A 57,671-nucleotide genomic window follows, 5' to 3' on the forward strand; every position below is an offset into this window, starting at 1 on the left:
CCATTGCTGTTGTTGAAATCTCAAATTTATTTTCTGCGGATTTGTCCTGCATACTCATGCCTGATGATTCAAATGACACATTAAAGATTATAGCAATAGAGCCGCAGACTCAACTATGCCGTGATTTTATAAACCTTAAAGAGTAATGCGCATTAAGCAGGGCAGTAAAGACAGGCAGTCTTGTTATCTCTAATGAAGCAAATAATTGTCTTGCCAGAATTGCCGACACATCACTGTCAAACCTTTGTGTATGCCTGCCGCTGTATGCAAATAACAAGATTGCTGCCATACTGCTTATTCAGCATCGTGATAAAAATGATGTGTCAAACGATGAAATAAACCTTCTAATTGCTGTCGGCAACCTCATCTCATCAAATATCCATCGCGCAGAATTATATAATAATCTCATCTATGAGAAGCAGCAGATTGAATCTGCAAACGCAAGAATCAAACACCTGAATTTTGAACTTGAACAAAGATATGTAGAATTACAAAACACACAGGAGCAGTTGGTCCAATCACAGAAGCTGGAGGCAATGGGGAGATTGGCAGGCGGTGTTGCCCATGACTTTAACAATATACTTGTAGTCATTCTTGGGTATGCAGAACTCTTGCTCTCAAAATTTAAGGAAAAAGGTGCTACAAAGAGCCCTCCAGAAAGCAGGTTATTGATTTGCAGGTAGTAAGCCCAAATGATATTGTAATCAATAACATAAACATCGTAAAGACCATGCTGCCAGAGGATGTGGAAACCATGGTTATCCCTTATCCTGAAATTATCAACATTGAAGCAGATACCCATAAGATTGAACAGGTGCTTATGAACCTTGTAATCAATGCTAAAGATGCAATGCCTGCCGGCGGAAGGATTACAATAAAGATAAATGTAATAGAACTGGATGGGATACAGGCAAAAAATCTTCATTTAAAAAAGGGCAGGTATGCTGTTGTATCTGTGTGCGATACAGGCGCAGGCATAATGGATGATGTTATGCCTCACATATTTGAGCCGTTTTTTACAACCAAGGATAAGGGTAAAGGCACAGGCTTGGGACTGTCTGTCGCATATGGGATTGTCCGGCAGCATAATGGGACAATAGATGTGGAGAGTATGGCGGGCAGGGGTTCAATATTCAATGTTTACCTCCCTGTTACAGAAAAGATATTGAAAGAGGAGGATTCAAAACCAAGGCAGACTCAGAATGATTTGCCTTTAGGAAAAGAGAATATACTTGTTGCAGAGGATAATGAGGCTGTCCTTATCCTTATAAGTGATACACTAAAATCATTAGGCTACAATGTTACAACAGCAGAAAATGGTTATGAGGCTATAAGGCTGGCAGAGGGAGCGGAAGGGCCTTTTGACATGCTTGTTACTGATGTGATTATGCCCCGTATGAACGGCAAAGAATTGTTTGAAAGATTAAGCGCAAGGTTTCCATCTATGAAGGTGCTTTATATATCAGGTTATACTGATGATATAATACATAAATCAGGCATTAAGGATAAGGATGTTGTTTTACTGGAAAAGCCATTTGACAAACAGAAACTTGCCCAAACAATAAGACATATCCTTGGCAGCAGCCCTTCAGAGAAATTTTAATCAATAAACCATAGGAGAAACCCACATGAGACAAAGTATACTTTTATCTATTATTGTTACTGTCTTGGTTTTTTGCCTTCACTCCCCTGCTTTAAGCATGCAGGGGCAGGCTTCAGTCTCTCTTGCCAAGCCTTTTAAAACTACCCTTGATAACGGTATGACGGTTATCATTGAGGAAAATCATTCTGCGCCTGTTGTTGCATTTCAGATGTGGGTTAAAGTCGGCAGTGCAGACGAGGATGAAAACATAGCAGGTATCGCCCATGTATTTGAGCACATGCTCTTTAAAGGGACAAAAAAGAGAAGGGTTGGCGAGATTGCAAAAGAGGTGGATGAGGCAGGTGGAAATATCAATGCATTCACATCCTATGACCACACTGTATATCATCTTGTGCTTGCCGGCAGGTTTTTTGATAAAGGTCTGGACCTTATTGCAGATGCAATACAAAATTCATCCTTTGACCCTGATGAACTTGCGAAGGAGACAGAGGTGGTCCTTGAAGAACTCAAGATGGGTGAGGATGACCCAAGTAGAAAACTATATCAGAAATTACTAGACTCATCCTATACAACACATCCGTACAAAAGACCTGTAATAGGCTTCCCTGATACGAAATCTGCATTTAAAGATTTTAAACCATCCCTTGACCCTCATAAGAAGAGGACTCGTGAACCAGAGCAAAAAAAGACAAATGGTTTTATCCTGAATGAAGAGATTAAAGAGGCAAGGCTTGGGCTTACATTCCATATCCCTGATTTAACCCATCCTGATATATATGCAATTGATGCCCTTGCACTTATACTTGGACAAGGGGAAAGTTCAAGACTCTACCAAAGGCTAAAGGGAAAAGAATCCATTGTAAGTTCTATATCCTCCTATGCAATGACACCAAAAGAGCCGGGTTTGTTCTTTATAACATCCAGCCTTGAGACAGGAAATGTGAAAAAGACAGTTGCCGCTGTTTTAGAAGAGATAGCAAGGATTAAATATGAAGGTGTATTAGGTGCTGAACTTGAAAAGGCAAAACTTAATCTTGAAAGCGAGTTTATATATTCAAGGGAGACAAGGGAGGGAAGGGCAAGACAGTTAGGCTATTATGAGACATCAGCGGGCGGGCTTGATTATGAAAAAAGGTATCTGGAAGGTATATCAAAGATTACCTCTTCTGACATCCGAAAATCTATTGAAAGATACTTAACCCCTGAGAATATGACTATCGGGCTTATGCTCCCAAAGGGCGAAAAGGCTCTTTTAACTCTGGATGAGATTTTAAAAACTGCAGGTGCATCAGTTGTTGAAACAGAAAAGTCATATAAAGAGGGTCAAGGGATGAAAGGCACAGAAGCGCCTTTCATGGTCAAGGGTCAGGAAACAATAAAAATCAAACTTGATAACGGCATGACCCTTATTGTCAAAGAAGACCATACAAACCCTGTGGTGGCAATGTATGCAGCGGTAGAGGGGGGTATAAGGTTTGAGGGAGAAAAGACAAATGGACTCTCAAACTTTATTGAGGGAAATTTTTAAGCAGGTTTTTTGACAGAGGACTGGAGATACTTGCAGACAGTCTTCAAAACCCTGTATTTCCTGAAGATGAGATAGAAAAGACAAGAAAAGAGATTTTATCTGCCATAAAGAATCAAGAGGATTATCTGCCGGGGTATACATTTAATAAATTCAGTGAAACACTGTATGAAAAACACCCATACAGGATGAATCTGTTAGGCACTAAGGAACTTATAGAGGGATACACAAGGGAAAACCTTTTAAGATTTTACGAATCTATCGTCTATCCTGATGCAGTGGTAATATCTATTGTTGGTGATGTGAATACAGATGATGTTATCAAAAGGGCAAATGAACTTTTTGTGCCTGCAAGCAGCAAGCAGTTGACAAACAAAAAGGGTGAAGGCATAAAGCCCATGCCTCTGGAAAAAAAGAGGGCATTTATTAAAAAAAATGAGATTTTTAAAGAAAAACAGCAGTCACATATTGCCATAGGCTTTTTGGGCGCCACTATTACAGGCAGGGACAGGTATCCCCTTCAGGTTATATCAAGTATCATGTCAGGACAGGGGGGCAGGCTTTTTATAGAACTCAGGGATAAAAAGGCGCTTGCCTATTCTGTTTCTGCAATTCAGAGGGACGGCATAGAGCCGGGGTTTTTTGCGGTTTATATGGGGACATCCCCTGACAAGATAAGTGAAGCGGTAAATGGAATACTGGATGAGTTTAGAAAGATAGTTGAACAAGGGGTAACTGATGAGGAACTGAAAAGGGCTAAGGCAGAGATTATAGGAAACTATGAAATCGGACTTCAGGAGGCATCAGACAGGGCATCTGATATGGCTTTCAATGAACTCTATGGGTTGGGTTATGATGAACACAAGAGGTTTGCAGGAAAGATTGAATCTGTTACAAAAGAGGAGGTCATAAATACCGCAAGAAGATACTTTGATATGAATGCATACACTATTGTGATTGTGGGACAAACACACCTGCCAGCAAGTTGGCACAAAGGAGAATGAAAATATTATCATAGTTACATCGGCTTACCCTATAGTTGCCAGTTCAAACCTTTCCTGCCATCTATTTTTCAATATCACCTTTAAGATTCTATTTTCCTGCCTGATTAAGTCAGGGTCTTCCTTAACCAGATTAAATGCCTCATCCCTTGCATTTTTTAGCAAGGCTGCATCATGCAGTAAATCAGATACCCTGAAGTCAGGGATACCTGACTGCCTTGTCCCAAGAAAATCACCTGGTCCCCGTATCTTTAAATCTTCTTCTGCAATCCTAAAGCCGTCGTTTGTTCCCTCCATAATCTTTAATCTTTTGTATGTATCAACAGAGCCGATCTTGTATGCAAGGAGCAGACAAAATGACTTATGTCCCCCTCTTCCAACCCTGCCGCGCAATTGATGCAGTTGTGATAATCCAAACCTTTCTGCATGTTCAATCAGCATAACAGTTGCATTGGGAATATCAATGCCAACCTCTATAACAGTTGTGGATACAAGGATATCTATATCTTTATCCTTGAATGACTTCATTATATCCTCCTTCTCTCTGACATGCAGTTTTCCGTGGAGAAGTCCTATCCTGAAATCAGGAAATACATCCTTCTTTAAATGCCCTGCCATACTCGTTGCATCTCTAAGCCCCAATTCCTCTTTTTCTTCTATGAGCGGATATACAATATAAACCTGCCTGCCTTTATTAAGTTCATCCCTTAAAACCCTGTAAATCCGTTCCCTGTCTTTTTCCCTAAAAACCATTGTATCCACAGGCTTCCTCCCTGAAGGAAGTTCATCAATGATAGAGACATCAAGGTCTCCGAAAACAGTCATGGTAAGGGTTCTTGGTATAGGCGTGGCAGTCATTACTACCATATCAGGTGATAACCCCCCTGCGCCTTTTCTTTTCAGCATTGCCCTTTGAATAACCCCGAACTTATGCTGTTCATCTATTACAGCAATGCCGAGTTTTTTAAATTCAACATCATCCTGTATCAGTGCATGGGTGCCGATGACCAGATTTATCTTCCCATCTTTTATTTGAGAAATAAGTTCCTTTCTTTCAGATTTTGAGACACTGCTTGTCAAAAGGCATGTATTTATGTCAACCTCACTGGCAAATTTATGGATATTCAGATAATGCTGTTCTGCAAGGATTTCTGTTGGCGACATAAATGCTGCCTGATACCCATTATCTATTGCTATTAAAACCGAGATGAATGCAACTATGGTCTTGCCTGAGCCAACATCCCCCTGTATCAGGCGATTCATAGGATAGATAGATGACATATCATTTTTGATTTCAGATATAACCCTTTCCTGTGCAGTGGTTAATTTGTATGGAATGAGTCTTTTAAGTTTCTGACTACGGGCAGAGTCTGTGTTAAATGAAATACCACCCTCTCTTATAATATCCCTTTTTTTTATGGCAAGCCCGAGTTCAAGGAAAAACAGTTCGTCAAAGACAAGGCTCTTTCTTGCCAGAAAATCCTTTGAGTCCATGCACTCTAAACCTGCAGGCATATGGCACTGCCTTATTGCACTGCTGAGTTCCATAAGGGCATACCTTTTTTTGATACTGTCGGGAAGTCCTCCAATCATAAGTCCGGCATATTCATTAACTGCATTCCTCATAATCTTTCTGACAGTCTTCTGATGGAGATTGCCCACACTTGAATATACAGGCACAATGGAATTAAAATTAATTGAATCAAACCCTTCTCCTTCATCCGCTATCTCTATATCAGGATGGACAATCTCTTTCTGGTTATTAAATGCCCCTACACTGCCAAAGGCTATAATCCTCTGCCCTGCCTTATACCGCCTTTTCATTGCATTCAAACTGTAATTAAACCATTTGAGTTTCAAGATAGCGGAGCCATCGCTGATAACAATCTCAAATATCCTTTTCCTTCCGTAAAAGACCTCCCCCAGCACCATTATTTCACCTGCTGCCACATCTTTTGAACCCGGCAGAAGTTGAGAAATCTTTTTTATATTGCGTCTATCTTCATAGCGAAACGGGAGAAAGTAAAGCAAATCAAAAATTGTATCAACCCTTTTTTTTCTAAACCATTCTCCAACCTTAGGTCCAACACCTTTTACATATTCAATCTGCGTAGATAGTTTTTTTAAGTTATTTTCAATCTCTCTTATATTTGGAAGATGATATAAAATATCTTTGGCAGTTTCATGTTTTTGTCTGTCATGAACCTCTGCCCCTTCGTTCAATATCCTTTTTACAATCTCGTGAGCCTTTGCAATTCTGTCTTTTTTATCTTCAACGCCTAACCTGTCAAACCCTTCAAATATATTTTTAAGTTCTGTTGCCTTATTGAGATTATCCTTGTGTGCTTGAGATGACAATGCCGTGTCGCATACCTTTTTTACAAAGGATTCCATATCTTTAATTGAAGAAATAATCCAAAAAAAGCAGTTGCATTTTTTGGGTTACGCATTATTTGAGATAACATCATAATCCATATGGGCATGCTCTAGGTTTGCAAATGCTGTAAATTTGTTCTGGAATGCAAGTTTAACCTTGCCTGTTGGTCCGTTTCTTTGTTTTGCAATTATTATATCTGCTGTGCCTCGTCTGCCGCAGGTGCAGGACAGGTCATGAGGACACTCACACGGCTTATAATACTCCTCCCTGTAGAGGAAAACCACTACATCCGCATCCTGCTCTATAGCGCCTGATTCTCTTAAATCAGCCAACTGCGGCTCTCTATTCTCACCCCGGAGTTCAGGTCTTCTTGATAACTGTGAGAGCGCCACTACCGGGAGATTTAGTTCTTTTGCCATTGCCTTTAGTGACCTGGAGATATCAGATATCTCCTGTTCGCGGTTGCTTGCACCGCCTCTTCCCCTCATCAGCTGCAGATAATCAACTATAACAAGACCCAGCCCATCCTTTTCCATCTTAAGTCGTCGTGTCTTTGCCCTCATTTCAAGAACTGTCATGGCAGGCGTGTCGTCAATATAAATGGGGGACTCAGAGAGTGTTCCTGCTGCCCTGGTTAACTTCCCCCAGTGCTTATCCTCCAGAAACCCTCTGCGAATCCTGCTGGAGTCAACCCGTGCCTCTGATGAAAGCATCCTCTGGACAAGCTGCTCCTTGCTCATTTCAAGAGAAAATATAGCCACAGGAACCTTAGACTCTATTGCTGCATACTGGGCAATATTAAGGCAAAAGGATGTCTTACCCATGCTTGGTCTTCCTGCAACTATAATAAGGTCAGAAGGCTGAAACCCAGCAGTCATCTTGTCAAACTCAACAAAACCAGATGCAACACCTGTGATATGCTCCTTCTTGTCATACAATCTTTCTATAGTGCGGAATGTATCTTTTATAAGGTCTTCAATCTTAAAGAACGACTGCCTTATCTTGTCCTGTGATACCTGAAAGATTATCCTCTCTGCGTCATCTAAAAAATCATCAATCCCCTCACTGCCATCAAAAGAACGTGTTACTATCTCTGTCGCAGCAGTAATGAGCCTCCTTAAGATAGATTTTTCCCTTACTATTTTGGCATAGTAAGCAATATTAGCAGCAGTCGGAACAGCGTCTGCAAGGACTGCAACATACGATGCGCCGCCCACCGCCTCTATACTGCCTGCATTTCTTAAGGCATCTGAAAGTGTAACAATATCTATAGGTATGCCCTTGTCTGAAAGGGATACCATAGTCTGGAAGACCTTTTTATGGGCATCCAGATAAAAATCGCTGCCATCCCCGCCTAGTATCTCAACAACCTTGTTTATTGCTGTATCGTCAAGCAAGATACCGCCCAGAATAGACTGCTCTGCCTCTATGTTCTGCGGCTGGACTTTATGCAGTGATGTATCATGAGACCTGCTGTTAGGCTGGATTGCCATGAGTGGAAAACCCTCAAAAAAGGTTAAAGGCTAATGGCAAAAGGCAAAATGTTTTTGGTTTTTTCTTTAACCTTTAGCCGTGAAAAGCATGCTTTTCACCCCTTTGCCTGTTTTTACTCTTTTTCAATAATAACCTTAATATGTGCAGTAATATCCTGATGAAGTTTGACAGCAACCATATGTTCACCAATTGCCTTGATAGGGTCAGATAGTACAATCTTTCTACGGTCAATAGAAAGACCCTGTTCATTCAGGCTGGCGTCGATGTCCATTGAGGTGACAGAACCAAAAAGTTTGTCATCATCACCAGCCTTTCTAACGAATTTCAAGATAATGCCCTCAAGTTTTTCACATAACCTTCCTGCCTCATCTTTTAGTTTTAGTAACTTCCTTTCAACCCCCTGCTTCTCATTTTCCCATATCTTTATATTTTGCTGTGTTGCCTCTACAACAAGCCCTTGCGGAAGGAGATAGTTTCTGGCATAGCCATCTGCCACTTTTATTATCTCCCCCAGTTTACCCAGCGATGAAATATCCTCTTTTAATATGATTTCCATTCTATGCCTCCGTTTGATTTAAGGTCTATAGGAAAACGATGTAATGATGTAACGCGGGAAAAGTTTTTCTTTCTAGCTTTTCTCGCCTTTCCCGCCTTTTTTGTGTTAAATAGTTGCACTTGCAAATGGTAGAATTGCTATAACCCGTGCCCTTTTTATTGCCTCGGTAACTGTCCTTTGATGTTTTGCGCAATTGCCTGTTATGCGGCTCGGCATGATTTTGCCGCGTTCTGAAATGAACGACTTAAGCATCCTTGCATCCTTGTAATCTATCGGGATAGAGGCATCCGCACAAAAACGGCATATCTTTTTCTTTTGATAAATCTTTTTCCCTCCCTGTTTATCGTCACGGGTTGTTTTCTTATGACTTTTTTTATTATACATTTTTTACCTCCACAGTCGTCTCCGCCTCCTTGGGAACAGGGGGCTTTTGCGCCTTCTGCTGCCTTATAGTCTGAAACCGCAGGCAATTTTCATTTAGTCTGAGCATTCTTTCAATCCCTTTTGGCACAGACGCATCACCCGAAAAATTAATAAGCACATAGTATCCTTCCTGATGACGTTGGATAGGATAGGCAAGTCTCCTTTTCCCCCATTCATCCACACTAATGATACTGCCTTTCAGATCTTCTGCCGTAGTCCCTGCCTTCTGAATAATACCTTTTATGGTCTCGTCTACTGCATCAGGCTTAATAATAAACACAATCTCATACAAACTGCTCATATTAAAACCTCCTTATGGATTTTGTCTTAACACTTAAGACAATTAAGCCACCTGCCTCTTTAGGCAAAGGGCAAGGATAATTTATATATCTACTATAAATAAACATCATAAGGCAAGAGTTTTTTTAAGGTCTTAAGGGGGTCAAATCTTTTCAGCCTGTTGAAAAACTCTTCTAAAAGCATTTCACAATAACATTTCAAAGGAGGAAAAGGGGAAGGATACCCCTTTCTTATCTCTGACACAAACTATGATACATTACCGTACATTATTTGTATTTGTGCCATTTTCAAATTGGGTTAAAATAATAATGCAAACTGTATTTTGTTATGCTATATAATTTCCAATAAATAATGCTATTTAAAAATAGGGGTAAATAAATGACAACACTTATTTCATTCTTAATAGTTCTCGGTATACTTATATTTGTCCATGAACTGGGGCATTTTTTGGTTGCTAAGAAAAGCGGGGTTGGGGTTTTAAAGTTTTCTCTCGGGTTCGGGCGAAAACTCATAGGCTTTAAAAAGGGTGAAACAGAATACCTTATATCTCTACTGCCTCTGGGCGGATATGTAAAAATGATTGGTGAGGAAACAGGTGAAGATGTGAAAACAGAAGACAGGGAAAAGTCCTTTGCAAATAAACCTGTGTCCACAAGGGCAGGCATCGTATTTGCAGGTCCTGTAATGAACCTTGTCCTTGCGCTGCTCCTATTCCCTGTTATCTACATGCTCGGCATCCATGTGCCTGAATATATGGATAAACAGCCTGTAGTCGGGTATGTCTTGAAGGACAGTGCCGCATCAAAGGCAGAACTAAAGGCAGGTGATGTCATCCTATCTATTGATGGTAAAAAGATAGAGACATGGGAAACATTTGAATCCCTCATTATCTCAAACCCTGATAAAAACCTTCGTCTGACAATTAAGAGAGATAGTAATATATTAGAAAAAGACCTTACCCTTACATCTTCACAACATAACGGCAGTGGTGTAAGCGGAATTTTACCTCCTATGAACCCTGTTGTTGGAGGTTTGGCAAAAAACTATCCGGCAGAAAATGCAGGGCTAAAGGTCGGGGATACAATAATTGCGATAAATAGCAGGGGGATAAATCACTGGTCAGAAATACAGCGGATGATTCAGGAAAGCAGCGACAATGAAATGGAAATGGCTGTAAAAAGAAACGGCGATGCATTAAGTCTTAAAATAAAGCCTATATGGAATGAGGATGCAAAGATATATGTAATAGGCATCTCCCCAAGTCAGGATATGATTATGAAAAGATATGGGCCTGTTGACGCTGTTATAATAGGGACAAAAAAGATGGTGGATATGACTATATTTACATTTATCATTATTAAAAAACTTTTTGTTGGTGAGGTATCCATTAAGACACTTGGAGGACCGCTCATGATTGCACAGGTTGCAGGACAGGCTGCGGAATCAGGACTCACAGCGTTTTTATCCCTTATGGCTGCCTTAAGCCTTCAGTTGGGCATACTTAACCTACTGCCAATACCTGTTCTGGATGGCGGCCATCTCCTGTTCTTTGCTATAGAAAAACTGCGGAGAAAACCTTTAAGCGAGAAGATTATGAATGTCGCCCAGCAGGCAGGGATTGCCCTTCTGGTACTCCTTATGGTGTTTGTTACATACAATGACATATTGAGATTTGTCGGTAAGTAGGAATGAAAATCCTTGCTATAGACACAGGAATGCCATCAGGCAGTATAGCGATCCTTGAAGATGATAGTTTAATAGCAGAATGTATGCCCTGTGCAGAAAAGACCCATGCTGAAAAACTCCTGCCGTCTATAGACAGCATCCTTAAATCCAGCGGTATAAGATTAAATGATATAGACTGCTTTGCAGTAACCATAGGACCAGGCTCATTCACAGGACTGCGCATAGGTATTTCCACTGTAAAGGGCTTTGCATGGTGCCTGAAAAAACCTGTTGTCGGTGTGTCAACCCTAAAAACACTTGCAATGAATATTCTGCACTCTGATAAACTTATCTGCCCTATCCTTGATGCACGGAAAGAAGAGATATATGCAGGCATATACAAAAGGGAAGAGGAAACCCTGACTGCTGAAAAGGATGACTGTGTAATAAAACCTTGTGAACTGGTTAAGCATTTGAACAGACAAACCATATTTCTTGGTGGCGGCATTAAAATTTATGGGGATGTAATTAAAAGTGAACTTGGAGATAATGCTGTTTTTGCCCCTCATGACCTCTGGCACATACGGGCATCAAATATAGCAAAACTTGCATTAAGAGAGGTAGAGAAAGGTAATATCCAGTCCCCTGAAACTATAGTGCCGTATTACATAAGAAGGTCTGAGGCAGAGACAAAACTTAAGCAATTTATCTTGACATAAATTTGTAATAAGATGTAAAAATATGATTATCATTTGGCATGGTTTGCATGAAGAATGAACATATCCTTTCACTCCTTGAAGAGACAGCAGAAAGATTTGGGGTTAAACTGCGGTATGAAGACCTTAAAAAGGGAGAGGTTGACACGCAGGGCGGCTCTTTTGTTTTAAAGGGGGAGAGGTATATATTCATCCACAAAAATCTGCCCTTGCTGGAAAAGGTCAGGGTTTTAGAAGAAGAACTTGCAAAACTGGATTTTTCAGATGTATATATCATCCCTGAGGTCAGGGACAGGTTGGAAAAGATAAAGACTACAATCTAATATCCCGGAGTTTAAATTGAAAGGTATTAAAAAGATACTTGTGCCTGTTGATTTCTCAGAATGTTCAAAGAACGCATTTTATTACAGCCTTGATATTGCAAGGGAGACAAAGGCATCCGTATTCCTGTTGAATGTAATAGATTCTGAACTTGTAAATGAGATGGTAAGGCTTGACATTTCTACAAAGGGACAGATTAAGAAAAAACTTGAAAAGAATGCAAAGTCAGAACTTGACAGGATAATGGCAGAATCCCTGAAAAAGAGAAAGGGTGTCAAAATAAGAGAGAGGCTTGAAGAAGGCATACCCTTTATCAAGATACTTAAAGAGTCAAAGGATTTAGGCGCTGACATTATAGTAATGGGCAGTTTTGGCACATCCTCACCCATGCTGAGGTTCTTTTTTGGTTCTACAGTAGAGCAGGTTTTAAGGGGGAGCAAGATCCCTGTTGTATGTGTGCCTCTGTCTGAGGTAATAGAAGGGTAAATAAAAATTCAAAACTCAAAACGCAAAAGTCAAAACTACAATTCAAAATTCAAAACTTTTCATGAAAATAGTTTTAAGGTTTTGAGTTTCAGTTTTGAGATTTGACATTTGAGTTTTGAGTTATCTTTAAAAAACAGGAGGCAAGTTTGATGACGGTTAAAAAAAATCCAAAGGCTTTAATCTTTACTGCAATACTGTGCAGCATGTTCTTGTTTGCGGTCAATAATGCAGTTGCAGCCCCGCAAGAAAAGACAAAGGCAGACCCTAGCAAAACTGGCACATGGAGCGGCAAAGGCGGGAAGGAATCAGGCAGGGAGAATTTTCTGGCATGGTGCATAAACTGCCATGGTGAAAAGGGCAAGGGAGACGGTCCATTGTCAACCACTTTGGGACAGGGTATAAAACCAAGAAATCTAACAGATTCTAAACTCCTGTCCACACGCAAGGATGATTTTTTGTTTAAGGTGATACGGGAAGGCGGGGCATCAGTGGGGTTTTCCGAAGCCATGATGCCGCATAAGGACATGTTGAGCGATGAAGAGATAAAAAATGTAATCCTTTATATAAGAAGCGATATATGTAAATGCAAATACCAGGGCAGCGGGAAATAGTCCATTACCGCTGATATATTTCAAAAGAGGAGGGGGATTATGCATTTAATGGGTTGGCTTGATGAAAGGACAGGGATAAAAGAATACTGGAAAAAAAAGAAGGCGCTCCTTATCCCAGACCATGTAACATTCTTTTACTGTTTCGGCGGAATATCCCTGACAATACTTTTCCTGCAATTAGTCAGCGGGCTTTTTATGACGCTCTTTTATGTGCCAAAGCCGGAAGAGGCATTCAAAAGCATCCTACGCATGAGCAGTGAAATTCCACTGGGCGGGCTTACACGAAATATGCACCGCTGGGGCGCGACAATCCTTATTGCAACAGTCATAACCCACATGTTCAATGTCTTTTATCACAAGGCATTTCAGAGGCCCAGAGAACTGAACTGGCTTTCAGGTTTTACCATGTTTATTGTGGTATTCCTGTTCAGCATTACAGGTATGATACTTCCATGGAACTGGACATCTTACTGGGTTCTTGTTATGTGGACTGATTATGTGGGCACATTCCCTGTAATCGGACAATTTCTTACAGGACCGCTTATTGAATATTTCAGCGTAGTCCGCAGTTTTGTTATACATGTACTTATTCTGCCGCTCATCTCGGCTGTATTTTTAATACTCCATTTCAAGATGGTAAAGAGGCACGGCATATCAGGACCGCTATAATATCATCTCATGGGATATTATTGTGGGGACAGATTTCAAATCCCCAGTTGCCATTCATAGGAGGAGGGAAAAAATGGACGAAAACAAAGACAAAGACCCAAGGTATGCCCCGCCGTATCCGCAGAACTTTCATCCGTTCTGGCCCAGACACGCATTAAAGGCAAGTCTGGTTGTATCGGTTGTTGTCTTATTGATTGTGGGACTTGCGTATTTTTATGGTCTTCCGTCAGATTACACTATGACAATCCCTGACGAAGGCATGTATATACCCGGTCCTGAGTGGTATTATCTCTTTTTCTTTCAGCCCTTCTGGTATTTAAAGGGCGGACTTGCAAAGTGGCAGTTTATTGCTACCTTTATAATACCGCTTCTTGTATTGACATTTACTGTCTTGATTCCATTTATCTTTAAGAAACTAAAACCAGTCAGTGGTTTTGGTTTAAAGGTTATCAGGATACTGCCGCCTGCCATTGTTTTTGCTGCGATCATGCTGGGCATTGTTTTTAGCGGCTACCATGCTAAATTGAACGGCTGTATAGCATGCCATAATATTCAGGCAGGCGTGAGGCATGACCTGCCGCCAATGAATGTTCTTGAATATTACAAAGGACATAAGCAGGTTCAGATAAAGGTGGGCAAGTACCGTGCAAGCAAATCAGGCACAGAAGGCGAATCTGTTATAGGTCAGGAGATAGAGACATATAAGGACGCTAACTGGCATATGCGGCATCTATATGAACCGACATTTACATGGTAATGAAAATGACTCGTCTCATTTTTCTCTGCATACTATTCACTATTCACTGTTCACTGTTCACTGTAGTAGCACACGCCCAGACAATCAAAGAATTCCCCATCCCTACAGCATACAGCCGTCCTGTTGACATAGCGGCTGCCTCCAGCGGTGATATATGGCTTGTGGAGGAAAGTGCAAATAAACTTGCAAGGTTTGATGTCCAAAAAGAGAGTTTTAAAGAGATTGACATACCATATAAAAATGCCGGACCATCCAGCATATCTATAAATGACGATGTTGTCTGGCTCACCCTTTCCCTTGATAACAGTATTGTAAGTTTCACTATTTCTTCAAAGACATTTAAAAGATTTCAGATACCAACCAATGATTCGGTACCTTATGGGGTTGCAGTTGATTCAAGTAGTATTGTCTGGTTCACTGAAAGAAATGCAAACAAGATTGGAAGGCTTGAACCGTCCACAGGCAAATTCAAGGAATATCCTGTTCCAACACAGAACAGCCAGCCTGCAGGCATTACAATAGGTCGTGACAGCATGATATGGTTCGCAGAGGCAAATGGAAATAAGATTGGCATGTTAGACCCTGCAGCAGGAAGCATAACGGAATATGAAATACTTACAAAATTTGCAAACGCATCACGAATAACAACAGATAATGAAGGCAATATCTGGTTTACAGAGCAGAGTTCAAATAAACTTGGTATGTTTAATGTATCAGCAAAAAAAATCAATAATGCCATTATACCAACACCTGCATCTGTGCCAACAGGCATAGCAGTAGATAAAAACAATATAGTTTGGTTCACTGAAAACAGAGGCAATAAGATAGGCAGATTTGACCCTCAAATACCGCTTTTTACAGAATACGAGATACCAACCCAGCGGAGCCTTCCGACAGGTATAACCATTGATAAAAATAGCACTGTATGGTTTACGGAGGTTGACAGGGATGCTAATAAACTGGGGATGATAAAAGACAGTCAGGGGTCAGGGGTTAAAAGTCAGGGGCCAGGGGATTTTTCTCCTATCAGGGAGAAAAATGGTCAGGAGTCAAGGAAAGAGACATTTAGCATAATCAGCGGTATAATCCTTATATCTGCTGCAATTATTATTCTGTATCTGTCAAGGAGACACAAGGGGAAATGAAAAAGGCATTAAGAACTGCTTACTGTTCACTGCTTACTGCTTACTTCTTACTTCTTACTGTTAACTGTCTTGCCGCTGATTCTGTTATCACATTTTATTCAATCCCCACGCCTGTTAGTTTTTCTGTCAGTATTACAACGGATACAAATGGCACAGTATGGTTTGCCCAGTTAAACACCAACAAAATAGCATCGCTGAATACGGAAACCTCTGTTTTTAAAGAATACAGCATACCTACAGCAAAGAGTTATCCTACAGATATTGTAAGCGATGCAAAAGGTATTATCTGGTTTGCACAGCAGGACGCAAACCAGATAGCGCGGTTTGACCCTAAGACATCAAATTTTCAGGAATATGAATCGCCGACCCCGCAGAGTCAGCCTTCACGGCTTGCAATAGATAAAACAGGCGGCATCTGGTTCACGGAATTTTTTGGGAATAAAATCGGAAGGCTCTTGCCGTCAACAGGCAAGTTCAAGGAGTATTCTATACCAACCCCAATGAGCCAGCCAATCGGGATAACTGTTGATAATAAAAGGATTGTCTGGTTTGTTGAAAGTCAGGGGAATAAACTCGGAAGGCTAAATCCGTCAAACGGCGAAATCAAGGAATTTCCTATTCCGTTTCCATTCTGCGTGCCGAATGAAATCGCATTGGATAAAAAAGGCAATATCTGGATTAGTGCAAGAAAAGACAGGAAACTCTTGATGTTCAATCCTGCCTCATCAAAATTCAAAGATTTTACCCTTCCAGGAAAAGGCGTGCCAGAAGGTATATCAGTTGATGAAAACAACAATATCTGGTATGCAGATAAACGGGGCAGCAAGGTTGGCAGATTAAACCCTGACACAGGCGAGTTTCTTGAATTTAATATAGGCATTGCCAATGGACAGCCGTTTGACATAACGATAGGACAAAAAAATAGTGTCCTGTTCACCGAACTAGTAGATAACAAAATCGGTAAGATTAATGCCTCCCTCCTCTCCAAAAGACAGCAGGATACAAGTACCCTCTCTATAAGCCTTGACGGACAGCAGAAAGACCTTTTGAAACAGGGACATTAGAGGAATTGTCAGAGGTCATTCTTCAACCTTTTTCTTACCAAAGAGTCTTGCCAGTATAATACCTACTTCATAAAGCACAAGCATAGGCGCTGCCATAAGTAATTGGCTGAAGGCATCAGGTGTGGGGGTAAGGATTGCAGCGACAACAAAGATTAGCAGGACAGCATACTTCCTGTATTGTGTGAGCATCTTTACATCAACTATCCCTATTTTTGCCAGAAAAAATATAAGAAGCGGCATCTCAAATACTATGCCGAATGCAAGCAGGAACTTTGCAACAAAGGAGAAATACTCATTCATTGAAAGCATTGGTTTTAAAGAATCCGTTGCATAACTCAAGAAATATTTAAAACCTACAGGGAAAACAATATAGTATCCAAAGGTGGCGCCGCCTATAAAAAGGATTGTGGCAGACATGACAATCGGGAGTGCCCAGCTCCTTTCTTTTTCGTACAGGCCAGGTGATATGAACAGCCATATCTGGTAGAAGATAACAGGGCTTGCCAGAAATATCCCGCATATAAGTGCTATCTTCAGGTATGTAAAGAACGGCTCAATAACACCTGTAAAGACCATGAAGGCATTGCCTTGCGGCATTGCATCTATAAGTGGTCTTGACATGAAATCAAATGCCTCTTTTGAATAAAAGTATGCGATGCCAAAACCAATGCCTACGGCAATTACACAATTTATGAGTCTTTTTCTTAATTCAACGAGGTGAAGGGTAAAGGGAAGTCTCTCGTCAGGCTTTGCCAACTGGATTCCCTCCTGCGGTTTTATTCACATCCGATTTAACAGTATCTTTTGCAGTTGCAGTGCCGGACTGCTCCTGTTTTGCAGGAGGTGCATCAGGTTTTTCCAAGTCAACACTCACATCCTTTTCTATCTTTGACACACTGCTCTTTAAATCTTCTGTTGCCTTCTTGAACTCTCCAAATGCCCTGCCAAGTGCTGTTGCAATATCAGGGAGTTTATGGGGTCCGATAACTATTAGTCCAATTATAAGTATAACAATCAATTCTGGAAGTCCGATACCAAACATCTGTTTCTCCTTTTTTAGTCATAAACTAAAAGTGTTCATATTTTATATATATGAGTTAAATGATTTTGGCAAGGAATATTATGCAAAGAATACTATAATAAATGACAACTTTTTTTAAGACAACTTTTCCCCTTGACATTCTACAGAATGTAGAATATATTTAGAGACATGAAAAAAATATTATCAGTATTCGGGGCAGACAAAAGGGATTTTGAGGGTGTGCTCGGCAGTTTGGAAAGGGATGTTATGGATGCCCTTTGGGAAAAAGAGGAGGCTTCAGGCAGGGAGGTATATGAGCATCTTAAGTTCTCAAGGGATATTGCCATAACCACGGTTTTGACTGTTATAGAGAGGCTTGTAAAAAAAGGTCTTGTTAAAAAGACAAGGGGCGAGTCAACATATATTTATACACCTGCAAGTTCCAGAGAAGATTTCACACAGAATGTATCAAGGGATGTATTTAAAATGGTGATGCGGATGTCTTCATCCGATGCGGTTGCATCATTTGTTGATATTGTTGCTGATATAAGTCCAGAAGAACTTGACAGGCTGAGAAGACTTATTGATGAAAAGAAAAAGAAGATGGAACTGACAAAAGAGGTGTAGGATGCCTGATATAATTTTACAGTGCATGAGTATATTGTCAATGGCAAGTGTATATACTGTACGCGGTGCTGTTCTACTCTTTGTAACCGGCGTTATATACAGTCTTATAAAAAATAGTATTGTTGTCTTAAGTGCAGCAAGAAATATCAAGAGACTGCCTGTCAAGGACTATGGACTTGGGACACTTCTTATAGATAATGCCTCTGTTACCGCATTTACATCAGGTTTTTTGAGGCCAAAGATATACATCTCAAAGGGGTTATTGGAATCCCTGACTTATGATGAGATAAAGGCTGTATTCATACACGAAGTGCATCATAAGAAAAACCATGACCCATTAAAGTTTTTGTTAAGTTCTGTAGTAAGAGACACCTTCTTTTATGTGCCGATAGTGAAATATTGTGTAAAGGTCTTTCACACAATAAAGGAAAATGCCGCTGACAAGAGAGTTGTGTCCATGACAGGAAAACCCATTGAACTCGCCAGCGCAATACTAAAGGTGTCAACTGCTAACAGCAGTAAATTTTATGCATTCGCATCAATAAGGGGTGTAGAATCTATAGATGCCAGAATCAAGAGGCTTATAGGTGAAAGGGATAACAGTGTTGAGCTGCCATCTGCAAGAAATATTCTGGCGAGTTCCATTGTATTACTTTTTTTACTGTTAGTCCCGGTTACGGTCAGCTATGGTTTTGACAAGAGATGCAATGATGAGATGTGCAGGATAACACACCATCATCAATCAGCGAAGGAATGTAATACAATGGCAGCAGGAGATATGGACTGCACGGTTCACTGTAATGTAAAATAAATTTTTTTCTAAACAAATTCTACAGACTGTAGAATAAAATTAAAAGGATGGAACGAAAATGAGACAAGGTATCAGGTTTTTGATTGCAATCTTTAAGAAGGGAGGGGCTATTAAATTACCCGTTTTGGCATTGCTTGTAGGTATTGTAGGTATAATTTATATCAATCAAGCACAGGCATCGTATCACAGCAAAGGTATGGATATGGGTCACCAAGGTATGGACATGAGGAACAATGTTGCCCAGTTGCAAAAAAAGACGGCAAAGAAACCTCTTGAGATTATATGGCCAAAAAAAGGTGAAGTAGTTAATCAGAAGGAGATAGAGGCAAAGATACGGATTGCAGATGAGTATAAGGATATGGTTGGACATATCCATGTTTATGTGAATGGCAAGAGGATGGACCATGCAAGCATAAAAGAGGACATCCTTCTTGTGTGGGACCTTAAAGAAGGTGAAAATACACTTGAACTGGCATTATCACTAGGCGACAAACATGAGGAAGGTTCAGGCGCTAAATCAGTTGGAGACAGCGTAACATTTAAAGTAAAGACTAAATAGAAGTTTATAGAAATCCCAATTAAATAATTGGGCAACCTTTATAAAAAGTGCTATAATTTAGCACAAGGCTTAAAAAAGGGAGGTGATACTAATGGGTGTTTTAAGATTTATTGCTGCGGCAGTTCTTGTGATTTCACTGGCAGTATTGCCTGCGGGTGCTGAAGAGAAAAAGGGGCAGATGGGTGGGGGAATGATGATGGGTGAGGGCATGATGAACTGTCCTATGATGAAGGGAGAAATGGGTGACATGCTGGGCATGATGAAGGAGATGATGGGCATAATGAAGGATATATCTCACAATCCTACTGATGCCCAGAAAAAAAGACTTGAAGAGATGATGAAGAAGATGGACGGAATGATGAAGATGCATGATGAGATGATGAAGCAGAAACAGGGGACGATGAAGCAAAAGAAGGAAGGGATGTAGGGCAGTAAGGTCTTAGAGACAGGGGCGACTCATGTGTCGTCCCTGTTTTTTATTATAATCAGGAGGGATTAAAGAGATGAAAAAGATATTGATAACATTAAGTTTGGTTGCTTTAATTATAGTTCCATTATCTGCTTATGCCTGCAGTATGGGGCAAGGGCAGATGATGGATATAGGTGCAAGCCCATGGTTCCAACAAGGTATTACACTAACATTAAAAAATGCTGAAAATCTGGAACTGGACGAGAGGCAAAAAAATAAATTGGAGGGTATCAGGGATAAATACACAAAGGATATTATAAAGATTGATGCTGAATTAAAGACAAATGACATAGACCTGAACAATTTACTTAAAATGGACAACATTGACCTCTTGAAGGTTAAAAATACAGTCAAAAAGATAGAGGCAATAGAGTCGCAGATAAGATACCTTCGCATAGAGGCATTCACAGAGGCAAGAAAGGTGCTGAACCCTGAACAGAAAGGGAAACTTAAAAAACTAATGGAAATGCCGTATGGTCAGATTAAAGGCGGTATGGGGCAAGGAATGGATTCTTCTATGATGAAGGATGAGATGACAGACTGCCCAATGATGAAGGGCATGATGGGCGGCAGTGGCATGATGGGACAGGGAATGATGGGAGGCATGGATAAGGGTATGGACTGTCCTATGATGAAAGGCGGTATGGGCGAAATGATGGGCGGTGGTATGGGAGGCGGTACAGCAGGTGAACAGACAGCAAAAACTGAAGTTGCGGCATCTACAAAACAAACATAAGAAAAAACCGCAGGCGCTGTAACAGTGATTGCAGAATTTAAAAATCCTGTAGATGTGGGCGGCAGTAATGAACTTGTCTTTGATGTAAAGTTAGACACCCATTCAGTAAATCTCGATGCATTCAATTTTAATGAGGGTATTGTCCTCAAAGACGATAAAGGAAATATCTATAAACCTATTGCAGCAAAGCCCTCTGGTTCAGGACATCACAGGGAGGCTGAAGTAAAATTTAAAAACCCCGGAACCACAGGATTTATTGAACTGGTGGTTAAAGATATGGGTGGTGTGAAAGAAACTGTATTCAAATGGCAGACTCCAAAGGGGATAAAGATGTAAGATTTGTAAAGGGTTCAAGGGGTCAATGTGTCAGAAGAACAGAGCGAAAAACTTTGGCTCTATAACTTTTTGATACATGGACTCTCACAAAACGGAGGTGACTAATATGCCTATAGACCCAATATGCGGAATGGATGTAGAACCAAAGAAAGCGGCAGGGAGTTCTGTATATAAAGGGGAGACGATTTATTTTTGTTCCCTTCATTGCAAGAAAAAGTTTGATGCCGATGCTGATGCTTACATGCACTCTGCAAAATCAGATAAAGGGATGGTTTCAGAGACGAATGCCCATGAGATGGCTAAAGACCCTATCTGCGGCATGGTGGTTGATAAGCATAAGTCCCTTAAAACAGAGGTTGCAGGCAGGCAATATTATTTTTGCAGTGAAGGATGTTTGAGGACATTTGAGGCGCCTGAGGCAGAACTAAAGAGTTTAAAAAAAAGGGTATCCATTGCAATGCTGGGCGTCCTTGCCCTTGCAATACTTCGGGCAGGATTTTTTCTGGGTCTTGCAACGGGTGCAACAATCATCACATGGGCGCCTATCCCGCAGCTTCCGTGGTTTACATGGGGTGTCTGGCTTTTTATCCTTGTAACTCCTGTCCAGTTTATAGGCGGCTGGAGTTTTTATAAAGGCTCTTACAATGCCCTCAAAAACAGGATGATAAACATGGACATCCTGATTGCCCTCGGGACAACCGTTGCCTATCTCTATTCAGTCATCGTGATATTCGCCCCTGATATTCTCCCTGTCAAGGTTGAGGAAAGGGATGTATATTTTGAGGTCTCTGCCGTTATTATTGCATTTGTCCTACTTGGGAAATACATGGAAGAGATCATAAAAAAGAGGTCTTCTGCCGCTGTTCGAAAACTCCTGGATTTAAAACCTCAGACAGCCCGTGTCATAAGGACAGTTCAGAGTTCGGAGTTCGGAGTGAAGAGTGAAGAGATTGAGATACCTGCCGAATCTGTCATGATTGGCGATATTATTGTGGTAAGGCCGGGCGAGAAGATACCGGCAGACGGTGTTGTAATAGAAGGCTCGTCCGCTGTGGATGAAAAGATGCTCACAGGAGAGAGCATGCCTGTTGAGAAAAAAAAGGGGGATGATGTTATCGGCGCCACAATAAATAAAACAGGGATGTTTAAGTTTAAGGCAAAAAAGGTTGGCGCAGAGACAACACTCGCTCAGATTATAAAGATGGTTGAGGAGGCGCAGGCATCATCCGCTCCGATTCAGAGGATTGCAGACAAGGTTACAGGCTATTTTGCGCCTGCTGTTGTTATTGCAGCGGTTCTCTCGTTTGTCGGCTGGTGGATGTCAGGCGATTTTCCACAGGCGCTTCTTGCATCCATCGCTGTTTTGATAATTGCATGTCCGTGTGCTTTGGGAATTGCAACACCCGCAGCACTAATGGTCGGAGTCGGCAAAGGCGCAGAAGCAGGCATACTTATAAGGGGCGGCGAATATCTTGAAAGGGCGCAAAAACTTACAACCGTTGTATTTGATAAGACAGGGACATTGACAAGGGGGGAGCCGGTGGTAACGGATGTAATGCCAGTCAGGAGTCAGGAGTCAGGAGTCAGGAGTGAAGACGAAGTGCTTAAACTTGCGGCTATTGCAGAGAAAGGTTCTGAGCATCCTCTGGCAGAGGCAATTTTAAGGGCAGCAAATATGAAAGGGATTGAGGTTCCAGATGTAGAATCATTCGAGGCAATTCCAGGGCACGGTGTGAAGGTCAAATATACTAGTCAGGAGTCAGGGGTCAAGGTCCTGCCCCCGCAGGTTTTAAGCGGGGGTCAGGATATAGAAATTTTACATTCGGGGGCAGGTATCACGCGTCACGGTATTTTAGGCATCATCGCAGTTGCAGATACACTCAAGGAACATTCAAGGACAGCAGTAAGCGCTTTAAGAAAAGAAGGCATTGAAGTCATCATGCTTACAGGCGATAACGAACGGACTGCAAATGCAATTGCAAAACAGGTCGGTATAGAAAATGTCATTGCAAATGTGCTTCCAGGTGAAAAGGCAGGGGTTATAAAAGATCTTCAGGCTAAAGGAAAGGTTGTAGCAATGGTAGGAGACGGGATAAATGATGCGCCTGCACTTGCACAGTCTGATATTGGCATTGCCATAGGAAGCGGTTCGGATGTGGCAAAGGAGACAGGCGGGATAATACTTGTAAAAGATGATATAAGGGATGTTGTTGCAGGCATAAAACTATCAAAGGCAACAATGAGAAAGATAAAACAAAATCTTTTCTGGGCATTTATATACAACACAATCGGCATTCCAATTGCAGCATTCGGTTTTTTAAATCCTATTATAGCGGCAGCGGCAATGGCGCTCAGTTCCCTTTCTGTTGTGGGCAATTCCGCATTATTAAAAACTGCGAAGATAGAGGTGTCTTGACGGCATATCCACCGGCTTGCATATAGTCAGTAATAGGAACGGGTTATAGAGGACAAGGGGCCCAAGAAAAGCGACTGTAATGCAAGTAAAGATAGTCAGGAATATGGCAGTAAAGACAAAGACATTACTAATTGTTAAGAGACCAAAAAGAAAGAGGAAAATAAATCTGTCCCCTTTATTTCCTCTTTATTTCCTTTATTTCTGCTTTATTTCTGTGTCCCCTTTATTTCCCTGTAGGTGTGGTTAAGGTTTTTAATACATGGACGCATGGTTTAGATTTGACCCTAATTATTTCTACAAAACCAATCAGCATAACAGATTTTATTACCGGGCTTTTAAGTCTTGTTGTGTTTTCTGTTGTTGTTGGTATAATATTTACACTTGTATATAACTCAATTCAGAGAAAGGAAGGGTAAGATGAGAAAAACATGGATAGTAATTACAGTAACTCTAACGGTTATAGGTATAGCCCTATGGTTTATCCCAACAGCGTCAACAGTGGCCGCAAATCCAAAAGGTGGAGAAACGAAACCAATCCTTTCACCTCAATTATTTAAGGGCAAAACAGCCTACACATATCAGATTGCAAAGGAGATACCAGAGGTTCTTGACAGCATCTACTGCTACTGCAACTGCCAGATGCATTCAGGGCATAAGAGCCTCTTATCATGCTATACGGATAAACATGCTGCATTTTGCGATATATGCCAGAATCAGGCGATAAGGGCGTATGAACTTTATAAAGAAGGCAAAGATATTATGACTATAAAAAAGACAGAGGATAAGGAGTTTGGTGCAAGGAGATAGTTAATGCATAGTGTTTATAAAAGTATAAAATATTTTCTGACCATCTGCGTATCTCTTTTAACATTTTATCCCTTAACCGCAGATGCCCTTTCTCCAGATGAAGATGCAAATATAAAGATATACGAGGCATTAAGCCCGAGTGTTGTAAATATAATCAACACCACAGTCTCCTATGACTTCTTCTTAAACCCGCTTCCACAAAGCGGTTCAGGCTCAGGCTCTGTTATTGATAAAAAAGGTAATATCCTTACAAACTATCATGTGGTGGAAAATGCCCAGATGCTTGAGGTTACCCTTTCTGACAGCAGTAAATGGGAGGCAAAGGTCATCGGCGCTGACCCGAGTAATGACATTGCGGTTATCAGGATTGATGCACCTTCTGACAAACTCAAACCTATTCAATTTGGTAATTCTGCTGGACTTAAGGTTGGACAAAAGGTCCTTGCTATTGGTAATCCCTTTGGTCTGGAAAGAACTTTAACAGTCGGCATTGTCAGTTCTCTTGGCAGGACAATGAGGGCTGCTAATGGCAGGCTTATGAGGGGGATAATACAAACGGATGCGGCAATAAATCCCGGGAATTCAGGTGGTCCTCTTTTGGACAGCGATGGCAGAATGATTGGTGTTAATTCCGCCATATTCAGCCCTGTTGGAGCAAGCGTTGGTATTGGTTTTGCAATACCTGTAAATACAGTCAAAAAGGTTGTCCCACAGTTGATAGAAAAGGGCAGGGTTGCAAGACCATGGCTTGGTATTACGGGACAGGATATAGACAAAGAATTAGCAAGGGTGTTAAAACTCCCTTCAGACGGCATTTTGATTGCAGAGGTTGTGAAAGGGAGTCCGTCAGATAAGGCAGGGATAAGAGGCGGAAGCAGGGTTATAACGAGGGGAAATTTTCAGATAATAACAGGCGGCGACATGATAGTCAGTATAAATGGCAGAAAGATAAAATCTATGGATGATATGGTTGAATATGTGGAATCAAGGGCATCAGGTGAATCCATTGATATAATAATACTGCGGAACGGACAGAAAAAGACAATTAGATTAACCCTGGCAGAGATGCCGCAGTGATAAGTTTTTCAGCGGTCTTTAAAGTTCATACAGCATGCGCATAATCTCTTTCCTGCTTCAAGCATCTCTTTTTTAAACAGCCCCATATCAAATCCTTCCTGCCTTGACACACATATTCCATCTTTCATAAATAACAGCGATGATTCTATATTTGCAAGGCTAAAACCATCTACTATGGCAAGAGAGTATATCTTTATCTGGTTCTTATAGTTTTCATATTCTTTAGGTTCTAGATATTTATAGTCAATTATCTTCCAGTTTTCACCTTTGCGATACAATAAATCAATGACACCTTTTATATAGAGTGTAAAACCATTCTCTTTAATCGGCATAAAGAAAGGGAATTCCCTGTAAACCTCATCTGCCCCTGTAATTTCTTTGAAAATACTACTCCTTAAAAATCCTGTAATGCACGAGACTGCTGCATCAAGTTCATCATTTTGCAAAAACCATCCTTTGGCGAAATCCTTTACAAGATTTGTTATATATGACTCATCTTTTTTAGCCATATTATAATCCATCTTTTCCAAAACTATATGTATAAGACTTCCAATATCCCTTGCCATCTGTCTGACTGTTTCTTCACCTTCAACAATGCCTGTGATTTCAAATCTCTCTGTGGATACCATAAAGTCAGCAAGGATTGTTGCAGCAGCAGTAAATTCTCTTGGAAACAGAGGTATAAAATCAAATACATCCTTTATTACTTGAGCAGGCTCTTTCTTATATTTAATAGCATGGCATGGAATCTCTGTTTTTTCATCTATATACGAAAAGTTATCTCCCCTTGAAAGTTTAACCTGTGTTTTATTGTCAATAGTAATATCAGCGGTTGATTTATCTGATTTTATAAATTCATCCATTTCTCTCTTCATAATACCATCCAGCAATGCCCCCCAGTTTTCTTTGCCTCTGGATGGTAATTTTGATAAAATTAAATAATCCCTTGCCCTTGTGCATGCAACATAGAATATCCGAATGGACTCCTGAATATCCTTTGCTTTTATAATAGTTTTTGCCTCTTTAAAAACTGAAGTATCTTCTTCTTCGCCATCTTCACCTATATCTTTTGCAGCAATGCCTGTAGAAGGGTGAAACACTATATTGTCTTTGTTTGATGGAAATTTCCTACAGACATCAGGGATAAATACCACAGGAAATTCAAGCCCCTTTGCCTGATGGATTGTCATTATTCTTACAACATCCATCCCTTCTGTTGTGATTTGAGCCTCTGGTTCACGGGGAGGCTCATCAAACAGTGATTTCAGATAGCATATGAAATCTCTTATAGTGGCATTGCCTTCCCTTTCAAACCGTCTTGCCACCTCAATTAGTTTCTTTATATTCGCAGCCTTCTGTTCACCTTGAAATGTCGGTATGACTGCCCCTAGATAACCTGAATCAGTAAGGATTTCCTCTATCAATTCTGCAATGGTAAGATTGTCTTTTATATCCTTCCATCTTATAAGCCACTTCCTCGCAAGGGAAATCTTTTCTGTCTCATCCTTTGGATAATCTTCAAAATCCGTTTCATTGTAAAACCCTTCATAAAGTTCTCTTGCCCCATGATTTGTGCGGCATAGTCTAAAAAGTGTTTCATCCATAAGTCCAGCAAACGGGGACCTTAAAAAACCTGCCAGAGATATATGGCTATCCCCATGTTCTATATGCTGCAATATGTTATATACATCAATGACCTCCTGACAGTGATAAAATCCCCTGCCCTTAACAATGTAATATGGAATGGCATACTGCCTCAAAGACTCTTCATAGATATCAACATCATTTAATGTCCTTAAAAGGATTGCAATATCAGAATATTTAGTTTTCCTTTTCCCAATATTTTTTTCCCATACATCCAGTTTTCCAACTAATTGTTTTATCCTCTTTGCCAATGTATCTGCTTCAGTTCTTCTGTTTTCCTTTGCCTTTTTATCTTCTTCAAAAAGTATGACCTCAATCCTTGTATCATTAAAATCATCTGTCTCACTTCTTGTATGGTTCTGCACGGCATTTTCATTGAATATATCTTGAGGAGAGTTATGATGAATAAACAGGGCATTTACAAATGATACAATGTTTTTACACGAGCGATGGTTGTCTGTCAGATACACGACACCACTGCTGCCAGCCCCTTTTACTACATCTTCAAACACTATAACATCAGCACCGCGGAAACCATATATTGACTGCTTCATGTCACCAACAACTATAAGTTTTGAATCAGCAAGATTTCCAATAGACGGGACACTGCCTGTAATCTCATCCATTTCTGCAAGAAGATAAACAATTGACGCCTGAAGGTTATTTGTATCCTGAAATTCATCCACCATTATTTTTTTGAAGACCTTTTTGTAGAAACTGCGGACACCCTTGTTTTTAAGGAGCAGCCTTTTTGTAAAAATAAGCAGGTCCTGAAAGTCAAGGGACGAGATATCCCTTTTAGCCTTTGAATAATTATTATCAACAACCTTTAAGATATTTAAGAAACTGCGGATATTGGAGATTGTGCAAGAGGAACTTTCCAAGTCTGTGATTTCAATGCCGTGACCTCTGATATTCTGATAGATTTTCAGGAGCATTTCCGTGAACCCCCTGCCACCCTGAAATCCTATAGACCTTATCCAGACAGCAGCATCTTCATCACCTGCATCAGCAAGCCCTATAACAGTTTTTCTTATAACATTTTTGAGTATAGCAAGAGACTCATATTCATCAATGACCTTACAGTCAGGGATAATACCTGCCTCTATAGAATGTTCCCGTAATATCCTTGCACAGAAGGTATGAAATGTGGAGATGGGTGCATCTGAAATCTCCTGCATTGCCCTTATACATTGCAGTCCAGCCCTTGATTCTATCTCTTTTTCAATCCTCTCTTTTAATTCACTTGCTGCTTTGTCTGTAAAAGTAATTGCGACAATCTCTTTTGCACGGATACCCTGCTCAATCAAACTAACATATAAACCCACAAGGGTTTTTGTCTTACCTGAACCCGCACCTGCTGAAATTACACAGTTCTGTTCAAATTTTAAAAAGGGTTTTAAATGTTCTGACATCTGCATATATTCTTAAATCTACAGTATAGACAGACCCTGTCGTTATAAGGTTCTGCCTTAAAATTGCCTGATTTTATAAGGGATACAAGTCTATCTATATCTTTTGCTAGTGTCTTATCTTCAGTTCCATGTAAACTAGAAAGATAGTTGTCAAGCGGTATGCTGCCGTTATCTGTCTTGATAGTCTTTATATCTCCCCCCTCATTATCTTTAAGTGAATAATAAAGACCGCTGCACTGCGAAGGATTTACATTGAAATATCTTGCGGCAGCGAGGATATATATCGGAAGTTGGAAATATATCTTTCCTATTTCGTCTTTAGCAGGAAGACTGCCCATCTTATAATCAATAACCCTTAATGCCTTATCGCATCTATCTATCCTGTCTATCTTTCCCTTTATATGCACGAACACGCCATCTGGCAGGACTATGTCAAGGAGCGGGATATTTTTATTTCTCCCAAACTCAATTTCAAAATATTCAGGGATAAAATTCCTGTCATGGTTTTTCACCTCCGAATCGTAAAATCGTTTTAGTATATTTACTATCTGGTGTTTCTTAATCTCCCATAATCCTTTGCTGCCTGTAAAGTCAGTGTCAAGGGTCTCTTTAAATACAAGTGATATTGTTTCATTTAAGAGTAGAGATTCTACCTCTATCCCTGTTAGCGGCAGCACCCCATTTTGGCCCGCAGTTTTATAAAATCTCTCCAGCATCCTGTGGATGATAGTGCCTGCTGCAAGGTGGTTTATCTCAACATCCATTTCTTCAGATTCAATAAGTTTTAGAATATCCTTCATGTAAAAGGAGAAAGGACATTTGGCAATGGTTTCCAGCATTGTTGTAGTCCAGACACTTTTATTGCCAAGAAGTTCTTCATTAAGACGGCTTTTTAAACCAATATCAGTAATACAGCCTGTCCAATTATCTGCCCTGCCTTGTTTATCGCTGCGTAATCTTTCTATATTACAGATTTTCTTAAGTCTAAGGATATTGCTTTTAAATCCATTCCCCTCTCCTATTAGTTCAATCACCTCTTCAGCATATTCTCTATCAGGGTTATGGTGCGGTAAGTTTAATGACTTGAGGAGCGATACAGCGAGTTCCTCTTTCTCTAATGCATCCTCTGTATTTACAATGACCTCTGACACAGGTATCTTTTTAAAGAGGGCAGTATCCGCTGCTGTATCTATATTTAAAATCCTGCGAGTCTCTCTAAAGAATATGGACGGCAGTAGTTCTCTGCCTGTTTCATCAAGATATGAATAGGTTAGACAAAGCCTTTCCTCTGCCATACTGATAGCAAGAATAAACAAGAGTGGCTCTTTCCACCACTCTGTTCTGTTTGTTAAAAATATCCTTCTGCCAAGGGCATTATTTAATATCTTCTTGTCATCATCCCTTATAAACAGATGCGTAGTTTCACTTGCAGGGAATTCACCATCATTTAAGCCGCACACAAACAGATGTTTAAATCTTATTCCTCTGGCATCAAGTATGGAAAGTGCCTTTATACCGCCTTTATTTTTATATGCAGGCAGATATTTTTCTGCCAGTGCCTCTCTAACGAGACTAAAGAATTCACTTATAGAAAGAAGAGATTTATCCTTTCCGGTAAGCAGCAGCATCTTTTCTATTTCCAAAATTGTATCCATTAAAATATCAAGAGCCTGTATGTCCTGCTGGCGCATCTGTTGGCTGCATCTCTTTTCAATATCCAACTTTCTTATAACTGTATATAAATTATCCCTATGTCCAATAAATGGCTGTCTTTTGTCAATCCCCTTAAGTATTGCTATGAAATTCAGGATAAGGTTTTTTGTAGTCAACAATGTTTCTATATCAACCTTTGTCCCGTCCTTCCTATCTTTAATCCCCACAGATTTCAGATACCTTTCAAATGCCTTGTCCCACCTTTCAGTATCTTCATCAACCACCTTTACTTCAGATACAATCCTTTCTACCTCTTTAAACTTAATACCATTTCCACCTGTAATTTGAGAGATACCCACATAACTGGAATTCAAAAGTTTCAAGACCCTTTCCCTCTCAAAATTTGATTCAATGATGTCATAAATGGACATGATATTTTTTACAACAGGTAAGGCAAGCAGATTCCTCCCCCTTCGGAAATAAAGAGGGATATTAAACCTTTTAAAGACATCTTCTACAATCTCTTCGTATGTGGCAATATCTCTAAAGATAACCCCGATCTCAGATGGATTAACACCATCTTTCAGCAGTCTTCTTATCTTTCTGCCAACTGCTTCAATTTCTATATATCTGCCAGGTCCTGCAATAAGGTTTACCGTATCATCAGTAATATGGGCATTGGATTTATCAATCTTAAAAAGATTATGTATGAGGGCATTTATGCTGTTTTCCTCATTGCCGCTATCAGCAGGCTTGAATATTATAGATTCGGGAGAGAGATTTTCCATTGTTTCAAAGAAGTTAAGCAAATCTTCGGCAGCCTTTGTTGCATCAGGGTTTTCAAGGCTATAGACAGGGATTATCTCTGGTATAATGCCTTTATCTATCAATACCTTTACAATCCTTCGCTGAATCGGTAGTAAGTCATAAAAACCTTCTATAACGAGATTCTCTGTGTCTGAAAGGGACTGTGGAATTCCTTTGTATCCTTCAAGCCCGGCAAGGATTTCCCTTTGCCTGCCTATATCATCTGTAAGGTTTAAAAACTTAAGTCTATTTTCATAATGGGAATATATTCTGGCAAGTATGTGGTATTTTTCATTATCAATACATCTGACTGCCTTTTCAAAATCCTTGCTACAAACCAGTGCCTGTCTTAATTCCCTTATAAACTTATTCACTGCACGAAAAAAAACAGAAGAATCCCTGATGGGAGAAAGCCGTGTGCTGACAGGTTCTGCGGATACGGAAAGGACAGCATCTTTAATAAGCAGGAGTTCGCCAATAGATGAGATTTGTCTCTTTTTTATTGGAAAGTCTTTTGCAAGTGTACTTATAAGTTCAGGGAATGTCCAGACCCTGTAACCTGTAAGCACGCCACTTTCTTCTGCAAATTGTTTGAGTTTTTCTTCAACCATCAGGGCAGTTGGAAGGAGGAAAAGGGTTGATGAGTATTGTTTATGGTCAGGCTTCATAGGGTCATAATAAATCCTTGTAGCCGCAGGTTTTAGCCTGCGTATTAACGCAACCTAAAGGTTGCGGCTACACCCTTGCGTGATTTGGGTTTAATAGGTTTCTGGTGCGCCCGGAGGGATTTGAACCCACGACCCTTGGCTCCGGAGGCCAATGCTCTATCCCCTGAGCTACAGGCGCCTTTTTATAAGACAGTCAAGAGTCAGTAGCTAAAGATTAGTTTTTCACTCTTGACTTCTGACTTCTCACTTTTCACTTTCTTTACTGGTGCGCCCGGCAGGATTTGAACCTGCAGCCCCCAGTTTCGAAGACTGATGCTCTATCCAGTTGAGCTACGGACGCACGGGCAAATTTTTGGTGGAGGCGGTGGGAATTGAACCCACTTCCGGGAGTGCCTATCCATGGCATGCTACATACATATCCTCTGTTTTAAATCTCACACCCAAATCCCCCAGAGACAGGGTATTTGAGGTGCCAGCCTGATTAAATCTCGCCTTTCATGACTTCAGGCAAAGTTTGAAAGGCAATCCTGCTATCTGTCGTCCCTTTAGCCCTGCAGGATGAGGCTCAAAGGACGCTGACTGAACTTAAGCAGCCAGAGCGTAATTATAGTCGTTTGCGACTATTGTTTTCTGGTGGTTTCACGAGTCCCCATACCTCGGTATGCAGCCATTGGTTTCGGTCATCCCGTCGAATCCTGTCGCCCCCTTTTGTTTAGGAGGTAGAATATAGGAAAAGGGAAGTGGTTTTTCCACCCCCTACCTCCCTTTACCCACCTCCTATCTTTTAACTGCCTTTGCCATGTCTCTTTCAATAGTCTTTTTCTTTATGGACTCTCTTTTGTCAAAGAGTTTTTTGCCTTTGGCAAGGGCGAGTTCAACCTTTGCCTTGCCGTTTCTAAAATATACCTTTGTCGGAATTAGGGTTAACCCCTTTTCATGGATTTTGCCTATAAGTTTCTTTATCTCCCTTTTATGAAGCAGTAATTTCCTCGTCCTGTCAGGAGGTGGTTCTGTGAATTTATCTGCCTGTGCATACGGGCTTATATGCATGTTCATTAAAAAGAGCTCCCCATCTTTTATCCTTGCAAAACTATCCTTCAGATTTGCCCTCCCTAAAACAATGGATTTTACCTCACTCCCTTTCAGAACGATACCTGCCTCGTAAGTTTCCTCAACAAAATAATCGTAATATGCCTTCTTGTTCTGACAGACAACCTTTATCCCGCCGGAAAACCTTGTTTGCGCGGCTTTATAAGACCTGTCACTCATAGTGAGCATTATCTGAAAGGTATATAGGATTTTTGCTCACTTACTTGCAAGCCGAACAATGGTAGGTCTGACGCCCTTTTTATTTTCCATTGCCTTCCCATAAATCCTTATCCCAAAAAATGCTGCTGTCAGAAATATTACTCCAAAGATACCTGATGCAAGGTCAGGGTTCAGATGTCCTGCAAATTTTTGACCAATCACAACCCCTGCAATAAATGCAAAAAGCGGAACAAGATAGATAATAAGGCTTGTTTTTATAATGGCTGATGTCGGTATCTTAAATATTACCATGTCACCAATATTTGCATTAACAGGGTTATCCACCTCTACAAAGGTTTCCTTTTCACCCAGACTATAGCAAAACTCCTTTGCCTGACATCTTTCACAGGTAGAACCCCGCTCTGTCTTTAATATTGCCCTGTCGGTTTTTATTGCCATTACAATGCCATGCTCTTCTACCATGTTTTTATGATACCATGCTTAATTATTATTTGCAAATCAAACCTATTTTGGATATTTATAATATACAAATGAATATTGTAAAATCAATCTCATCTCCTAAAATAACCGTTATTGGTGTAGGGAATCTTTTGTTAAGGGATGAAGGGGTTGGAGTAAGGACTGTTGAATATATCATAGAAAATCACCTGCTCCCTGCTGATATAGAGGTTATAGACGGAGGCACAGGGGGCATGAAGATTGTTTCACTCATCCAGAATACAGATTATCTTATTATTATAGATGCGGTTAATGGCAGAGGCATGGCAGGTGATATATGCAGGTTGACAATTAATGACATAAGTCCAATGGTAAAGCAAAAGAGAACACTTCATGGGATAGGTATGCAGGAGGTGTTTTCCTTATTACAACTCATGGGAGGGAAGATGCCTGAAACTATTGTAATAGGTGTGGCACCGATGGACATATCTTATGGTGATAAACTGAGCCCAAAAATAAAGCGAGCGGTTCCAAAGATTGCTGCAAAGGTTATAAAAGAGGTGAAAAATATTCAGGAAAGGTGTTTGTAAAATATGCATACAGTTTCTATTGCCCGAAGCATAGTTGAGACAGTAAAAGTGTATGCTGAAAGAGAAGGCATAAAAAAAGTAACCAAGATAGGGCTTGCAATAGGGGGGTATTCCTGCATAGAGCCTTCATCCATTTCCTTTTGTTTTGATATAGTAAAGAAGGATACAATTGTAAAGGATGCTGTTCTTGATATAAAAAGGGCTGCAGGAGGGGACGATATAAAGGTGGTGTATATAGAGGGAGAATAATAGATGTGTCTTGCTGTGCCTATGAGGGTAAGAAGGATTGAGGATGGTTCGGGTATTGTTGAGTATAATGGTGTGGAGCGTAGGGTTTCCACCCTTCTCATAGATGGAATAAAGGAAGGTGATTATATCCTTGTCCATGCAGGTTTTGCTATTTCCATAGTTGAAAAGCAATGGGCAGAGGAAATAATCCATCTCATGGAGACATATATAAGTGGATGAAGTCCTAAATCTTTACAGTGATAAAACTGTAGTAAAACAACTGCTTTCTGCTATAGATGCGGTTTCTATCTGTCGTCCTGTTAAAATCATGCATGTCTGCGGCACACATGAGAATACAATTTCAAGGTTTGGGATAAGGGAACTCCTTCCTGAACAGGTTAAAGTGATAGCGGGTCCCGGGTGTCCTGTGTGTGTTTGTCCAAGTGAGGATATAGATATTGCAATAAGGTTGGCACTGGATAAAGGGGTGATTCTGGCTGCCTTCGGAGACATGCTCCGTGTCCCATCTCCACACGGCTCACCCATGGATGCAAAGGCAATTGGTGGTGATATTCGGGTTATCTACAGTCCGTTTGATTCTATCAGAATAGCAAAGGAAAACCCTGATAAAGAGGTTGTCCTTTTTTGTGTTGGTTTTGAAACCACCGCATGTGGAATAGCATCTGTAGTTCAATCGTCTAAAGAAAAGAACTTAAGTTTTTTAATGTCTAACCGCCTTATACCACCTTCTATGGAATTCCTTCTGGGTGTGGGCGACCTTTATATAGATGGTTTCATTATACCGGGTCATGTAACAGCAGTTATGGGTTTAGATGAATACATGATTTTTCCAGAGGCATATAGAATGCCTGTTGTGTCTGCAGGCTTTGAGCCTGTGGATATCCTTTTGGGAATACTTATGATATTAAAACAGATAAAGGATAAGAATGCCCGATGTGAAAATGCGTATAAAAGGGCAGTAAAGGAAAAGGGTAACCCAAAGGCAAAAGAGATGATGACACAGGTTTTTGATGTAGTTTCAGCATACTGGAGGGGGATAGGGAGGATTCCAAGGTCAGGTTTTATTCTAAAAGAGAATTATAGAGAAAAGGATGCCCTATATAAGTTTGGTGTCTCAAAAAATAAATCTCATATAGATTTACACCCGGGTTGTTCCTGCCACCTTATAATGACAGGGAAGATAAGCCCTCCTGACTGTTCTCTTTTTGAAAGTTCATGCAATCCTCAAACCCCATATGGTCCATGCATGGTGTCTTATGAGGGAACTTGTAATTCATGGCATAAATATAGAAGAAGTAAGGGTGTAAAACGGACTTTTCATTAGCCTGCTAATGGGATGTTATGAGGATAAGAGAACAGCACGGTATGATTACACAAAGATTTGCCCCATTTATCCATAAAGCAGGATTTAATATCCCGCTTGCAATAGACTTGGGCATTAATAATGCACCAACAGTTTTTGCAGCAGGTGCTGAATTAAAGGCTGCCTTTTGTTTAACTAAAGATGGATATGCTATACTGGGTCCAACTATAGGTGACATGAGAAGCAAAGAGGCTATCATCTTTTATAAAGAGGGCATGAAGGATATTATAAAGGCTTTTGAGATAGACCCTGATATAATAGCCCATGACCTTCATCCTAACTACTGGACAACACAGTTTGCCAAGCAGATTTCAGATTCAAAAGAACCACCTATCCAAAGTATACAGGTTCAGCACCATCACGCGCATATTGCATCCTGCATGGCAGAGCATGGTATCAGGGGAAATGTTCTGGGTGTTGCAATGGATGGAACATCAAATGGTCAGGATGGAAAGATATGGGGAGGAGAATTTTTAATTGCAGATGAAACTGATTTTGAGAGGTTTGCACACCTTGAATATATGCCGATGCCCGGAGGTGAAATGGCAATAAAAGAACCTTTTCGGATGGCGTTTAGTTATATTTATCATACATTTGAAGGGGGTTATGGAGCAGAGATTGAATTTGCTAAAAGATTTGACCAGGGGGTTTTAAAGACATTTATAGACATGATGCGAGGTAAAATAAATTCTCCTCTTACATCAAGTTGCGGCAGGCTCTTTGATGCAGTATCCTCTATTATCGGTATAAAGGATATTATAACATTTGAGGGTGAGGCAGCTATATCAATGGAAAGGGTTGCGTCTGCCAATGTATCAGGTTCTTATGGATTTGAGATAAAAGGGTTTAATCCATATATCATAGATGTAAAGCCTATGATAAAAGAGGTAGTAGAAGATGCAAGTAAAGGCAAGGCAATATCTGATATAGCAGGCGCTTTTCATAATACGATTGCAGATATAATATTGGCAGTTTCAAAGAATGCACGAAGGGATAAATCTATAGACAGGGTTATTCTTACAGGCGGTTGCTTTCAGAACGCACTTTTGTTGGGAAAGGCAGTGCCAAGACTTGCAGATAACGGGTTTCATGTATTTACACACAGGGTGGTCCCGCCAAATGATGGGGGGATATGTATTGGACAGGCACTCATAGCATCTTCAATGGCAAAAGGCATATAAAAATTCTCTCTAATATGATTGTTTATTCTCCAGCAAAAATAAATCTCTTCTTAAAGGTCTTAAAAAAGCGGGATGATGGCTATCACGACATTGTTACAGTTATGCAGCCTGTCTCTATTTATGACGAAATATCTCTTAAAATAACAAACGGAGAGGGTATTGTAGTTACCTCTGATAACAAGACCATACCGCTGGATAAAACAAACCTTGTATACAAGGCAGCCGATGCCTTATTAAGTTATACAAGACTAAAAAGGCATGTTGCTATTAAAATCAAAAAAAGAATTCCTGTGGCGGCCGGATTGGGGGGCGGAAGCAGTAATGCAGCAACTGTCTTGACAAGTTTAAACAGCATGCTTTCAACAGGACTCCTTACAGATAACCTCTTGGAAATAGGGGCAGAACTTGGATCAGATGTGCCTTTTTTTATACATGGAGGTTCAGTGATTGCCGCAGGCAGGGGCGAGAAGATTGAAGGAATAGAAATTCCGAAATTCTGGTATATTATTATAAACCCAGATTTTCCCGTGTCAACAGCATGGGTATATGGAAATTTACACTTGACAAATAAACAAGGGAATATTAACATTCTTCACTTAAAAAAACTTTTAAAAAGTTGCACCATAGAAGATATTTTAGAAAATGACTTGGAGGATGTTACTGTAAAAAGGTATCCTCAAATTGCAGAAATAAAGTCTTTTTTGAAAAACATTGGTGCAAAGGGTGCGCTTATGTCAGGGAGCGGGCCAACGGTTTTCGGGGTATTTGAAAATAAAGAAGCAGCAGAAAGCGCCTTTATTCGCATAAAAAACGACCCAATGTTTAAGAACATGGCTGTTTTTGTGGCGCAAGGAATAGAATAAAATCAAAAATCAAAAGTCAAAAATCAAAATGACAAATCAAAATATAAAGATTAAATACCTTAATTTTGATTTTTAATATTTGAATTTTAAATTTTCTTTATTTTGGGGCGTTGCCAAGCGGTAAGGCACAGGGTTTTGATCCCTGCATTCCCAGGTTCGAATCCTGGCGCCCCAACCATGAAAGCGGTTTAAACGGTTTAAACAGTTTAAGCGGTTTAAACGGTTTTTAAAACTATGCTTGATAAACTTAAAATATTTACAGGGAATTCCAATATTCCGCTGGCATCAGAGATAGCCCGATACCTTGATGTGCCTCTTGGTGAATCAGAGGTAAAGAGTTTCAGCGATGGTGAGATATGCGTTGAGATTAAGGAGAGTGTCAGGGGTATGGAGGTTTATGTTGTCCAGTCTACCTGTCCTCCGGCAAACAAGCATTTAATGGAACTCCTCATCATGCTGGATGCATTAAAAAGGGCATCTGCCTATGCAATAACAGCGGTAATACCATATTATGGTTATGCAAGACAGGATAGGAAGGTTGCGCCAAGAACACCCATCACTGCAAAATTAATAGCAGACCTGATTGCCACAGCGGGTGCAACACGGGTTTTATGCGTAGACCTCCATGCAGGGCAGATACAGGGGTTTTTCAATGTGCCTGTTGATAATCTCTATGCAACGCCTGTGATTTTGGAATATATCCATAATAATTATAAAGATGATGTGGTGATTGTATCGCCGGATGCAGGTGGTGTAGAAAGGGCAAGGGCATTTGCAAAGAGGCTTGACACCAGTTTTGCAATTATTGATAAGAGACGACCTGCCCCAAATATTGCAGAGGTTATGAATATTATAGGAGATATAAAGGATAAAAAGGCAATACTTCTGGATGACATGATAGATACTGCAGGGACAATTACCCTGGCTGCAAATGCACTTGCTGAAAAGGGTGCAAAAGAGGTATATGCCTGCTGCACCCATCCTGTTTTTTCAGGTCCGGCAGCGGACAGGTTAAGAAAGTCAGCAATAAAAGAAGTTGTGGTAACAAACACGATACCTTTAAACAAAGAGGCATCAACACTAAATAAAATAAAGACACTCTCTATTGCCCCGCTTTTAAGTGAGGCAATAAAAAGGATACACTATGGAGAGTCAGTAAGTTCGCTGTTTGTATAGAAACAGGCGATAGGCGATAGGTGATAGGCAATTGGGTAAAATCAGTAACCCATAACCTATAGCCCATTGCCCATAGCCTGTATTTTTAGGAGGAGACATGGAACAGATTGAATTAACAGCCGTGATGAGAAATGGTGTTGGTAAAGAGAAGGCAAAAAAACTCAGACGGGAAGGATTGGTGCCTGCAATACTCTACGGCCCTGTAGTTGCAAAGGCTTTGTCATTATCTTTAAATGGCAAGGATCTTAAAAAGGCATTATCAACAGGCGCAGGATCCAATGTCCTTGTGAACATAAAGATACAGGATGACAAAAAGAAAAAAAGGGTGGTTATGTTCAGAGGGTTTCAGAGAGATGTTCTCACACGAGAAATCATCCATGCTGACCTTTATGAACTGGTTATGGATCACAAGATTGCTGTAGATGTGCCTGTTCATCTTGTTGGCAAGGCAGAGGGTGTAGCAATGGGAGGTATTATCCAGCAAGAGAGTAGGACATTGAAGATAGAATGTCTGCCGAATCAGATACCTGATAAGATAGATGTTGATGTTACCAGTCTTATAATCGGACATTCTATCCATGTAAAGGATATTACATTACCGCAGGGTTTAAAGATAGCAGGCGACCCAAATCAGACTATAGTCCTTGTAGCTGCACCAACTGAAGAGGTGGCAGTAAAGACCGCTGAAGAGATACAGGCTGAACTGGCAAAGTCGTTTGAAGAAAAGGAAAAACCAGAAGAAAAGCCTGTCCATGCAGGCAGTAAGCAGGGAAAGGAAGAGGAGAAGAAGAAGTAACTGGCAATGGGCAATAGGCTAGCGGCAATAGGAAAAACCTATAGCCCATCGCCAATAGCCTATAGCCGAATTTTATGTATCTTATTATCGGTCTTGGAAATCCTGGCGCAAGATATGAATTTACAAGGCATAATATAGGGTTTCTGGCTGTTGATTATATTGCAGATAGTTTTGACATATCTTTAAACAAAAAAAGCCGCAAGGCAGTCTGGGGGAAGGGCTGTATCTCTGGGAAAGAGGTCATCATTGCCAAGCCTCAGACATTTATGAATCTAAGCGGTGAGGCTGTAAAATCCCTTGCTGATTTTTTTCATATAGAAACAAAAGATATTATTGTTATATATGATGATGTTGACCTTGATTTCGGGACTGTAAGGATAAAGAAAAGCGGCGGAAGCGGCGGACACAGGGGCATGGAATCCATAATCGGGCAATTAGGGACAAAAGACTTTCCAAGGATAAGATTAGGGATAGGAAGACCTGAAAAACAGGGTCAAGGGGCAAGGGGCAAGGGGCAAGAAGATACAGCCGATTATGTGTTAAGTCCGTTTAGTTTTGAAGAAGAAGAAAGACTGCCTGAAATATTTAACAGAACAAAAGAGGCAGTTGTGACAATATTAGAACACGGTGTTGAAAAGGCAATGAATAAATTCAATAAAAATAGGCAATAGGCAATAGGCTATAGGCAATGGGGCGATATGTTTTAACCCATAGCCTATAGCCCATGCCCATAGCCTGTATTCATTAAGGAGGCAACATGCAGCAATTAGTTAGTTTTGCGCCGCTCTTCGGTGCAGCAGGTCTTGTTATGGCATTCCTGATATACGGTTACATCAAGAAACAGCCTGACGGCAATGAAAGGATGAGGGAGATAGCCGGAATGATTCACGACGGGGCTATGGTCTATCTCAAAAGGCAATACACAATCATTTTTGCATTTATTGCCCTTGTCTTTATCCTTCTGTCAGTATTTATAAATTGGCAGACAGGCATTGCATATGTAGGCGGTGGAATATCATCCATGCTCGCAGGCTTTTTCGGCATGAAGGCGGCAACAAAGGCGAATGTCCGAACTGCGCAGGCGGCAAACCTTTATAAACCCAATACTGCAAGGTCTCTATCCATTGCATTCCTCGGCGGCTCTGTCATGGGGCTTTCCGTTGCAAGCATCGGGCTTATCGGTGTGGGAATATTTTTTCTGCTTTACGGAGATCCAAAAACCGCTGCCATAATAAACGGCTATGCTATGGGCGCATCCTCAATTGCCTTATTTGCAAGGGTCGGCGGCGGTATATTTACAAAGACAGCGGATGTAGGCTCTGATTTGGTCGGCAAGGTTGAGGCAGGCATCCCTGAGGATGACCCAAGAAATCCGGGCGTTATTGCAGATAATGTCGGAGACAATGTCGGCGATGTGGCAGGTCTTGGCGCGGATATATTTGAATCCTATGTAGGCTCTGTTGTCGCAACAATTGCAATAGGCGCAACAGCGCTTGCAGGCTCAAAGGTTGCAGAACTTGGTTCTGCAATGGCTCTTATGTCTTTGCCGATTGTCCTTATAATGGCAGGGCTTGTTGCATCTATAATAGGTATACTATCCATGAGCATACTTGAAAAATATAACCCTGCCGCAGCGCTTCGTTATGCAACATTTATAGCAGCAGGACTCTTTTTAATCTTCGGCTATGCAGTGGTTTACTTCCTTGATGTTAATAACGGGGTTTACTGGGCAGTGTTTTCAGGATGTGTCGGCGGCATTGCAATAGGGCTTTTAACAGAGCATTATACATCAGCAGGACCTGTTGAAAGGATTGCGCAGTCAAGCAATACAGGCGCTGCAACAAATATCATAACAGGTCTGGCAGTAGGGCTTGAAAGCACGGCGCTTCCTGTGCTTGCAATATGCGGAGCAATATTTATAGCAAATTATACAAGCGGTATTTACGGCATAGGCGTGTCAGCAGTCGGCATGCTTGCGACAGTAGGCATAATCATGAGCGTTGACGCATACGGACCAATTGCAGACAATGCAGGCGGCATATCAGAGATGAGCCATCTGGGAAAAGATGTTCGGGCGATTACAGACTCGCTTGATGCGCTCGGCAATACGACCGCTGCAATAGGAAAGGGTTTTGCAATAGGCTCTGCGGCATTGACTGCGCTTGCGCTATTCTCTGCATACAGTCAGGCAATAGTTGCAAAGACAGGCAAGGCATTTGATATTATTATAACAGACCCAAATGTTGTTATTGGTTTGCTAATAGGCGGCATTTTGCCGTTTTTCATCGGCGCGCTAACAATGACATCGGTCGGCAAGGCGGCATTTAAGATGGTAAATGAAATAAGGAGGCAGTTCAGGGAAATTCCCGGTCTTCTTGAAGGCAAAGAAGGCGTCAAGCCTGATGTTGCAAAGTGCATTGACATATCCACAAAGGCAGCCTTGACAGAGATGATAATACCGGGCGTGCTTGCGGTTGTAGCGCCTGTATTTGTCGGTTTTATCCTTGGCCCTGCTGCACTCGGCGGTATGCTGGCGGGTGCAACAGTTACAGGCGTGCTCCTTGCCATATTTATGGCGAACGCAGGCGGCGCATGGGATAATGCAAAAAAGTAGATTGAAAGAGGAAATCTTGGCGGAAAGGGCTCTGATGCGCATAAGGCAGCAGTTGTCGGTGATACAGTAGGAGACCCGTTTAAGGACACATCAGGTCCAGCAATGAATATTTTGATAAAACTTATGAGCATAGTTGCGCTGATTATTGCGCCGCTGTTGATATAGGGGTGGGGTGTGGGATGTGGAAAAAGATTTTCCTACCTCCCACTTCCCATTCTTTTATAAAGTTTCTTCAACTCCTTTTCAAAAGGCTTTTTTATAGCGCCCTTTTCTGTGATTATAGCGGTAATATACTTATTAGGTGTTACATCAAAGGCAGGGTTTTTTACCTTAATATTATCAGGTGCAATCTGTACATCCTTTATATGAGTAACCTCTTTTATATCCCTTTCTTCAATCGGGATTTTATCTCCGTTTTTAAGTTTCAAATCAATTGTTGAAAGAGGGGCTGCAACATAAAATGGTATCTTATGCTCCTTTGCTAAAACCGCAACTGAATATGTGCCGATTTTATTTGCGGTGTCGCCGTTTGCAGCAATCCTGTCAGCGCCTACGATTACTAAATCAATAATGCCTTTTTTCATCATATACCCTGCCATATTGTCTGTTATAAGAGTTGTATCAATGCCGTCTTTCATAAGTTCCCAGCAGGTTAGTCTTGAACCCTGTAAAAAGGGTCTTGTCTCATCAGCAAATACCTTTATCTTTTTACCTTCTTCTACTGCTGCCCTTATAACCCCGAGCGCTGTTCCATATCCAGCAGTTGCCAAAGCCCCTGCATTGCAGTGCGTTAAAACAGTATCACCATTTTTTATAAACCTACTGCCGTGTTTACCCATCTGTCTATTTATTTCAATGTCTTGTTCATGGATTGTCTTTGCCTCTTGGATAAGTCTTTGTTTTAGTTCCTCTATATTCAGTTTTGGATTTTTCCTTACAATAGATTTCATCCTCTCAACTGCCCAGAAGAGGTTTACTGCTGTTGGTCTTGTGGACGCTATGACCTTGCAAATCTTATCAAATTCTATGCAAAACCCCTTTTTATCTTTTGCATCTATATCCTTCGCACCAAGGGCAATGCCCATTGCAGCAGCGACACCAATTGCAGGCGCACCACGGACAACCATCTCCCTTATTGCTTCTGCCACATCAAGAAAATCAGTATATGTCCTATAGACCTCTTGAGCGGGCAGAAGCCTTTGGTCAATCATAATGACACTATTATCTTTCCATTCAATAGTCTTAAACATTTCTTTTAATCCTTGTAAAACCCGATGTTCCAATAACCTCAATATCTCCCAATATATCATCAAATAAAAGGTTTATACCCAGGGTATCACTTGATATATGTCCTGCTATTACAACATTTACATGATGTTTTTCAGCCTCTTTTTTATGGTCTTCACCTATATGCATACCTATGATTGTCCCTACTCCTGCGATTGAAAGTTTTTCAAAGATATTTTTACTCCCGCCTGTCCCGCCTGTCATGTCAACAAATACCTTGCCTGCCTTTCTTTTTTCTGAACCAATAAAAATCTTTGGTCCTGTCTTTTCACCCCTTGCCTTTTCATACTCAGGGATATCATACAGTATATCCATTATATCAGAAACCCTTTCAGGCTTTTTCTCATCAAAGATTTTCTGAAGAAATGATGTTACGGCATTATCAGTTGGGGTATGTATGCACATGAGAGGAATATCCAAAAGTCTTGCTGAATCAACTGCCCTTGTATGATTTACAGGCATCATCCTTCTTTCAACCTCTTTAATCCTTTCCTCCATCAAATCCTCTGCCACATTGATAGGGACACCATACTTTAGAAGTATCCCTGTCTGCATACCCATTACCTCATATAATGCTGCCATTGCCCTTCCCTCAGGGTGGTGTGCAATAATAAGGTCAATAGCCATACCCTTTCCCCTTAATCTGTCAGCAAGGAGAACCTCACCAACCTCCATGTCAATCCCTACAAACGCTGTTTTTACATCCCTGTCCGTCCCGCCATAGAGGATTCTGGTATCAGCATACGGGTTTGTAAGCCGTTCCATGTCAAAATATTTCCTTTTTGACTCTTTTAATTCCTCAAATTCCTTTTTAGCATTCTCAAGTTCTTTTAAAACCTCTTCCTTGCCCCTTGGGTCAAGTTCAATCCCCCGTTTTACAGCCCTTTCGTAAATCTCTCCTATCTTCAAAGCAACCTCCTTATTGCATCTAATTACTATTACTATTGGCACTTACTTTAATTGGTTAATCTCACTCTCCTCTGTTGTTAGGTCGTAGAGTTTATAGACCATTTTATCAATCTCATACTCAAGGGCGGAGGTGTCTAAAAAATTAGAAGCGTCCCGAAACTTTTGCATGGGGCTTGACATAGGGATATAAAAAGCATAGGTTCATCCTAACATAGAGAGAAACAAAGGAGGTGAACCTATGGAGTTTGAGATAGAACTCACACTCAAGGTAAGTATAAAAGACCTTGAGACCAATGTCAATGAGATAGTCAGATTTTAAAAAAAATAAACTTGCAATATTCTGGCAAAGCCTGTAAATTTTGAAGTGTTGCGAGGGTGGCGGAACTGGCAGACGCGCTGGACTTAGGATCCAGTGGGCAACCATGGGGGTTCAACTCCCCCCTCTCGCACCAAAATAAAAAAGACTTTAGACATAGGAGAACCATGAAGGTATCTATTGAGGATTTAAGTTCGGTCAAGAAAAAGATTGTAGTAGAGATTCCATCAGAAGATGTAAAAAGGGCAGTTGATGATGAATATAAATATCTTCAGAAAAATGCCAATATACACGGTTTTAGGAAAGGGAAGGTGCCAATAGAGGTCATTAAGAGGCATTATGGAGAGCATATAAGAACAGAGGTTACATCCAAACTTATAGACGATTCTTATCCTAATATAGTAATAGAAAACAAGATACAGGTCGCAGCCCGACCAGAGATAGAAAATATAGGTGAGATAAAAGACGGGGCATCTTTAACATATACAGCAATAGTTGAGGTAAGACCTGATGTTAAGATAGAAGGCTATAAAGATATAAAAATTAAAAAGGAAGATGTGCCTGTATCGGATAAGGAGATTGATGATACGATAAATATTTTAAGGGAAAGACACGCTGTATTTAAGGATATAGAAGGCCATAATGAGGCAAAGGATGGGCATCTTGTTTCAGTAGATTTCAGCGGCACAATTGATGATAAACCAATAGATGGCGCTGATGCCAAAGACTATTCCTTTGTAATCGGCTCTGCAACACTGCTAAAAGATTTAGAGGATGCCGTAGTCGGGATGAAAAAAAGCGATGCGAGGGATGTAGATGTAAAATTCCCGGAAGAATACAAAAATAAAGAGATTGCAGGAAAGACCGGTAGATTTAAGGTTTTATTAAAAGATATTAAGGAGAAGATACTCCCTGATTTGAATGATGAATTTGCAAAGGATGCTGATTGTGAAAACATGGAACAGTTAAAGGAAAGGATGAAAATAGATTTAGCCCGATATAAAGAAAAAACCGAAGAGGAGAGGATAAGAAAAGAGGTAATGAAAGAACTTATTGACAAGAATAAGTTTGAAATCCCGCGGTCCCTTGTAGAGCATTATTACCGCTATCTTATCGCACAGGCTGCTGAAAGGCTCAAAAAGGGTATTATTTCAAAAGAAGATATGGGACTTTCTGTTAATGAGTTTAATGAAAAATATACTAAACTGTCAGAGGACCTTGTCCGGCAGGACATTATTGTGGATTCCATAGCAAAAGATGAAGGTCTGGATGTTTCAGGTGATGAGGTGGATGCAAGGATAAAGGAACTCGCTGACAGTGCAAAAGAACCCATTCAAGCATTTAAGGCAAAGATAGAAGAGGAAGGCGGGCTGAATTATATAAAAGAGAGCCTGCTGGAAAATAAGGTGTTTGATTTGATATTATCAGGTGCAAAATAATTTTTGACTTTTTGATTATGGAGGGTGAACATGACTCTTATACCAATGGTTATAGAGCAGACAGGCAGGGGAGAAAGGGCTTATGATATCTATTCAAGGCTCCTTAAAGAAAGGATAATATTTCTTGGCACAGCAATTGATGACGACCTTGCAAACCTTATTATTGCCCAGTTCCTCTTTCTTGAGTCAGAAGACCCTGAAAAGGATATAAATCTATACATAAACTCACCCGGCGGGATTGTCAGTGCAGGACTTGCCATATACGATACAATGCAGTATATAAAACCAAATATCTCAACGATGTGTGTTGGACAGGCAGCAAGTATGGGTGCATTACTCCTTGCAGGCGGCACAACTGGCAAGAGATTTGCATTACCTCATTCCAGGATACTTATACATCAGCCCCTTGGCGGTGCACAGGGGCAGGCAACAGATATAGGCATTCAGGCAAAGGAAATCCTGCGTATAAGGGAGCAGTTAAATACCATCCTTGCCAATCATACAAAACAGCCGGTTGATAGGATAAGTGTTGATACAGAAAGGGATTTTTTTATGACTAGCCAGCAGGCAAAAGATTATGGTATAATTGACACAATAATTGAGCAGAGGGTATGATAAAGATAACTCAAAAATCAAAAGCATGCCCCTGAAGGTAGTAATCAGGGGTCAAAACTCAAAAGTAAGGTGAAAAACTATTTTTTGATTTTTTTGTGCAGGAGATTATATGATGGACAATAGAAGAAAAGGTAATGGAAAAAATCTGACATGCTCATTCTGCGGCAAGAGTCAGGGTGAGGTTAAAAAACTCATAGCAGGTCATATGGTGTATATCTGCGATGAGTGCATTGAATTATGCAATGATATTATTGCAGAGGAATACCAGAAAGACCAGTTCAGTTATAAGGAATCAAAGTTACCGAAACCTTTAGAGATAAAAAAGATACTTGATGAATATATTGTTGGACAGGAAAAGGCTAAAAAGATACTTTCTGTGGCTGTCCATAATCACTATAAAAGGATTGAGAGTAAGGTAAGTCTTGATGGGATAGAACTTCAAAAGAGCAACATCCTTCTTCTGGGACCAACTGGTTCAGGCAAAACCCTTCTTGCACAGACCCTTGCAAAGATATTGAATGTCCCATTTACAATCGCTGATGCAACAACGCTTACAGAGGCAGGCTATGTAGGGGAGGATGTAGAAAATATTATATTGAATCTCCTCCAAAATGCTGATTATGATGTAGAAAGGGCGCAAAAGGGCATTATCTACATAGATGAGATAGACAAGATTTCAAGGAAGGGAGACAGCCCGTCAATAACCAGGGATGTCTCTGGAGAGGGTGTTCAGCAGGCACTCTTAAAAATCATTGAAGGGACAATGGCAAGTGTGCCTCCAAAGGGCGGCAGAAAACATCCCCAACAGGAATTTCTCCATGTGGATACAACAAACATCCTGTTTATATGCGGCGGGGCATTTTCAGGGCTTGAAAATGTTATACAACAGCGGCTTCAAAAAAAGGCGCTCGGATTTGGCGCTGATATAAAAAAGAATGGCAAACATATAAACGAGGTGCTTCATAATGCAGAGCCCCATGACCTTTTAAAGTATGGTCTCATACCTGAATTTGTTGGAAGACTGCCTGTTATTGCTGTATTGGATGAGTTGGATGAAAAGGCGCTGATAAGGATATTGACAGAACCGAGAAATTCCATTGTCAAACAATACCAGAAACTGTTTGACCTTGAGAATGTAAAACTGAAGTTTACGGATAGTTCCCTTACGGCTGCTGCCAGAGAGGCTATGAAGAGAAAGGCAGGCGCAAGAGGACTTAGGGCTATCCTTGAAAATTCAATGCTTGATATTATGTATGAACTCCCGTCTCAGGAAAATATAAGGGAATGTATCATCAACGAGGATGTTATAACAGGCAGCGGACTTCCGATTATTGTATATGAAAAAAAACAGGCAATAGGAGAGGAGTAAAATAGCGAGGTTTTTAATCGCTATTTTACGGAAGGGGTATAATATATGTTGTTTAAGGGAAGTAAAGAACAGGATGCTTCTCAAAAGGGAGGGGAGATTATGGTTTCCCTTATGCCACTGCGGGATATGGTAATTTTTCCATATATGGTTGTGCCTCTTTTTGTGGGAAGGGAAAAGTCTATAAATGCCCTTGATTTTGCTATGTCGCACGGCAAGGGCATTCTACTTTCTGCCCAGAAAAAGGCAAAGACTGATGAGCCATTAGAAGAGGATATATATGATGTAGGCACCCTTGCCTCAATCCTTCAACTTCTTAGGCTTCCTGACGGCACTGTAAAGGTGCTTGTAGAAGGCAAAAGGCGGGCAAGGATAAAGGGATTTCTCTCATCCAGAAACTGCTTTATGGTCAAGGCAGAAGAACTTGCTGAAGTAGTCGGTGACCCTCTTGAAACAGAGGCAATAACAAGGAATTGCTTCAGGGCATTTGAAACATATGTAAAGTTAAACAAAAATATACCCCCTGAAATGATAATGTCCGTATCTTCTATAGATGACCCATCCAGACTTGCAGATACAATTGCTGCTCATCTTTCAGTAAAGATATCTGACAAACAGGCTATCCTTGAGATTGAAAATACAGGACAGCGGCTGGAAAGATTATATACCATGCTGGAGGGTGAGATTGAAATACTTGAGATTGAACAAAGGGTAAAGACACGGGTGAAAAAACAGATGGAAAAATCCCAAAGGGAATACTACCTTGGGGAGCAGATGAAGGCAATACAAAAGGAACTTGGTGAAAAGGATGAGTTTAAGAATGAGATTACAGAACTTGAAGAGCAGATAAAGAATAAGAAGATGAGCAAGGAGGCTTCAAAGAAGACAAAACAAGAATTTAAAAAACTGAAACTCATGCCGCCTATGTCTGCAGAGGCAACGGTTGTGCGGAATTATATAGACTGGATACTTTCCCTTCCATGGGCAGAGGTTACAGAAGACAAAAAAGATATAGATGAGGCTGAAAAAATCCTTGAACAAGACCATTACGGACTCAAAAAGGTCAAGGAGAGGATACTGGAATATCTTGCTGTTCACAGCCTTGTGGATGAAATGAAGGGTCCTATACTTTGTTTTGTTGGTCCGCCAGGGGTTGGCAAGACATCGCTGGGGAGGAGCATTGCAAGGGCGATTGGAAGAAAATTTGTCCGCATATCCCTTGGTGGTGTAAAAGACGAGGCGGAAATCAGGGGACACAGAAGGACATATATAGGTTCAATGCCCGGCAAGATTATCCAGTCTTTAAAAAAGGCAGGTTCTAATAATCCTGTGTTTTTGCTTGATGAGGTTGACAAGATGTCAACAGACTTCAGGGGCGACCCAGCATCAGCACTCCTTGAGGTCCTTGACCCTGAGCAGAACCATACATTTGACGACCATTATCTTAACCTTGATTATGACCTCTCAAAAATCATGTTTATAACCACTGCAAACAGTTTAAATGGAATTCCATATCCACTCCTTGACAGGATGGAGATTATAAGGATTGCAGGTTATACAGAACAGGAAAAACTGCATATAGCAAAAAAATTCCTTGTACCAAAGCAGTTAAAGACACATGGACTAAAAGGGGATAATATAGCCATATCAGATGGCAGTATACTTAATATTATAAGACTGTATACCAGAGAGGCAGGTGTCAGGAACCTTGAAAGAGAGATTGCGTCTATTTGCAGGAAACTGGCAAAGACAGTGCTTAAAAAAGGGGGGGATACACATATAGATGTTAATCAGAGGGGTATTACAAAATACCTTGGCATTCCCAAATATCGCTATGGTATCGGCGAGGAAAAGGACGAAATCGGAGTTACTACAGGGCTTGCATGGACAGAGGTTGGCGGTGACCTCCTCTCAATAGAGGTTACATTCATGCCGGGTAAAGGGAAACTAACGATTACAGGCAAACTTGGGGATGTGATGCAGGAGTCTGCTCAGGCTGCCATGAGTTATATCCGTTCAAGGGCAGATGTGTTCGGACTTCCAAAGGATTTTTACCAGAATATAGATATACACATCCATGTCCCTGAGGGTGCTATACCAAAAGATGGTCCATCTGCCGGCATTGCAATGGCAACATCCATTGCCTCGGCACTTATAAAGATACCAGTTAGAAAAGATGTGGCAATGACAGGTGAAATCACACTTCGCGGCAAGATACTGCCAATAGGCGGATTAAAAGAAAAGATCCTTGCAGCCCACAGGGGAAATATAAAAACTATTCTTATACCAAAGGATAATGAAAAGGATGTAAAAGAGATACCTCAAAATATCCGCAAAGATATAGAGATAATACTTGTTGGGCATATGGATGATGTCCTTAAAAATGCACTGACTGTAGAAAAACCAGAAGATATATTTAAAAAGGACACGGGAAAAGGTGAGGTGTATGCAGGGGATGTTACCAAAGAGATTACAACAGACAATCAGATAGTTGTCACCCACTAATTGGGAGTTGATTTGATAGTAAGTTTAAACCCCTTGACATTGCATTATAATTATGAAAAACTAAAATAACTACTGCGGGGTGGAGCAGCTTGGTAGCTCGTCGGGCTCATAACCCGAAGGTCAGAGGTTCAAATCCTCTCCCCGCTACCATCTAAAAATTCTTTATTTTCCAATATATTAGAGGCTATCAGGGTCTTTCCACTGATGGTCTCTTTTCTTTTAACAGGACAGTGGTTTAAAGCCTGTCCCCTCTCATAATCAAAAGGTCTTCATCCATTGGTTGTTTTCATTTCCCGCAGCACTTCTTATATTTTTTCCCGCTCCCGCATGGGCATGGGTCATTTCTGCCGACCCTTGGGACAACATGAACTGGTTTTGGTTTTTCATCCCTGACCCCTGACCGCAAACGATTATCAATCGTTTGCCTCTTGACCCCTGTTTCCATTTCACCTCTGCCAAGAACAAACTGCTGTCTTCTCCTTGTCTCTAAACCTGCAACCTGTTCCTCGCTTGCAATCTGAACCTTAAAGAGCCTTTCAGTAATCTCTGCCTTCATCCTGTAAATCATGTCAGCAAAAAGGTCAAAGCCTTCTTTTTTGTATTCATTCAGTGGGTTCTTTTGTGCATATCCACGAAGCCCTATGCCTTCCTTAAGATGGTCCATTCCAAGGAGGTGGTCTTTCCATAGTGTATCAATAGTCTGAAGCATCACAACCTTTTCAAGATGAGAGAAGATTTCATCTCCTACAGCATCCGCCTTTTCTTTGTAGGATTTTTTTGCATTAATTGCAATTACATCAGCAAGTGCCTCTATTGTAGGAACCTCATCAATATTTAATTTCATGTGCATTGCAAACTGCTTTAATACCGCATCCTTTACTGCCTTTATATCCCATTCTTCAGGATGTGTCTTTTCATCTATATAGGTAAAGACAATATCGTCTGCAAGTTCATCAGTAAATTCCGTAACCAGTTCCCGCAAACCCTCTTGTTTAAGTATCTGCCTCCTGTAATTGTAAACAACAGTCCTCTGCTGGTTCATTACATCATCATATTCAAGAAGGTGTTTTCTTATATCAAAGTTATGCGCCTCAACCTTTTTCTGCGCATTTTCTATTGCCTTTGAAACAAGGCGGTGTTCAATCGGCACACCCTCTTCCATACCCAGTTTGTCCATTATGGATGAAATCCTCTCGGAACCGAATATCCTTAACAGGTCATCTTCCAGCGACATATAAAACCTTGACGAACCAGGGTCGCCCTGCCTTCCTGAACGTCCTCTTAACTGGTTGTCAATCCTTCTGGACTCATGCCTCTCTGTGCCTATGATATGCAGACCTCCAAGTTCAATGACCTTTTTCTTTTCTTTTTCACAAGTCTCTTTTGCTGATTCATATGCTGCCTTATATTCAGGTGTTGTGTCATCCTTGCCTGCCTTGCTATCAGCCATAAATCCGGGGTTGCCGCCCAAGATAATATCAGTGCCTCTGCCTGCCATATTAGTTGAGATGGTTATTGCCCCAAGCCTGCCTGCCTGCGCAATTATCTCTGCCTCTTTTTCGTGGTGTTTTGCATTCAGGACATGGTGTTTGACACCATGTTTTGAAAGAAGGGCTGAGAATTTCTCAGAGTTTTCTATTGATATTGTGCCAACAAGAACAGGTCTGCCTTCTGCATGCCATTCTTTTATCTCGTTTATAACAGCATTGAATTTTTCCTTTTTTGTCTTGTAAATAACATCAGGCTTGTCAAACCGTATCATTGGTTTATTAGGAGGCATGACCATAACCTCCAGTTTATATATTGCATGAAACTCTGCTGCCTCTGTGTCTGCTGTTCCTGTCATGCCTGCAAGTTTATTATACATCCTGAAATAGTTCTGGAATGTGATTGTTGCAAGGGTCTGGTTTTCATTCTCTATTTTTACATTTTCCTTTGCCTCTATTGCCTGATGAAGCCCGTCGCTCCACCTCCTGCCCGGCATGAGTCTTCCTGTAAACTCGTCAACAATTACCACCTGTCCGTCTTTTATCATGTAATCAACATCCCTTTGAAAAAGATGGTGCGCCCTAAGTCCCTGATTTACATGATGAAGGGTTTCAATATGTCTTGGGTCATAGAGGTTGTTAATGTTTAAAAGTCCCTCAACCTTTGCAACGCCGTCTTCTGCAAGCATAACCTGTTTGATTTTTTCATCTATTGTAAAATGTGTGTCCCGTTTCAGCCCCGGTATTATCCTGTTTATGGTATAGTATTTTTCTGTGGATTCCTCAGCAGTCCCAGAAATGATAAGCGGTGTCCTTGCCTCGTCAATCAAGATTGAGTCAACCTCGTCAACTATTGCAAAATTCAAATCCCTCTGCACATAGTCATTTATGTCAAACTTCATATTGTCTCTTAAGTAGTCAAAACCAAATTCATTATTTGTGCCGTATGTAATGTCAGCCCTGTAAGCCTCCTGTCTTGTGCATGGTCTTAAATGATAATGTCGGGCGTCTTTACCGGGGAATGCAGGGTCATAAAGAAAGGATTCGTCATGCTGGATAACTCCGACTGATAAACCGAGATGATGATATATAGGACCCATCCACTGGGCATCCCTTTTTGCAAGGTAGTCATTGACAGTAACAAGGTGGACGCCATTGCCTGTAAGGGCATTGAGATAAATCGGAAGTGTTGCAACAAGGGTCTTGCCTTCGCCTGTCTTCATCTCAGAAATCTTTCCATTGTGCAGAACCATACCACCGAGCAGCTGGACATCAAAATGCCTCATATTTACTTTTCTCTTTGATGTCTCCCGGACAACTGCAAAGGCTTCGGATAAGATGTCATCTAGGGTTTCACCATTTGACAGGCGGTCTTTGAATTTTGGGGTAAACTCTGAAAGTTCAGCATCAGTGAGCCCTGCGATTTGGGGTTCAAGGGAATTTATCTTCTCAACTAAGGGCTGAAGTTTTTTGAGTTCCCTTTCGTTTTTACTGCCAAAGATTTTCTTTAATAAGAGTCCAAGCACAAAATTATCTCCTTATGGAATAAATAACAGTTGAAAGTCAGCATTTTTATATCACACCAAAAGGCAATTATTCTACCTCAAAATAAAAAACCCTATCTGATGTTTAGTCAGACAGGGTTTTTGAAATATTCATATTTTTAAGGCGCTAATCCAGTATGTATTTATGGGGATTTACAGGAACTCCGTTCTCAAGTATCTCATAATGCAGATGCGGCCCTGTAGTTTTGCCTGTGTTGCCTACTGCGGCAATCTTGTCACCCCTTTTTACCCTTTTCCCAATACCAACATATATCTCAGAGAGATGCCCGTATTTGGTAATAATGCCGTAACCGTGATTTATCACAACATTTTTACCAAAGCCAGGGTCGTCCACCCTGTCAACCTTTAAGACAATGCCGTCACCAGGTGCAACAACAGGTGTGCCAACAGTATTGGATATATCTAATCCTTCATGCTTATCTTTTAAGCCTGTGAATGGCGAGGTGCGGTAACCAAAGCCCGATGTAATCCAGCCCTGGACGGGCATTATACTGGGTGTGGAGGCGAGTGTAGATGCCTGTTTTAACAGATGGGCATGCAGTTCATTGAAACTTTTTTCCTGTTTTTTAACCTCTTCACTAATGAGGCTCATATCTGCCTGCATCTGTTTTATGAGATCGTCTTTAGCGCCCTTTGTAGATGGTAATATATCTTCATGCGACGGTCCTCCGATACCAAGATACTGTCCCTGTCCAACTGGCGGCTCAAGATTGGTAATGATACGCAATTTTCTGTCAAACTGCCTTAATTTATTTATTTGCAGTTCCAGATCTGACATCTTTGTAGAAAAGGTTTGTAATTGCAGTTTCTGCTCAATATTTTCTTTCCTGAGAACCTGATCTTAATAAGATTTCAATTTGAGCCGGGTATAGTCGTATATAAAGAAGGAAACTGTCAAAAAAAGGATGGAAAAGGCAGATAAGACAACCCTTCTGTTTAAAATAGGGATTTTAAACTTTTTAATCTTTGAAGGGTTTTCTGGAACAATAAAAATATTAAAGGATTTTCTTTTCAAAATATGAGCCCCTTATCTGATATATTCAAACTGTAAACTGTAATTGTATTATTGCCATGACGAAATAGCATGAAATTTCTACTATTGTCAAGGGTTTTTTAATATTTTTTTTTTAACAAATCTCCTTTATCATCCCTGCCAGCAGCGGTACCATTATTTCGTGATGGCCTGTCAAAGTATATCCCCTGCCGCCTTCTTTTGTTGGTCTTTTCACCACATTTGTTAAAGGACGATAATGCTGGATAAAGTCCATGTTGACTGTGGTAAAGTCTTTAACATTATATCCAAGGTTTCTTACAAGTGTGAGCGCCTTTAGAAAGACCTCTGGCAGAAGAACAGCAGAGCCTATATTCAGATAAACCCCGCCCTCAAGATTTGCCACAACACCTGCAAAGAGTTTAAAGTCCCTCTGACTCCCTTCACCTGCTGCCTTTCCGTCCATCTGCGGATGGATATGGATTATATCTGTGCCGATTGCAACATGGACAGTTACAGGTATCCCAAGCCTTGCACCTGCTGCAAGGATGCTTAAATCCTTATACGGATACTTTGAATTTTTTATGAGTTCACCGACAGATTTCCCGATTCCCCATCCCTTTTTCACACCACTTTTTATGGCACTATTCAACAACTCACCTGTCTCCTTTGACATGCCGAATTCACCACTTCCAATCTCTGCATCCACATCCTCGCTTGTCATGCCTGCATAGGCAATCTCAAAGTCATGGACAATACATGCTCCGTTCATTGCAAGGGCATTTATAATACCCTGTTCCATTAAATCTATAATTATAGGTGATAAACCAACCTTAATTACATGGGCGCCAATTCCTACTGCAACAACATTGTTGTTTTTATGGGATTTGACAATCGCTGATGCAATCTCTCTTAAATTTTCTGCTGCCATGATATTTGGAAGGGAGTTTAGGAAATCATTGAAGGTACTGCCTTGTAAGATGGGTTTTGCAAAATCATTGATACTAACTTTGCTTTTTCTTGTTTTTAGAGAATATGTCCTAATCCCTTTTAATGAAATAGGTTTTAATCGTTTCAATCTTTATCCACCTCGTGAAAGATAATATGGTCAACCAGTTCGCATATAATGTGACTGACAGTTATATGAACCTCTTGTATGCGGGGGGTGCAGTCAGAATCCACATTTAAAAGTATATCCAGCATACCAGCCATCTTACCGCCGCCCTTGCCTGTAAGTCCTATGCTCTTTATATCCAAATCCCTTGCTACCTTTAATGCCTTTATTATATTTGTAGAATTACCGCTTGTTGAAATCGCAAGTATGACATCACCCTCTTTTCCTATTGCCTTTACCTGTTTTGAGAATATTTGAGAAAAATCATAGTCATTTCCAATACTGGTAATAACTGATGTATCTGTGGTAAGGGCGATAGCGGGTAATGGCGGCCTTTCTATCATAAATCTGTTTACAAATTCACCTGCTATATGCTGCGCATCTGCAGCACTCCCACCGTTCCCGCATATAAGGAGTTTGCAGTGGTTTTTGAATGCCTCTGCAACGAGTCTTGCAGCATCTATAATAAGGTTAGTATTGTGCTTGAAAAATGCCTCTTTTGTTTCGATACTTTCCCTGTAATTTCTTTTAATTATCTTTTCCATGCTGCATCCCTCTGTAAAAGTCGTGAATATTTATGAATGGAACATAGTCTGGTGCCCCCGAGACTATTCGAACGTCCGGCCAACAGATTAGGAATCTGCTGCTCTGTCCTGCTGAGCTACGGGGGCATGGATTTTGCTATTTAAAATCAATAGGTTGTATAGTTAAATTTTAAGCATATCGTGTTCTCTTTCTTCCTATGTGGGGAATATTAAACATTTACCACATCCTTGTCAAATATTTTTATTATGTAAAATTTTTCTTGACAGGGAAATAAAACTAGTCTATATTTATTCCAAGATTAGAATAATCCTAATTTAGGACGATATGCTATGAAAGAGTTAATCCAGAAATACAGAGGCAAGGGTCTTAAACTTACACCTCAGAGGCTTGCCATATTAAAGTTTCTGGAAGGCAATACTAACCACCCTACTGCAGAGGATATATTCAGGCAAATTAAAAAGACCTATCCGACCGTTTCCTTTGCAACAGTTTATAATACCCTTGAGATTTTAAAGAAAAAGGGAGAGATTCTGGAGATAACTATTGACTGGGACAGAAGGCATTACGACCCAAATACAACTATGCACCATCACATTATCTGCGTAAAATGCAAAACAATAGGGGATGTGTTTGAAGACTATTCTGAGGCATTACTGCTTCCTAAATATATAGTTGATGAATTTAAACCAGTAGGAAACCATATAGGTTTTTACGGCGTTTGTAAAAAATGCCGGAGGAAAGGAGGATAATATGGAAAGTGCAAATGTAATCCAGAAAAAGGAATTCAAGGAAGAAGGGGTGAATAAGGTAACATATATAAAGACAGACCAGATAGTGGCAGATACTTATTATTTTAAGCCTAATCAGGTTCTTGCATATCACAGACACCCTGAAGGTGACCAGATATTCTTTGTGCATGAAGGAGAGGGCACATTCTGTCTTGATGATGGCAAAGAAGAATGTCTTGCACTTCAACCGGGTGTTATTGTTCTTGCACCCAAGGGCGTATGGCACAAGATAACTGCAAAGACTGAATTTGTTGTGTCCCAGTCAACAAGACAGCCAGCAGGGATGGAACCGAGGAAATAAATTGACTATCTACTATTGATGAATGAAGAATTGTTTTTCATCTGTCTATCTTCAATAGTAAATCTTTTGTCACCTCAACATCTTCAACTCCATAAGGGGTAATATGAAAGGTTGGCGGGTCCATCCTGTTTGCACATGCGCCAA

Annotated in this window: 57 protein-coding genes, 6 tRNA genes, 1 other RNA gene and 2 pseudogenes (1 of these 66 running past the window's edge); 44 read left to right on the forward strand and 22 right to left on the reverse strand. The window is 40.6% G+C overall.

Going from position 1 to position 57,671, the window contains the following annotated elements; genetic code table 11:
- From HZC45_04205 to HZC45_04230, 6 genes and pseudogenes are all read left to right on the forward strand, one after another.
- Positions 1 to 146 (forward strand): hypothetical protein (locus HZC45_04205; GenBank protein ID MBI5682359.1); only part of this gene is annotated, 146 nt, incomplete at its 5' end.
- Between the two features lie 174 nt (positions 147 to 320).
- Positions 321 to 683, forward strand: coding sequence for a hypothetical protein (locus HZC45_04210; protein MBI5682360.1), 363 nt, complete (start codon positions 321 to 323; stop codon positions 681 to 683).
- Positions 674 to 1,603, forward strand: coding sequence for a response regulator (locus HZC45_04215; GenBank protein MBI5682361.1), 930 nt, complete (start codon positions 674 to 676; stop codon positions 1,601 to 1,603). Before HZC45_04210 ends, HZC45_04215 begins: the two co-directional genes overlap by 10 nt.
- 25 nt (positions 1,604 to 1,628) lie before the next feature.
- Positions 1,629 to 3,131, forward strand: coding sequence for an insulinase family protein (locus tag HZC45_04220; GenBank protein MBI5682362.1), 1,503 nt, complete (start codon positions 1,629 to 1,631; stop codon positions 3,129 to 3,131).
- A 20-nt stretch (positions 3,132 to 3,151) separates the two neighbouring features.
- Positions 3,152 to 3,334 (forward strand): annotated as a pseudogene (locus HZC45_04225) (insulinase family protein).
- Entirely contained in the window at positions 3,317 to 4,132 is an 816-nt protein-coding gene (locus tag HZC45_04230; protein MBI5682363.1) for an insulinase family protein, read from the forward strand. Before HZC45_04225 ends, HZC45_04230 begins: the two are co-directional and overlap by 18 nt.
- Before the next feature lie 24 nt (positions 4,133 to 4,156).
- On the opposite strand, the gene recG is transcribed toward HZC45_04230, so the two are convergent.
- From recG to rpsF, 5 genes are all read right to left on the reverse strand, one after another.
- Positions 4,157 to 6,523, reverse strand: coding sequence for an ATP-dependent DNA helicase RecG (gene recG, locus HZC45_04235; GenBank protein ID MBI5682364.1), 2,367 nt, complete (start codon positions 6,521 to 6,523; stop codon positions 4,157 to 4,159).
- Between the two features lie 48 nt (positions 6,524 to 6,571).
- Positions 6,572 to 7,999, reverse strand: coding sequence for a replicative DNA helicase (gene dnaB / locus HZC45_04240; GenBank protein MBI5682365.1), 1,428 nt, complete (start codon positions 7,997 to 7,999; stop codon positions 6,572 to 6,574).
- 113 nt (positions 8,000 to 8,112) lie between these two features.
- Positions 8,113 to 8,556, reverse strand: a complete 444-nt coding sequence (locus tag HZC45_04245) for a 50S ribosomal protein L9 (GenBank protein ID MBI5682366.1) — start codon at positions 8,554 to 8,556, stop codon at positions 8,113 to 8,115.
- A gap of 105 nt (positions 8,557 to 8,661) precedes the next feature.
- Positions 8,662 to 8,940, reverse strand: coding sequence for a 30S ribosomal protein S18 (locus HZC45_04250; GenBank protein ID MBI5682367.1), 279 nt, complete (start codon positions 8,938 to 8,940; stop codon positions 8,662 to 8,664).
- Entirely contained in the window at positions 8,933 to 9,280 is a 348-nt protein-coding gene (gene rpsF, locus HZC45_04255; GenBank protein MBI5682368.1) for a 30S ribosomal protein S6, read from the reverse strand. Before rpsF ends, HZC45_04250 begins: the two co-directional genes overlap by 8 nt.
- A gap of 377 nt (positions 9,281 to 9,657) precedes the next feature.
- On the opposite strand from rpsF, the gene rseP reads away from it, so the two are divergent.
- The 9 genes from rseP (at position 9,658) to HZC45_04300 (ending at position 16,713) form a co-directional block, all read left to right on the forward strand.
- Positions 9,658 to 10,965 (forward strand): RIP metalloprotease RseP, encoded by a 1,308-nt coding sequence (gene rseP, locus HZC45_04260; GenBank protein ID MBI5682369.1) that lies wholly within the window; start codon positions 9,658 to 9,660, stop codon positions 10,963 to 10,965.
- Positions 10,966 to 10,967: 2 nt separating this feature from the next.
- On the forward strand, positions 10,968 to 11,663 hold the full coding sequence (gene tsaB, locus HZC45_04265; GenBank protein MBI5682370.1) for a tRNA (adenosine(37)-N6)-threonylcarbamoyltransferase complex dimerization subunit type 1 TsaB: 696 nt from the start codon (positions 10,968 to 10,970) through the stop codon (positions 11,661 to 11,663).
- A gap of 47 nt (positions 11,664 to 11,710) precedes the next feature.
- A complete protein-coding gene (locus HZC45_04270; protein MBI5682371.1) occupies positions 11,711 to 11,983 on the forward strand; it encodes a hypothetical protein in 273 nt (90 codons plus the stop codon).
- A gap of 16 nt (positions 11,984 to 11,999) precedes the next feature.
- Positions 12,000 to 12,467: a universal stress protein gene (locus HZC45_04275; GenBank protein ID MBI5682372.1), complete on the forward strand. Its 468-nt coding sequence runs from the start codon at positions 12,000 to 12,002 to the stop codon at positions 12,465 to 12,467.
- Positions 12,468 to 12,616: 149 nt separating this feature from the next.
- On the forward strand, positions 12,617 to 13,078 hold the full coding sequence (locus HZC45_04280) for a cytochrome c (protein MBI5682373.1): 462 nt from the start codon (positions 12,617 to 12,619) through the stop codon (positions 13,076 to 13,078).
- A gap of 39 nt (positions 13,079 to 13,117) precedes the next feature.
- Positions 13,118 to 13,747 carry a cytochrome b N-terminal domain-containing protein gene (locus HZC45_04285; GenBank protein MBI5682374.1) on the forward strand — a complete coding sequence of 210 codons (630 nt, stop codon included), beginning with the start codon at positions 13,118 to 13,120 and terminating at the stop codon, positions 13,745 to 13,747.
- 73 nt (positions 13,748 to 13,820) lie between these two features.
- Positions 13,821 to 14,504, forward strand: a complete 684-nt coding sequence (locus HZC45_04290) for a hypothetical protein (GenBank protein ID MBI5682375.1) — start codon at positions 13,821 to 13,823, stop codon at positions 14,502 to 14,504.
- A gap of 5 nt (positions 14,505 to 14,509) precedes the next feature.
- Positions 14,510 to 15,649, forward strand: coding sequence for a hypothetical protein (locus tag HZC45_04295; protein MBI5682376.1), 1,140 nt, complete (start codon positions 14,510 to 14,512; stop codon positions 15,647 to 15,649).
- Complete coding sequence (locus HZC45_04300) at positions 15,646 to 16,713, forward strand: hypothetical protein (GenBank protein ID MBI5682377.1); 1,068 nt, start codon at positions 15,646 to 15,648, stop codon at positions 16,711 to 16,713. The genes HZC45_04295 and HZC45_04300 overlap by 4 nt, the downstream gene beginning before the upstream one ends.
- Positions 16,714 to 16,728: 15 nt before the next feature.
- Here the strand turns inward: HZC45_04300 and tatC are convergent, their stop codons facing one another.
- Together tatC and HZC45_04310 are read right to left on the reverse strand one after the other, a co-directional pair.
- Positions 16,729 to 17,469 (reverse strand): twin-arginine translocase subunit TatC, encoded by a 741-nt coding sequence (gene tatC / locus HZC45_04305; protein MBI5682378.1) that lies wholly within the window; start codon positions 17,467 to 17,469, stop codon positions 16,729 to 16,731.
- Positions 17,456 to 17,755: a twin-arginine translocase TatA/TatE family subunit gene (locus HZC45_04310; protein ID MBI5682379.1), complete on the reverse strand. Its 300-nt coding sequence runs from the start codon at positions 17,753 to 17,755 to the stop codon at positions 17,456 to 17,458. Before HZC45_04310 ends, tatC begins: the two co-directional genes overlap by 14 nt.
- A gap of 168 nt (positions 17,756 to 17,923) precedes the next feature.
- Between HZC45_04310 and HZC45_04315 the strand changes: the two genes are divergently transcribed.
- From HZC45_04315 to HZC45_04360, 10 genes are all read left to right on the forward strand, one after another.
- Complete coding sequence (locus HZC45_04315) at positions 17,924 to 18,361, forward strand: BlaI/MecI/CopY family transcriptional regulator (protein ID MBI5682380.1); 438 nt, start codon at positions 17,924 to 17,926, stop codon at positions 18,359 to 18,361.
- Position 18,362: 1 nt separating this feature from the next.
- A complete protein-coding gene (locus HZC45_04320) occupies positions 18,363 to 19,172 on the forward strand; it encodes a M56 family metallopeptidase (GenBank protein MBI5682381.1) in 810 nt (269 codons plus the stop codon).
- 58 nt (positions 19,173 to 19,230) lie between these two features.
- Complete coding sequence (locus HZC45_04325) at positions 19,231 to 19,731, forward strand: hypothetical protein (protein ID MBI5682382.1); 501 nt, start codon at positions 19,231 to 19,233, stop codon at positions 19,729 to 19,731.
- Between the two features lie 91 nt (positions 19,732 to 19,822).
- Positions 19,823 to 20,158: a hypothetical protein gene (locus HZC45_04330; protein ID MBI5682383.1), complete on the forward strand. Its 336-nt coding sequence runs from the start codon at positions 19,823 to 19,825 to the stop codon at positions 20,156 to 20,158.
- Positions 20,159 to 20,234: 76 nt separating this feature from the next.
- Positions 20,235 to 20,936 (forward strand): hypothetical protein, encoded by a 702-nt coding sequence (locus HZC45_04335; GenBank protein ID MBI5682384.1) that lies wholly within the window; start codon positions 20,235 to 20,237, stop codon positions 20,934 to 20,936.
- A gap of 24 nt (positions 20,937 to 20,960) precedes the next feature.
- Complete coding sequence (locus HZC45_04340; protein MBI5682385.1) at positions 20,961 to 21,272, forward strand: hypothetical protein; 312 nt, start codon at positions 20,961 to 20,963, stop codon at positions 21,270 to 21,272.
- A gap of 106 nt (positions 21,273 to 21,378) precedes the next feature.
- Positions 21,379 to 23,688, forward strand: a complete 2,310-nt coding sequence (locus HZC45_04345) for a heavy metal translocating P-type ATPase (protein ID MBI5682386.1) — start codon at positions 21,379 to 21,381, stop codon at positions 23,686 to 23,688.
- Positions 23,689 to 23,966: 278 nt separating this feature from the next.
- A complete protein-coding gene (locus HZC45_04350; GenBank protein ID MBI5682387.1) occupies positions 23,967 to 24,104 on the forward strand; it encodes a hypothetical protein in 138 nt (45 codons plus the stop codon).
- Position 24,105: 1 nt separating this feature from the next.
- Positions 24,106 to 24,495, forward strand: a complete 390-nt coding sequence (locus HZC45_04355; protein MBI5682388.1) for a hypothetical protein — start codon at positions 24,106 to 24,108, stop codon at positions 24,493 to 24,495.
- 3 nt (positions 24,496 to 24,498) lie between these two features.
- Positions 24,499 to 25,572: a trypsin-like peptidase domain-containing protein gene (locus HZC45_04360; GenBank protein MBI5682389.1), complete on the forward strand. Its 1,074-nt coding sequence runs from the start codon at positions 24,499 to 24,501 to the stop codon at positions 25,570 to 25,572.
- Between the two features lie 8 nt (positions 25,573 to 25,580).
- Here HZC45_04360 and HZC45_04365 read toward each other — a convergent pair whose 3' ends face one another.
- The 7 genes from HZC45_04365 to HZC45_04395 form a co-directional block, all read right to left on the reverse strand.
- Complete coding sequence (locus HZC45_04365; GenBank protein MBI5682390.1) at positions 25,581 to 28,631, reverse strand: UvrD-helicase domain-containing protein; 3,051 nt, start codon at positions 28,629 to 28,631, stop codon at positions 25,581 to 25,583.
- A complete protein-coding gene (locus HZC45_04370) occupies positions 28,616 to 31,759 on the reverse strand; it encodes an exodeoxyribonuclease V subunit gamma (GenBank protein MBI5682391.1) in 3,144 nt (1,047 codons plus the stop codon). The genes HZC45_04365 and HZC45_04370 overlap by 16 nt, the downstream gene beginning before the upstream one ends.
- Positions 31,760 to 31,861: 102 nt before the next feature.
- Positions 31,862 to 31,937 (reverse strand) — tRNA-Arg (locus HZC45_04375).
- A gap of 85 nt (positions 31,938 to 32,022) precedes the next feature.
- A tRNA-Arg gene (locus HZC45_04380) sits at positions 32,023 to 32,099 on the reverse strand.
- A gap of 13 nt (positions 32,100 to 32,112) precedes the next feature.
- Positions 32,113 to 32,465, reverse strand: a transfer-messenger RNA (tmRNA) gene (ssrA, locus tag HZC45_04385).
- 71 nt (positions 32,466 to 32,536) lie between these two features.
- Complete coding sequence (gene smpB / locus HZC45_04390) at positions 32,537 to 33,028, reverse strand: SsrA-binding protein SmpB (protein ID MBI5682392.1); 492 nt, start codon at positions 33,026 to 33,028, stop codon at positions 32,537 to 32,539.
- A 36-nt stretch (positions 33,029 to 33,064) separates the two neighbouring features.
- On the reverse strand, positions 33,065 to 33,490 hold the full coding sequence (locus HZC45_04395; protein ID MBI5682393.1) for a SoxR reducing system RseC family protein: 426 nt from the start codon (positions 33,488 to 33,490) through the stop codon (positions 33,065 to 33,067).
- A gap of 68 nt (positions 33,491 to 33,558) precedes the next feature.
- Between HZC45_04395 and HZC45_04400 the strand changes: the two genes are divergently transcribed.
- From HZC45_04400 to HZC45_04450, 11 genes and pseudogenes are all read left to right on the forward strand, one after another.
- Entirely contained in the window at positions 33,559 to 34,056 is a 498-nt protein-coding gene (locus tag HZC45_04400; protein MBI5682394.1) for a HyaD/HybD family hydrogenase maturation endopeptidase, read from the forward strand.
- A gap of 3 nt (positions 34,057 to 34,059) precedes the next feature.
- Positions 34,060 to 34,305: a hydrogenase maturation nickel metallochaperone HypA gene (locus HZC45_04405; protein MBI5682395.1), complete on the forward strand. Its 246-nt coding sequence runs from the start codon at positions 34,060 to 34,062 to the stop codon at positions 34,303 to 34,305.
- Positions 34,306 to 34,308: 3 nt separating this feature from the next.
- On the forward strand, positions 34,309 to 34,524 hold the full coding sequence (locus HZC45_04410; protein MBI5682396.1) for a HypC/HybG/HupF family hydrogenase formation chaperone: 216 nt from the start codon (positions 34,309 to 34,311) through the stop codon (positions 34,522 to 34,524).
- Positions 34,517 to 35,629 carry a hydrogenase formation protein HypD gene (gene hypD, locus HZC45_04415; GenBank protein MBI5682397.1) on the forward strand — a complete coding sequence of 371 codons (1,113 nt, stop codon included), beginning with the start codon at positions 34,517 to 34,519 and terminating at the stop codon, positions 35,627 to 35,629. The genes HZC45_04410 and hypD overlap by 8 nt, the downstream gene beginning before the upstream one ends.
- 17 nt (positions 35,630 to 35,646) lie before the next feature.
- Complete coding sequence (locus HZC45_04420) at positions 35,647 to 36,849, forward strand: carbamoyltransferase HypF (protein ID MBI5682398.1); 1,203 nt, start codon at positions 35,647 to 35,649, stop codon at positions 36,847 to 36,849.
- Positions 36,801 to 37,712, forward strand: coding sequence for a 4-(cytidine 5'-diphospho)-2-C-methyl-D-erythritol kinase (locus HZC45_04425; protein ID MBI5682399.1), 912 nt, complete (start codon positions 36,801 to 36,803; stop codon positions 37,710 to 37,712). Before HZC45_04420 ends, HZC45_04425 begins: the two co-directional genes overlap by 49 nt.
- A 103-nt stretch (positions 37,713 to 37,815) precedes the next feature.
- A tRNA-Gln gene (locus tag HZC45_04430) sits at positions 37,816 to 37,890 on the forward strand.
- A gap of 56 nt (positions 37,891 to 37,946) precedes the next feature.
- Entirely contained in the window at positions 37,947 to 38,888 is a 942-nt protein-coding gene (locus HZC45_04435; protein ID MBI5682400.1) for a ribose-phosphate pyrophosphokinase, read from the forward strand.
- A 97-nt stretch (positions 38,889 to 38,985) separates the two neighbouring features.
- The gene (locus HZC45_04440) at positions 38,986 to 39,684 is read left to right on the forward strand and encodes a 50S ribosomal protein L25 (GenBank protein ID MBI5682401.1); all 699 of its coding nucleotides are present in this window, start codon (positions 38,986 to 38,988) and stop codon (positions 39,682 to 39,684) included.
- A gap of 74 nt (positions 39,685 to 39,758) precedes the next feature.
- Entirely contained in the window at positions 39,759 to 40,355 is a 597-nt protein-coding gene (locus HZC45_04445; protein ID MBI5682402.1) for an aminoacyl-tRNA hydrolase, read from the forward strand.
- Between the two features lie 86 nt (positions 40,356 to 40,441).
- Positions 40,442 to 42,463: pseudogene (locus tag HZC45_04450) on the forward strand (sodium-translocating pyrophosphatase).
- 32 nt (positions 42,464 to 42,495) lie between these two features.
- Here the strand turns inward: HZC45_04450 and mtnA are convergent.
- Entirely contained in the window at positions 42,496 to 43,548 is a 1,053-nt protein-coding gene (mtnA, locus tag HZC45_04455; GenBank protein MBI5682403.1) for an S-methyl-5-thioribose-1-phosphate isomerase, read from the reverse strand.
- The gene (locus HZC45_04460) at positions 43,541 to 44,494 is read right to left on the reverse strand and encodes an NGG1p interacting factor NIF3 (GenBank protein MBI5682404.1); all 954 of its coding nucleotides are present in this window, start codon (positions 44,492 to 44,494) and stop codon (positions 43,541 to 43,543) included. Before HZC45_04460 ends, mtnA begins: the two co-directional genes overlap by 8 nt.
- A gap of 369 nt (positions 44,495 to 44,863) precedes the next feature.
- On the opposite strand from HZC45_04460, the gene HZC45_04465 reads away from it, so the two are divergent.
- The 6 genes from HZC45_04465 to HZC45_04490 all read left to right on the forward strand — a co-directional run bounded on the left by HZC45_04465 (position 44,864) and on the right by HZC45_04490 (position 50,885).
- Positions 44,864 to 44,946, forward strand: a tRNA-Leu gene (locus HZC45_04465).
- A 31-nt stretch (positions 44,947 to 44,977) separates the two neighbouring features.
- Positions 44,978 to 46,249, forward strand: coding sequence for a trigger factor (gene tig, locus HZC45_04470; protein MBI5682405.1), 1,272 nt, complete (start codon positions 44,978 to 44,980; stop codon positions 46,247 to 46,249).
- A 30-nt stretch (positions 46,250 to 46,279) separates the two neighbouring features.
- Positions 46,280 to 46,864, forward strand: coding sequence for an ATP-dependent Clp endopeptidase proteolytic subunit ClpP (clpP, locus tag HZC45_04475; GenBank protein ID MBI5682406.1), 585 nt, complete (start codon positions 46,280 to 46,282; stop codon positions 46,862 to 46,864).
- Positions 46,865 to 46,976: 112 nt separating this feature from the next.
- The gene (gene clpX / locus HZC45_04480; GenBank protein MBI5682407.1) at positions 46,977 to 48,233 is read left to right on the forward strand and encodes an ATP-dependent Clp protease ATP-binding subunit ClpX; all 1,257 of its coding nucleotides are present in this window, start codon (positions 46,977 to 46,979) and stop codon (positions 48,231 to 48,233) included.
- A 48-nt stretch (positions 48,234 to 48,281) separates the two neighbouring features.
- Positions 48,282 to 50,735 (forward strand): endopeptidase La, encoded by a 2,454-nt coding sequence (lon, locus tag HZC45_04485; protein ID MBI5682408.1) that lies wholly within the window; start codon positions 48,282 to 48,284, stop codon positions 50,733 to 50,735.
- A 73-nt stretch (positions 50,736 to 50,808) separates the two neighbouring features.
- Positions 50,809 to 50,885: transfer RNA gene (locus tag HZC45_04490), tRNA-Met, on the forward strand.
- Positions 50,886 to 51,021: 136 nt separating this feature from the next.
- Here HZC45_04490 and secA read toward each other — a convergent pair.
- The 5 genes from secA to HZC45_04515 form a co-directional block, all read right to left on the reverse strand.
- Complete coding sequence (gene secA / locus HZC45_04495) at positions 51,022 to 53,748, reverse strand: preprotein translocase subunit SecA (protein MBI5682409.1); 2,727 nt, start codon at positions 53,746 to 53,748, stop codon at positions 51,022 to 51,024.
- A 145-nt stretch (positions 53,749 to 53,893) separates the two neighbouring features.
- Positions 53,894 to 54,514, reverse strand: a complete 621-nt coding sequence (locus tag HZC45_04500; protein ID MBI5682410.1) for a M23 family metallopeptidase — start codon at positions 54,512 to 54,514, stop codon at positions 53,894 to 53,896.
- Between the two features lie 400 nt (positions 54,515 to 54,914).
- On the reverse strand, positions 54,915 to 55,856 hold the full coding sequence (locus tag HZC45_04505) for a hypothetical protein (protein MBI5682411.1): 942 nt from the start codon (positions 55,854 to 55,856) through the stop codon (positions 54,915 to 54,917).
- Complete coding sequence (gmhA, locus tag HZC45_04510) at positions 55,853 to 56,437, reverse strand: D-sedoheptulose 7-phosphate isomerase (GenBank protein MBI5682412.1); 585 nt, start codon at positions 56,435 to 56,437, stop codon at positions 55,853 to 55,855. Before gmhA ends, HZC45_04505 begins: the two co-directional genes overlap by 4 nt.
- 49 nt (positions 56,438 to 56,486) lie before the next feature.
- A tRNA-Arg gene (locus tag HZC45_04515) sits at positions 56,487 to 56,563 on the reverse strand.
- Between the two features lie 204 nt (positions 56,564 to 56,767).
- Between HZC45_04515 and HZC45_04520 the strand changes: the two genes are divergently transcribed.
- Positions 56,768 to 57,187: a transcriptional repressor gene (locus HZC45_04520; GenBank protein MBI5682413.1), complete on the forward strand. Its 420-nt coding sequence runs from the start codon at positions 56,768 to 56,770 to the stop codon at positions 57,185 to 57,187.
- A 1-nt stretch (position 57,188) separates the two neighbouring features.
- Complete coding sequence (locus tag HZC45_04525; GenBank protein ID MBI5682414.1) at positions 57,189 to 57,527, forward strand: cupin domain-containing protein; 339 nt, start codon at positions 57,189 to 57,191, stop codon at positions 57,525 to 57,527.
- A gap of 37 nt (positions 57,528 to 57,564) precedes the next feature.
- Here HZC45_04525 and HZC45_04530 read toward each other — a convergent pair whose 3' ends face one another.
- Positions 57,565 to 57,671: the final stretch of a TonB-dependent receptor plug domain-containing protein gene (locus tag HZC45_04530; protein ID MBI5682415.1), read on the reverse strand. The gene runs 340 nt beyond the window's last position; the window shows 107 of its 447 coding nt (coding positions 341–447); its start codon lies beyond the right edge, outside the window — the gene reads right to left on this strand; its stop codon occupies positions 57,565 to 57,567.

The sequence above is a fragment of the Deltaproteobacteria bacterium genome (assembly GCA_016223005.1).
In the GTDB taxonomy this organism is placed as follows: domain Bacteria; phylum Desulfobacterota; class GWC2-55-46; order UBA9637; family GWC2-42-11; genus JACRPW01.

Bases quoted from the DNA above. Each gene is read 5' to 3' on its own strand.
- HZC45_04520 (MBI5682413.1), top strand. From the start codon at position 56,768: ATGAAAGAGTTAATCCAGAAATACAGAGGCAAGGGTCTTAAACTTACA.
- HZC45_04245 (MBI5682366.1), bottom strand. From the start codon at position 8,556: ATGGAAATCATATTAAAAGAGGATATTTCATCGCTGGGTAAACTGGGG.
- HZC45_04365 (MBI5682390.1), bottom strand. From the start codon at position 28,631: ATGTCAGAACATTTAAAACCCTTTTTAAAATTTGAACAGAACTGTGTA.
- HZC45_04295 (MBI5682376.1), top strand. From the start codon at position 14,510: ATGACTCGTCTCATTTTTCTCTGCATACTATTCACTATTCACTGTTCA.
- HZC45_04420 (MBI5682398.1), top strand. From the start codon at position 35,647: ATGAGGATAAGAGAACAGCACGGTATGATTACACAAAGATTTGCCCCA.
- HZC45_04370 (MBI5682391.1), bottom strand. From the start codon at position 31,759: ATGAAGCCTGACCATAAACAATACTCATCAACCCTTTTCCTCCTTCCA.
- HZC45_04395 (MBI5682393.1), bottom strand. From the start codon at position 33,490: ATGGTAGAAGAGCATGGCATTGTAATGGCAATAAAAACCGACAGGGCA.
- HZC45_04525 (MBI5682414.1), top strand. From the start codon at position 57,189: ATGGAAAGTGCAAATGTAATCCAGAAAAAGGAATTCAAGGAAGAAGGG.
- HZC45_04320 (MBI5682381.1), top strand. From the start codon at position 18,363: ATGCCTGATATAATTTTACAGTGCATGAGTATATTGTCAATGGCAAGT.
- tsaB (MBI5682370.1), top strand. From the start codon at position 10,968: ATGAAAATCCTTGCTATAGACACAGGAATGCCATCAGGCAGTATAGCG.
- HZC45_04360 (MBI5682389.1), top strand. From the start codon at position 24,499: ATGCATAGTGTTTATAAAAGTATAAAATATTTTCTGACCATCTGCGTA.
- HZC45_04345 (MBI5682386.1), top strand. From the start codon at position 21,379: ATGCCTATAGACCCAATATGCGGAATGGATGTAGAACCAAAGAAAGCG.
- smpB (MBI5682392.1), bottom strand. From the start codon at position 33,028: ATGAGTGACAGGTCTTATAAAGCCGCGCAAACAAGGTTTTCCGGCGGG.
- gmhA (MBI5682412.1), bottom strand. From the start codon at position 56,437: ATGGAAAAGATAATTAAAAGAAATTACAGGGAAAGTATCGAAACAAAA.
- HZC45_04270 (MBI5682371.1), top strand. From the start codon at position 11,711: ATGAAGAATGAACATATCCTTTCACTCCTTGAAGAGACAGCAGAAAGA.
- HZC45_04250 (MBI5682367.1), bottom strand. From the start codon at position 8,940: ATGTATAATAAAAAAAGTCATAAGAAAACAACCCGTGACGATAAACAG.
- HZC45_04355 (MBI5682388.1), top strand. From the start codon at position 24,106: ATGAGAAAAACATGGATAGTAATTACAGTAACTCTAACGGTTATAGGT.
- HZC45_04335 (MBI5682384.1), top strand. From the start codon at position 20,235: ATGAAAAAGATATTGATAACATTAAGTTTGGTTGCTTTAATTATAGTT.
- HZC45_04435 (MBI5682400.1), top strand. From the start codon at position 37,947: ATGCTTGATAAACTTAAAATATTTACAGGGAATTCCAATATTCCGCTG.
- HZC45_04280 (MBI5682373.1), top strand. From the start codon at position 12,617: ATGACGGTTAAAAAAAATCCAAAGGCTTTAATCTTTACTGCAATACTG.
- tig (MBI5682405.1), top strand. From the start codon at position 44,978: ATGAAGGTATCTATTGAGGATTTAAGTTCGGTCAAGAAAAAGATTGTA.
- HZC45_04220 (MBI5682362.1), top strand. From the start codon at position 1,629: ATGAGACAAAGTATACTTTTATCTATTATTGTTACTGTCTTGGTTTTT.
- rseP (MBI5682369.1), top strand. From the start codon at position 9,658: ATGACAACACTTATTTCATTCTTAATAGTTCTCGGTATACTTATATTT.
- HZC45_04325 (MBI5682382.1), top strand. From the start codon at position 19,231: ATGAGACAAGGTATCAGGTTTTTGATTGCAATCTTTAAGAAGGGAGGG.
- HZC45_04230 (MBI5682363.1), top strand. From the start codon at position 3,317: ATGAATCTGTTAGGCACTAAGGAACTTATAGAGGGATACACAAGGGAA.
- HZC45_04410 (MBI5682396.1), top strand. From the start codon at position 34,309: ATGTGTCTTGCTGTGCCTATGAGGGTAAGAAGGATTGAGGATGGTTCG.
- recG (MBI5682364.1), bottom strand. From the start codon at position 6,523: ATGGAATCCTTTGTAAAAAAGGTATGCGACACGGCATTGTCATCTCAA.
- rpsF (MBI5682368.1), bottom strand. From the start codon at position 9,280: ATGAGCAGTTTGTATGAGATTGTGTTTATTATTAAGCCTGATGCAGTA.
- HZC45_04405 (MBI5682395.1), top strand. From the start codon at position 34,060: ATGCATACAGTTTCTATTGCCCGAAGCATAGTTGAGACAGTAAAAGTG.
- HZC45_04425 (MBI5682399.1), top strand. From the start codon at position 36,801: ATGTATTGGACAGGCACTCATAGCATCTTCAATGGCAAAAGGCATATA.
- HZC45_04285 (MBI5682374.1), top strand. From the start codon at position 13,118: ATGCATTTAATGGGTTGGCTTGATGAAAGGACAGGGATAAAAGAATAC.
- HZC45_04290 (MBI5682375.1), top strand. From the start codon at position 13,821: ATGGACGAAAACAAAGACAAAGACCCAAGGTATGCCCCGCCGTATCCG.
- mtnA (MBI5682403.1), bottom strand. From the start codon at position 43,548: ATGTTTAAGACTATTGAATGGAAAGATAATAGTGTCATTATGATTGAC.
- clpX (MBI5682407.1), top strand. From the start codon at position 46,977: ATGGACAATAGAAGAAAAGGTAATGGAAAAAATCTGACATGCTCATTC.
- HZC45_04445 (MBI5682402.1), top strand. From the start codon at position 39,759: ATGTATCTTATTATCGGTCTTGGAAATCCTGGCGCAAGATATGAATTT.
- dnaB (MBI5682365.1), bottom strand. From the start codon at position 7,999: ATGGCAATCCAGCCTAACAGCAGGTCTCATGATACATCACTGCATAAA.
- HZC45_04440 (MBI5682401.1), top strand. From the start codon at position 38,986: ATGGAACAGATTGAATTAACAGCCGTGATGAGAAATGGTGTTGGTAAA.
- HZC45_04310 (MBI5682379.1), bottom strand. From the start codon at position 17,755: ATGTTTGGTATCGGACTTCCAGAATTGATTGTTATACTTATAATTGGA.
- HZC45_04330 (MBI5682383.1), top strand. From the start codon at position 19,823: ATGGGTGTTTTAAGATTTATTGCTGCGGCAGTTCTTGTGATTTCACTG.
- HZC45_04315 (MBI5682380.1), top strand. From the start codon at position 17,924: ATGAAAAAAATATTATCAGTATTCGGGGCAGACAAAAGGGATTTTGAG.
- clpP (MBI5682406.1), top strand. From the start codon at position 46,280: ATGACTCTTATACCAATGGTTATAGAGCAGACAGGCAGGGGAGAAAGG.
- HZC45_04400 (MBI5682394.1), top strand. From the start codon at position 33,559: ATGAATATTGTAAAATCAATCTCATCTCCTAAAATAACCGTTATTGGT.
- HZC45_04300 (MBI5682377.1), top strand. From the start codon at position 15,646: ATGAAAAAGGCATTAAGAACTGCTTACTGTTCACTGCTTACTGCTTAC.